A 56,072-nucleotide genomic window follows, 5' to 3' on the forward strand; every position below is an offset into this window, starting at 1 on the left:
TCAAATGGTCACGAGACTCTACTTCCGACTGGATGAAACTTGGGGCGCAGGTCAAGACAGATCCCACCCCTGGAATGGAGCTGTGCGCCTTGCTTCGCACAGATGCGGAAAAATCTTCGCCGCTAAGGGAGTAAGTACCTGAGTAGTACATCAGTGAATCGCCCCCGCGCACCAAGCCTGATTCAAGTAGCGCTACGCCGGACCCTGTACCCAAAGGAGTAGAGAATTCGACTTTGTAGAGTCCTTCCTTGAAACTCATAACGAGTCCTTTCTGAAAATCTTGCTGCCGACATTTACTCAGGGTTACCGGGGGCATTCAGGAAGACTCAGAAGATTGTTTGGCTCGGCGCCATCCGCTTCTGTTTTCAAATACTTCCTGCCGTTGTTGGTAGCCACGACGATCCATACCGTCTGCCCATTCCGGCTAACGTAGAAAGCCCAATCCTTGCTTTCGATTTTTCTGATCGCATCGTCGAGCGGGAGCGTCCAGCCGCCCCCGGCGCGGCCTCCGATACGTTCGATGCGCTCGTAAGGGCTATAGCGATCGTTCTTGTTAATGCATGAAACTTCTGCGGTCTGCGTCAACTTCGCCTCCATCAAAAATGGGGAGCGCCGTTGACAGTCAGCCCAAATCAGCCCAATTTTAGGCTGTCTTACAAGGACATGGCTCCCCGCATGACGCTCCAAGCTTTGCGGGATGCCACGAAGCCGGGGTGCCAGCCCCGGCTTTTTTCGTAGTATTCCTGACTAGACTGCCGTGATTCGGGGTTTGCGGTCTACAAATAGTCAATCGATATCACACAGATATAGTTTTGCAGGCGAAGAGCCCCGACCGGCTCGATGCACTCGTCTGGGCACTGACGGAATTGATACTCTCCGGCGAGGTGGGGGAGCCGTAGGTCAGGGGGGTGTGAGGGATAGCTTTCCCACGCCACAGCAGAATAAATGGAACGCAAGTACAGCCTTTTAAGAACCGAGCGGCGCTTGATTTATACTGCGAACTTGGGCAATACGGAACGTCGGGCCAATGACGCGAATACTGCCCTAAATGTCAGCAAAGCAAGAATGCAGCCAACCAAAGAACGGACCTCACACTCGTGTGCGGTGGGGGGAGGTGCCGTCGCTGATTCGCGTTCACGGGCAATACGCGCAGCTCCTCGGAAACTACAAGCGACCTCAGCGAACCCACGCGGCTCGGAGGGAGAGATATAACCGAGCCAAAAAACAGTACGACCTGAATTCCGCTTTCGAAATAGTCGACGAAATCTTCTCAATACAGACGCTTGATCGTGTTATCGATGACTATGCTCGATTCCCTAAAGCGCCCTGCGTTGTAATGCCCCATCCCGAGTGGGACTCCGGAGCACCGGTGTCCGAGCGGTTGCGGCCGACAAACGCCCTCCCATTCGCATACGCGGAAAGGCTGGCGCGGGAACTTGGGGGCGAGGTTTGTCGGGACATCCTTCAAGTTGCCCGTCCTGGGAGGACAAAACTTAAGGATTTTCAAAGGTTTATATGGCAGCCTAGGTTTGAAGGAATAGTCCGTCACGATTGTGCCTACATCTTGGTAGATGATGTGTGTCACTTCGGAGGCACATTAGCAGCACTTCGAAGCTATATCGTGGAGAATGGTGGAACTGTTGTTTCCGCGTCTACGTTGGCGTGCAATGATGGTAAAGACAGTCAGTTTCCTATTGCTGACCGCACCGTCAGGATGCTTAAAGATAGTCTTGATGAAGCGCTTGATGAAATTTGGCGCGAGGAGATCGGACATGACACAGAGTGTCTTACAGAGAATGAAGGGGTTTTTTTACTCCGTTGGCGTGAAAAACAGCCAAACGGAGATAGGGACGCCTTACTTCAACGAGTCCGAGAAGAGATTGCTGCTGCAAGGGCTTCATAATGCCTGCGAGGAGGCGGCTGAGGTTGCATCCGTGCGAGGTTACAAGGTCAATGACCGAGTAGCGCAAATTCGACGCGCCGCGGCCGAACGCGCCTGACGAAGCCCCGCTCCGGCGGGGCTTTTGCTTTGGGCACTGACGGAATTGATGCTCTCCGGCGAGGCGGGGGAGCCGAAGGTGAGGGGGTTGTGAGGGAGTCTGGATCGGCCGGACGCCGTTCTTCCCTTCACCTCCCCCTCGCGGGGAGGTCGATGCGCGAAGCGGATCGGGTGGGGGGCTCTTCACGAGACGCCCTCTACTGCTGAAGAAGATGTGTCCTGACGGATTCGAAATCCGGCTTCATTGGTTGTGCCACCGCCCGGAACCCCCACCGGGAAATTCGCGGGACCGCGAATTTCCCCGCCTCCCCGCAAGGGGGAGGCGAAGGGTGGGAAGCGCCACACGAATTCAAATCGGAGAACAAGACCCATGCCCAATCCGCTTGCCGCGCTTCTCGGCGCGTTGCGCCTTCGCGCGCCTGAAGCAAAGCAGTCCCGCGTCGCGCCGGTGATCGCGCTGCATATGCAGGGGCGCGCCGTGTGGACGCCGCGCGATTATGCGGCGCTGGCGGAGGAGGGCTACAGGCGCAATGCCGTTGCCTATCGCTGCGTGCGGCTGATCGCGGAGGCGGCGGCGAGCCTGCCCTGGCTGCTCTATGAGGGGACGCGGGAACTCAGCGAGCATCCGCTGCTCGCGCTCATCGAGCGGCCGAACGAGGGCCAGGCGGGCGCGGACTTTTTCGAGAGCTGGTACAGCTTCCTGCAGGTGGCGGGCAATGCTTACATGGAGCTTGTGGAGGTGGAGGGCGCCCCCCGCGAACTCCATGTGCTGCGCCCAGACCGCATGAAAGCCGTGCCGGGGCGGGCGGGTTGGCCCGAGGCTTACGAATATTCCGTCAACGGACGGGTGGTGACGATCCCCTGCGGGACGCAGAGCCCCGTGCTCCACATGCGGCTCTTCAACCCGGTGGACGATTATTACGGCATGAGCCCACTGGAAGCGGCGGCCTGCGCCATCGACATTCACAATGCGGCGGGAAGCTGGAACAAGTCGCTGCTCGACAATGCGGCGCGGCCTTCCGGCGCGCTCGTCTACAAGGGCGGCGAGGCGGGCGCGAACCTTACCGAGGACCAGTTCGAGCGGCTGAAACGCGAGCTTGCCGAGAACTACCAGGGCGCGGCGAATGCCGGCCGTCCGCTGCTGCTCGAAGGCGGGCTCGACTGGACGAGCATGGGGCTGACCCCGCAGGAAATGGATTTCATCGCGGCGAAACATGCCGCGGCGCGCGAGATCGCGCTTGCCTTCGGCGTGCCGCCCATGCTGCTCGGCATTCCCGGCGACAACACCTATGCGAATTTGCGCGAGGCGAACCGGGCCTTCTGGCGCGGCACGGTGCTGCCGCTCGCGGGCCGCACGGCGCGGGCGCTGACGCATTGGCTCGGGCCCCGCTACGAGGGCAAGCTCCGGCTCTGGTACGACGCGGACGGGGTGGACGCGCTCAGCGCCGACCGCGACGCGCTCTGGGCGCGCATCTCCCGCGCGGACTTCCTCAGCGATGCGGAAAAACGGGAGGCGGTGGGATATGGCAGCGTTACGAGGCGGACGTCTTCGACTGCCTGATGTTCCGCACCGCGACGATGACGCCGATGAAACCGAACACCATGAAGACGAAACCGAGGCCGACGCCCCGCATCTGGTAGGACAGGAAGATCAGCATGACCGCAACGACGAGGCTGAAGGCGCTGTGCGGCGTGAGCTTGTAACCCTTGAGGGTGACGAGGGCGGGCACGGCAATGCCGCGCGCGCGCGTTCGCTCTTCGAGCCAGACGAGGAGGATGGGGCCGCAAGCGAGCACCGCGCCCATGATGAGGATCATCCAGTGGTCTGTCGTCATGAAGCGGGCACTTTCAAAGGGATCGGCAGGGTGGAAGAGACAGCATACACCAAAGAAGGCCCGATGTGGGCGATAGACCGCCGCGTGCCCCTGGCCGTGATCGTGGCGATCGTCATGCAATCGGCGGCGGCACTCATCTGGGCGGGCGCCGCGAACGAGCGGCTCGCGGGGCTGGAAACGCGAACGGAGCGGATCGGCGAACTCGTCGAGCGCACGGCGCGGCTGGAAGAACAGGCGAAGGCGGCGAACGCGGCGCTCGGGAGGATCGAGGAGAGGCTGGGAAGACGATGAGGACTCCGCTAACCTTGCGCCGGGCATGATGCGAGGGAATGGGAGCGATGATTCAGGCGATAAGAGACCGGCGATTATGGGCGGCTCTGCTTGCCTTTCTTCTTCTCGGTCCCGTCTTCGGCATGCTCTTCGTCAACAGAGGGTGGATGGCACTTGCCTATCTGCTGGCGATTGTGGGGATCACGGCGGGCGTCATGTACGCCATTCCCGGCGAGACTGCCGAAGCGCTCGATACGGCATTCGGGCTGATCAGTCTGGCGGGCGTCGTGCACGGTATCGTGATCGCGTGGCGCCGTCAGCCGGACGAACCGCTGCGCTGGTATGCGCGCTGGCAGGGGTTTCTGGCCCTGCTGTCCATTCCGGCGCTGCTTGTTCTTGTCCGCTTCACGGTGCTGGAACCGTTCTTCATATCGGCTGGCTCAATGTCGCCGACGCTCAATCAGGGCGACTTCATCTTCGCGTCGCGGCGGGCCTACGATTTCGCGACGCCGCAGCGTGGCGATCTCATTGTCTTCAACGCAATGGGAGGAACGCCCTTCGTAAAGCGGGTGGTCGGGTTGCCAGGCGACAAGGTGCAGATGAAGAAGGGCGTGCTTCATCTGAACGGCGAGCCGGTCGTGCGGAAGGAAACCGTACCTTTTCCGTTCGAGACAGGTACGAGGCAGCGCGATGTTCCGCAGTTCATCGAAACGATGCCGGGTGGGCGCAGTCATGCCACGTTGGACCTCCATACGGACTCGGTCTGGGACGAGACCGGCGTCTACGACGTGACCGCCGGTTGCTACTTCGTGCTGGGTGACAACCGGGACAACTCCCACGACAGTCGCGTGCCGGACATGAGCTGCGTGGCGGAAGACGACGTCGTGGGCAAGGTGTGGCTGCGCTACTGGAACGGGCGAACGCGGTCGCCGGTACTCGACTATCCGGAGTAGGAGCGGATCGAGGAGAGGCTGGGGAGGTGAGGCCCCCAAAATAATACGTCACCCCCGGGCCCTTCTTTCAAATTTAAGGAGGCCGGGGGTCCAGGGCGGCGGGCACCGAGCAAGCGGCTCCTGGATTGCCGGGTCAAGCCCGGCAATGACGGTTGTATTTTGATGTGAAGGCGCCCGGTGGCGCCTTTTTTGTTGCGCGGAAACATTCCCATACGGAGGAAACGAGTGAAAGAACCCGTGGGCGAACAGGCGGGCGAGCGGAAGGCCGCGCGCTTCGAGGCGAAGGCGGTGAAGGCGGATGGGAGCTTCGAGGGTTATGCCTCGCTCTTCGGCGCGGAGGATCTGGGCCGCGACGTGGTGATGCCCGGCGCGTTCCGCAAATCGCTCCTGAAGCGGGCGCCGCGCGGCGTGAAGCTTCTCTACCAGCACGAGCCGAACGAGGTGATCGGCACCTGGGAGGAGATCGCGGAGGATGCGCGCGGGCTCTTCGTGCGCGGGCAGTTGCTGACCGATGTCAGGCGCGCCCGCGAGGTGCTGGCGCTGATGCGCGCCGGCGCCGTCGACGGATTGTCCATCGGCTATCACGTCGTGAAGGCCGAAACGGACCGCGCGAGCGGCACGAGGCGGCTCATCGAGGTGGACCTCTGGGAGATTTCGGTCGTGACCTTTCCGATGCTGCCCGCAGCCCGGGTGAGCGCGGTGAAGGGCACGCGGCCGACGACACGCGAATTCGAACGCTGGCTCATGCAGGACGCTGGGTTCAGCCGGACCGAAGCCCGGACGATCGTCCAGCGGGGCTTCAAGGCGCTGCCCGCCCCGCGGGAGGCGGGAGGTGGCGACCAGGCGCTTGCCCGCGCGCTGCGGGCGGCGGCACGGCTTTTCACGAGCTGAACCCGACACATACGAACATCATCAACGGAGACGACACATGTCGCATTGGAATGACGGCGTGCCGCGCATCGGCGCGTCGCTGAAGGAAGAGGCGCGCGCGCCGGAGACGAAGAGCGAGGGCATGCGGGCCGCGAGCGCGCATGAGGTGCGCGATGCGATGGACGAGTTCCTCTCGTCCTTCGAGGATTTCAAATCCGCCAACGACGAACGCCTCGGCGAACTGGAGCGCAAGCTCACCGCCGACGTGCTGTCGGAGGAAAAGGTGGAGCGCATCAACCGCGCGCTCGACACGCAGAAGAAGAAGCTCGACGAGCTGACGCTGGCCGCACGCCGCCCGGAAATCGGCGGCGCCGCGGAGGGCGGGATCGCCGGCCGCGAACACAAACGCGCCTTCGACCGCTATGTGCGCAAGGGCGAGGCACATGAGCTGCGCGGGCTGGAGGCGAAGGCGCTGTCGGCGCAGTCCGATCCCGATGGCGGCTACCTGGTGCCCTCCGAGACGGAGCGCATGATCGACCGCATCGTGTCGGAAGTCTCGCCCATCCGCGCGATTGCGGGCATCCGGCAGATCGGCGCGTCGAGCTACAAGAAGCCCTTCGCGACCGGCGGGTTGCAGACGGGCTGGGTCGGCGAAACGGAAGCGCGGCCGCAGACGGCGACACCGGCGCTCGCCGAGATCGAGTTTCCGGCGATGGAGCTCTACGCGATGCCGGCGGCCACATCGACGCTGCTCGACGACGCGGCGGTCAATATCGACCAGTGGCTCGCCGAGGAGGTGCAGACGGCCTTCGCCGAGCAGGAGGGTTCCGCCTTCGTGGCGGGCGACGGCGTGAAGAAGCCGCGCGGCTTCCTCGACTACGACCGCGTGGCCGATGGCGCCTGGGAATGGGGCAAGCTCGGCTTCATCGCGACGGGCAACGAGGGCGCCTTCCCCACATCCAATCCGGGCGACAAGCTGATCGACCTCATCTATGCGGTGAAGGCGGGCTACCGCGCGAACGGCCGCTTCGTGATGAACCGTTCGACCCAGGCCGCGATCCGCAAGTTCAAGGACACGGACGGCAACTATCTCTGGCAGCCGGGCCTTTCCGCCGGCCAGCCGCCGACGCTCCTGAACTATCCGGTGACGGAGGCCGAAGACATGCCGTCGGTTGCCGCCGACGCGCCCGCCATCGCTTTCGGCGATTTCCGGCGGGGATATCTCATCGTCGACCGGCTGGGCGTGCGCGTGCTGCGCGATCCCTACAGCGCCAAGCCTTACGTGCTCTTCTACACCACGAAGCGCGTGGGCGGCGGCGTGCAGAACTTCGAGGCGATCAAGTTCCTCCAGTTCTCGGCGTGAGGTGACGCAATGCGCGACATGCATAGCGGACTGAAGACGGTGCTCACGCTGGAGCCGAAGCCGACGGCGGAAACGCGCTACGGCGCGCCCGTCGACCGCCGCGGCTTCGGCGCGGTGGAGCACATCGTCTGCATCGGCACGGCGGGTGACGTGCTTTCGGAGGCGGTCTCGATCGCCTGCCTGCTCGAAGCCTCCGACGACGCCTCGAACTGGACGCCGGTGACGGCGGAAAGCGAGGTGCTGGGCGATGCGCCGGACGAGACGGGCATCTTCGCCCTCATCGGGGACGAGAGCGGCGACCAGCGCGACTACCGCATCGGTTATGTGGGCCCCGCCCGCTACACGCGGGTGGCGGTGGTGCTGACGGGTGAACATGTTGAGGGCACGCCGGTTTCGGCGCTTGCGCTTCTCGGGTTCGCGCAACTGAAGCCGGTGGAATAGTCGCCAATCAAACCGTCATGACCCGGCTTGTCCGGGTCATCCACGTCTTACTTCCTGCCAACTCCAAGACGTGGATGGCCCGCATAAAGCGGGCCATGACGGCTTTCCTTGTCAAATGGATTAACCCCATGACCCTGACCCTTCTGACCGGACCGGCGGAGGAGCCGGTGTCGCTCGCCGAGGCGCGGGCGCATCTGAAGCTCGACGCGACGGAGGAAGACGCGTTGCTGACGGCGCTTCTCACCGCGGCGCGCGCAACGCTCGAAGCGGAAACGCGCCGCGCCTTCGTGACGCAGAGCTGGCGGCTGACGCTCGACGACTGGCCGCCGCGTCCCATCGAACTGCCGCTGGCGCCGGTGGCATCCGTGACGGCGGTGACAGTTGCCTCGCTCAGCGGCGCGATGCTGCCGCTCGATCCGGCCTTCTACGAGGTGGACGCAGGCGGCGAACCGGCTCGTATCGCGGTCAAGCACGGACAGGCATGGCCCATGCCCGCAACGCGGCTGGCCGGCATCGCCATCGACTTCAGCGCGGGCTACGGCACGGCAGCGGATGTGCCCATGCCGCTCCGCCAGGCCGCGCTGATGCTCGCCGCCCACTGGTTCGAGCACCGCGAACCCGTGGGCGACGGCGCGAAACTGCCGCGCACGGTTTCGGCGCTGGTGAAACCCTATCGGAGACTGCGGCTGTGAACGCGATCGCCGAAATGCGCGAGCGCGTGACGCTGCAATCGCCCATGCGCTCGGCCGACGGCGCAGGCGGCGCGGATGTGAGCTGGACGGACGTGACAACCGTCTGGGCGAAGGTCGAGGAGGGGGCGGGCAGCGAGCGGCTGACCGGCGAAAGGCTTGCCGCGCGGGCGGCGCTCACCCTGACGATCCGCCATCGCGCCGGCCTCACCACGGAAATGCGCGCGCTCTGGAACGCACGCGTGCTGAACATCCGCGCCGTCCGCGACAGGGACGGGCGGAAGCGCTTTCTTACACTTGAATGCGAGGAGGAGAGATGAACGCCGACCTCGCATTGCAGAAGGCGATCTATGCGCGGCTTGCGGGCGATGTGGGCCTCGCCGCGCTCGTCGCCGCGCGCATCTACGATAATGTGCCGGGCGATGCGGGCTTTCCGCATCTGGCGCTTGGCGAAAACGAAACGCGCGACTGGCCGGGCGGCACGGAACACCGGCTGGCGCTGCATGTGTTTTCACGGGGCGGCGGCCGCGCGGAGGCAAAGCGCGTCATGGGCGCGGTGAACGCCGCCCTGCACGACGCCTCCCTGACGCTCGAGGACCACGCGCTCGTCAATCTGCGTTTCCTCGACGGAACGACGCGGCGCGAAGCGGACGGCATCACCTGGCGCGGCACGATCCGCTTTCGCGCCGTGACGGAAGAAACAGGAGAGACGACATGACGGCCCAGAAAGGCAAGGACCTGCTGCTGAAACTCGACAGCGACGGGGAGGGAAGTTTCGTCACCGTGGCCGGCCTGCGCTCACGCGCCATCGCCTTCAATGCGCGTGCCGTCGACGTGACGCATGCGGAATCGGCCGGGCGCTGGCGCGAGCTGCTGGAAGGCGCGGGCGTGCGCTCGGCGGGCATCACCGGGCGCGGCATCTTCAAGGATGGCGCGTCGGACGCCAGCGTGCGTGAGATATTCTTTGCCGGTGCGATCCGCGCCTGGCAGGTGGTGATCCCCGATTTCGGCACGGTGGCAGGCCCGTTCCAGATCACCGCGCTCGAATTTTCCGGCGAGCATGACGGCGAAGTCAGTTTCGACCTCGCGCTCGAAAGCGCGGGGGAAATTACCTTCGCGGCGGCGTGACGATGGCCAACAGACATCGCGGCGAGATCGAGGCCGTGCTCGATGGCGAGCGGATGACGCTGGTGCTGACGCTGGGCGCGCTGGCCGAACTCGAACAGGCATTCGGCGGCGAGGACATGCTGGTCCTTGCGAGCCGCTTCGAGACGGGCCGGATTTCGGCGATGGATGCGGTGCGGATCATCGGCGCCGGCCTGCGCGGCGCGGGCTATGAGCGCAGCGACGAAGATGTTGCCCGCATGACGGCGGAAGGCGGCGCGGCGGGCTTCATCGCGATTGTTGCGGACCTCCTCTCCGCAACATTCGGCGGCGGTGCAACGTGATCTCCGCGACAGAGGAGGCGCGCTTCCCCTGGGACGGCGCGATGACGCTCGGGCTCGGCACGCTGCGCCTTGCGCCGGAGACCTTCTGGCGCATGACGCTGCCGGAACTCGCGGCGGCGGCGCGCGCCGTGAGGCCGGGGGTCCGGGCGGCGATGCGGCGAGACGAGCTTGCGTCGATGATGGCGCGGTTTCCCGACGGGAAAGACGGGGATGGCCCGCCCGCCTGAATTACAAAGGAGGGCGGGCCATGACGGCTGAGAGAGTTTGAATGACATGACAGACACAGACCCGGAAGAACTCGCCCGCGCGATGGCGCAGGCGGGCGAGGCGGCGCGCAGCTTTGCGCTCGACAGCGAACGCGCGCTGAAATCCGTGAGCGACGAGATGCGCCGCGCGACGCGCGAGGGCCGCGATTTCGGCGACGCGCTTGCCAATGCCTTCGAAGGCGCCGCGCTGAAAGGCAAGTCGCTTTCCGAGGTTTTGAAGAAACTCGCGCTCGACCTGTCGCGCGTGGCTCTGGAGCAGGCAACGCAGGCCATTTCAGGCGCCGTGTCGAGCGGCATCGGCAATCTCGTCGGCGGCCTTATCGCAAGCGCGGACGGCAATGCCTTTGCGGATGGGCGCGTGCTGCCCTTCGCGAAAGGCGGCGTGATCGCGAGCCCGATGCTGTTTCCGCTGCGCGGCGGTACGGGGCTCGCAGGCGAGGCGGGAGCGGAAGCGATCCTGCCGCTCCGGCGCGGCGCGGACGGGCGGCTCGGCGTGGCATCCGAAGGCGGGACGGCGGGAATGAACATCACCTTCAACGTGACGGCGGCGGACGCCGCAAGTTTCCGGCGGTCGGAATCGCAGATCGCCGCGATGCTCGCCCGGGTGGGCGCGCGCGGACAGCGGAACCTGTGACAGGAGGAAACGCAGCATGGCCTTTCATGAAATCCGCTTTCCGCTCGAGATCGCGCTTGGCGCGTCGGGCGGCCCGGAACGGCGCACGGAAATCGTGACGCTCGGCTCGGGCCGCGAGGAGCGCAACAGCCCCTGGGCGATGTCGCGGCGGCGCTATAATGCGGGGCTCGGAGTGAAGAAGCTCGACGACATTCACGAGGCGGTCGCCTTCTTCGAGGCACGGCACGGACGGCTGCACGGCTTTCGCTGGCGCGACCGCGCCGACTGGAAGAGCGGCAGCCCCGGCGCATCCGTCACGCCGCTCGACCAGGTGCTTGGCGTGGGCGACGGCGCGCGCACGGCATTCCAGCTCGTGAAGACTTATGTGTCGGGCGCGGCGAGCTACGCGCGCGAGATCGTGAAACCGGTGACGGGAAGCCTGCGCGTCGCGGTGGCGGGCGAGGCGATGGAGGAGGGCGCGGATTTCAGCGCCGACCATGCGACCGGCGTTGTGACATTCGCCGTGGCGCCGGGCGAAGGCGCCGCCGTGACGGCGGGTTTCGAGTTCGATGTGCCTGTGCGCTTCGACACCGATTTCCTCGACATCAATCTCGCCGCTTTCGAGGCAGGCAGTGTGCCGGACATTCCGGTGGTGGAGATAAGGCTCTAGGTCATGAAGACACTCTCTCCCGACTTCGCCGCGCATGTCGCGAGCGGAACGACGACGCTTGCCTGGTGCTGGCGGCTCACGCGGCGCGATGGCGCTGTGCTCGGCTTCACGGAGCATGACCGCGATCTCGTCTTCGACGGCACGACCTTCGAGGCGGCGGCGGGTTTCACCGCCTCGGCACTTGAAAGCACGAACGGGCTCAATGTCGACAATCTCGATGTGACGGGCGCGCTATCTTCCGCGCGTCTCGACGAGGGCGATCTCGCGGCGGGGCTCTATGACGACGCGGAAATCGAGATCTGGCGTGTGAACTGGCAGGACGCGGAAGCGCGCGTGCCGATGCGCAAGGGCAATCTCGGCGAGGTGTCGCGCTCGGGCGCCGCCTTCACGGCGGAGCTGCGCGGCCTCGCGCACCGTCTGAACCAGCCGGTGGGCCGGCTCTATCAATTCGGATGCGATGCCGATTTCGCCGATGCGCGTTGTGGCCTCGACGCGGCGGAGTGGACGGCGGAGGGCATCGTGACGGGGGCGAGCGGCAATCGCGAATTGACGAGCGAGGGACTGGACGCCTTCGCCGCCGGACACTTCACGCGCGGGCTTCTGACCTTCACGAGCGGCGCGAACGAAGGCGCGTCCATGGAAGTGAAGGCGCATGGAAGCGGCGGCGCGCTCGAGCTCTGGCGGGCCATGGCGCGCGACATTGCGCCCGGCGATACCTTCACCGTGATCGCGGGATGCGACAAGCAGTTCGAAACCTGCCGACTGAAATTCGCCAACCGGGAAAACTTTCGCGGCTTTCCGCATATGCCGGGCAGCGACTTCGTGATTGCAAGAGCGGGAAGCTGACATGACGGCACGCGAGGAAATCGTCGCCGTGGCGCGCTCCTGGATCGGCACGCCCTATCGGCATCAGGCAAGCGTGAAAGGCGCGGGCAGCGACTGTCTCGGCCTTCTGCGGGGCGTCTGGCGCGAGGTGGTGGGCCCCGAACCCGAAACGCCGCCCGCCTATACGGCGGGGTGGGCGGAGGCGCCAGGCGGCGGTGGCGAGGAGACGATGGCGGAAGCGGCCAGGCGGCACATGACCGAAATCGGCGTCGGCGAAGCGCGCGCGGGCGACGCCGTGTTGTTCCGCATGCGGGCGAACGGGCCAGCGAAGCACGCTGCCATCCTGAGCGCGGAGAACCGCATGATCCATGCCTGGTCTGGCCGCGCGGTTGTGGAGACGGCGATGGGGCGCTGGTGGCACGCGCGGGCGGCCTGTGCGTTCCGCTTTCCCGGTGTGGAGGACTGACGGATGGCGACACTTGCCCTTTCGAGCGTGGGTTCAGCGCTCGGCAGCACGCTGCTGCCCTCGGGTCTGAGTTTTCTGGGCGCGACGATTTCCGGCGCGGCGATCGGCAGCGCGCTCGGCACGCTGGCGGGCTCCTATATCGACCAGCAGCTCTTCGGATCATCGGCGAGTGCGACGGGACCGCGGCTCGGCGACCTTCATGTGATGGCGTCGAGCGAAGGCGCGCCGATCCCGCGCGTCTATGGCCGCGCCCGGCTTGGCGGACAGGTGATCTGGGCGACGGATTATGTGGAGCATCGCAGCACGCGCTCGTCGGGCGGCGGCAAGGGGGGCGGTTCGCCGGCGAGCGTCACGGAATTCAGCTACACGGTTTCCTTTGCCGTTGCGCTTTGCGAAGGCGAGGTGACACGGATCGGCCGCGTCTGGGCGGACGGCAAGCCGCTCTCGCTTGCGAATGTGACATGGCGGCTTCACACGGGAAGCGAAACACAGGAAGCCGATCCGCTGATCGAGGCAAGCGAGGGCGATGCGCCTGCCTATCGCGGTACGGCCTATGCCGTGTTCGAGGATTTCGACGTTTCGCCCTTCGGCAACCGCATTCCGCAACTGAGTTTCGAAATCTTCCGCACGCTCGACGATGTGGAGGGGCTGGTGCGCGCGGTGACGGTGATCCCCGGCGCGGGTGAGTTCGTCTACGACACACAGGCGATACGCGAGATCCTGACCGAGACGTCGAGCCGCACGATCAATGTGCACACCTCGGGCGGGCAGGCGGATTTCGCCGTCGCGATGGACGAGCTCGAAGCGGCGCTGCCGAATGCGCGCGCGGTGTCGCTCGTCGTTTCCTGGTTCGGCAGCGACCTGCGCGCCGCCGAATGCGAGGTGCGCCCGAAGGTCGAACTGGCGCACAAGATCACATGGCCGGGTGCGTGGAGCGTGGCGGGCGTGACGCGCGGGGCGGCGCAGACGGTGAGCGAGGCGGACGGCAAGCCGGCATTCGGAGGCACGCCGTCGGATGCAAGCGTGATGCGCGCGATCGCGGACCTGCGCGCACGCGGGCTCTCCATCACTTTCTATCCCTTCCTGATGATGGACATTCCGGCGGGCAACGCGCTTCCCGATCCGTCGGGCGAGGGTACGCAGGCGGCTTATCCCTGGCGTGGGCGGATCCGGCCGGTGGGCGAAGCAGGTGCGGATGTCTCTGCCTTTTTCGGCAGCGCGACGCCGGGGGCCGGCGAATGGTCCTACCGGCGCATGGTGTTGCACTACGCAGCCCTTTGCGCGGCGGCGGGCGGCGTCGACGCCTTCCTGATCGGCTCCGAACTCAGAGGCCTGACGCAGGCGCGCGACGCGGAAGGAAATTATCCCGCCGTCGAGGCCCTGCGGACGCTCGCGGGCGACGTGCGCGGCATTCTCGGACCCGATACGAAAATCTCCTACGCCGCCGACTGGTCCGAATATCGCGGGCACGACATGGGCGGCGGCGCCTTTGCCTTCCATCTCGATCCGCTCTGGGCGGACGGGAACATCGACTTCGTCGGCATCGACATGTACGCGCCGCTGACGGACTGGCGCGACGGCCATGCGCATCTCGATGCGGCGGAGCATGGCTCGATCTACGACCCCGGCTATTTGCGCAGCCGCATCGCGGGCGGCGAGGGTTTCGACTGGTACTACGCGAGCGGCGAGGACCGCATGGCGCAGAACCGCACGCCCATCACGGACGGCGCCTATGGCAAGCCCTGGGTCTGGCGCGCGAAGGATTTGAAGAGCTGGTGGTCGAACGCGCATCACGACCGGCCGGGCGGCATCGAGGCCGCGTCGCCGACGGCATGGGTGCCGCAATCGAAGCCGATCTGGTTTACGGAACTCGGCTGCGCCGCCGTCGACAAGGGAACGAACGAGCCCAATGTCTTCACGGATGCAAAATCGTCGGAGAGCGCGCTGCCGCATTTCTCGCGCGGCACCCGCGACGACTTCATCCAGCGCCGCTTCATCGAGGCGGAAATGTCGTTCTGGGACGCGGGCCACGCCGACCACCCCGAAGGCGCGAACCCGGTATCCTCCGTCTATGGCGGGCGGATGGTCGATGCCTCGCGGATGTTTTTCTGGACCTGGGACGCGCGGCCTTTTCCCGCCTTTCCGGAGCGGAGCGACATCTGGGCGGATGCGGTCAACTGGAGGTTGGGTCACTGGCTCAACGGGCGCATGGGGGCGGCGCCGCTGCCGGCGCTCATTCGCGCGATCATGCGGGAGGTGGGGTTCGAGGATTTCGACGCGGGCGATCTTCACGGCGTCGTGGAGGGCTTCGTCATCGACCGCATCATGTCGCCTCGCGCGGCAATCGAACCACTGATGCTTACCGGTTTCTTCGATGCGGCGGAGACGGAGGGGGCGATCCGCTTCCGTCACTTTACAGGCGAACCTCTCGTAGTACTCGCGGCCGGGAATCTCGCCGTCGCGGAGGAGAGCGCGGCGCCCGGCTGGCGCCTCACGCGCGGTCAGGAAACGGAACTGCCCTTGTCCGCGAAGCTCACCTATATCGACGGCGGCGCGGATTACCGGCAGGCGGCGGTCGAGGCGCGCAGGCTTTCGGGCGGCAGCGAGCGCGTGGCATCGACGGCGCTTCCCATGGTGCTGTCGCAGGCCGAAGCGCAGATCGTCGCCGACGTCTGGCTGCAGAAGACATGGGTAGAGCGCGAAAGAGCGGAACTCGCGCTGCCACCGAGCCTGATTGCGCTCGACCCCGGCGACCACGTGACGCTCGATCTCGGAACGCGCGAGGCGGTTTACCGGCTCACAGGCGTGACCGATGCAGGCGCGCGCGAGGCGAATGCGGTTGCGAGCGAGCGAAGCCTTTTCGGCGCTTCGGCAGCGCCCGCTCGCGAGACCGTGCCCGCCACGGCGGAAAGCTACGGCGCGCCGCTGGTCGTGTTCATGGATTTGCCGCTCGTGACGGGGGAGGAAACGCCGCATGCGCCGCGCATCGCGGCGGCGGCCGATCCATGGGCGGGCGTGGCGGTCTACCGGGATGCGGGCGCGGGCTTCGAGCTCGATCTCGTGCTGCGCGCGCCCGCTACACTTGGACGGACGATGACACCGCTCGCGGCTGGCCCCACATCGCGCTGGGACGAAGCGAACCTCCTCACCGTTGCGCTTTCAAGCGGGACGCTCGCGAGCGCCGATGCGCTGGCCGTGCTTTCGGGCGCGAACCGGGCGGCGCTCGAAACGCCGGAGGGCGACTGGGAGGTGATTCAGTTCCGCGAGGCCGCATTGGTCGCGCCGGACACTTATGAGTTGCGCGGGCTTCTGCGCGGCCAGGCGGGCACGGAGGTGGCGATGCGTGCGCCGCTGGAAGAAGGTGCGCGCTTCGTGCTGCTGGACAGCGCGGTGGCGGAGCTTCGCCTTGCGGAGGAGGAACGGGGGCTTGCTCGCGACTGGACGGTGGGGCCGGCGCCGCTGCCCTACGACGATCCTGCCTATGTGAGCGTCAGGCGTGCCTTCGAGGGCGTGGGGCTGAGACCGCTGAGCCCCGTGCATCTTCGTGCAAGGCGCGAGGCGACGGGCGCGATCCGTCTCACCTGGGTTCGCCGCACACGCATCGGCGGCGACAACTGGACCGGGCTCGATGTGCCGCTCGGCGAGGAGATCGAGGCCTATGAAGTGGAAATCCGCGACGGAGAGACCGTGAAGCGCACGATCGCAGCTTCATCGGCCGAAGCTGTCTACGGCACGGCGGAGCAGACGTCCGACTTCGGCAGCACGGATTTCACCGGCCTCGACGTCACCGTCTATCAATTGAGCCGCGCCTTCGGCCGCGGCACCGGAAGGAGCACGCATCTTCATGTCTGACACGTTCCATCTCGGCCTTCCCTTTCTCGAAGCGGCGCAGGCACAAAAACATGTGACCGTGAACGAGGCGTTGCGGCGGCTCGATGCCTTGCTGCATCTCTCCGTCGCGTCGCGCACGCTTGCAAGCCCGCCTGCCGAACCGGAAGAAGGTGCGCGTTACATCGTTGCGGCCGATGCGGCGGAGGGCTGGGCGGGACATGAGGGAGAAGTCGCAGCGCTGATCGACGGCGCCTGGACTTTCTTCACGCCGAAAGCCGGCTGGCGCGCGCATGACGAAGCGGATGGCGCGCTGCTGCTTCACGACGGCGAAAGCTGGTCGCTATTTCCCGGCGGTTCCGGCCTTGCCGGTGCAAGCGGCGCGGCAACGAGCCTGACCCTCGTGGAGGGCGAGCATGAAGTGGGGACGGGCGCAAGCTCCGACACATCCTTCGTTATCCCCGACAGGGCCATCGTGCTCGGCGTGACCGGTGTCGTGACGGAGGCGATCACGGGCGCGGCATCCTGGAAACTCGGCGTTGCCGACGATCCAGCGCGCTACGGCAACACGATCGGCGTGAGTCTGGGCAGCACGGTGATCGGACCGAGCGGCACACCGCTCGCCTATTACGGCGCAACGGCTCTTCGCGTGACCGCCGAGGGCAGCGACTTCACAGGCGGCAAGGTGCGCCTCGCGATCCACTGCATAGAGCTGACCGGTCCGGAGTGGTGAGACCCGGACCTTGACGATGTTCCATCGTTGTTCTTAAATATAGGAATAAATACCTCATCAGGAGCCGTCAGGCATCATGCGCAGGCAGGTCAGATCGATCGGAAGGGAGGCGGGGCCAAGCGGGTTGGCCGATCTCGCGCTGACCCTTCGCGAGCTTGCCAAGGGCGAGGATGAGGAAGGACGCAGGGCGCTTGCCTGGGCGCTCGTGAACCGTCGGGCGTCGCCCGAAGACGCAGCTGACCGCGACTACATGCTGGCGCTGGCGGCGCTCTGCCGGGCGCTGGCAGATGCCGAAACGGACCCGACACAGGGCGCAACACGCTTCCATCCGCATACGGAATGCCCCGGCTGGGCGGCGAGGGAGACCCCGCGCGCGCTGGTCGGCGGCTATCTCTTCTACGCGCCCCGGGCAGCGGGGCTTCATGACCGAAAGGAGCTTTAAATGGACTATTTTCTGGGTGGTTTGCTCTCCGGCGCCTTCGCCGAATGGATCGAGGCAATTCTCGCCGTCGTCGGCGCGGCCTCGGCTGTGGCTGCCGCCACACCGACGAAAAAGGACGACACCGTCGTCGGCGCCATCTCTCAGGTGGTCGACCTGCTGGCACTCAATGTCGGGTACGCGCGGCGGAAATAGGCCGGTCCGCCTGCATTTCGATCGAATTCGAGGTTTTACTTTTAGTATTCGGTAAACCTTGAGGCTGCATAATCGCCATAACCAACCCCCTGCATCCAGGCCGAGCGCCGGACGGCAAAAGACAGATGGGGAAGCAGATGGCGAGGAAGATTTTCTATCATCGCAGATCCCGCCGGCGCGTCCTTGCGGCGGCGGGTCTTGCCCTGTCCGCGCTGGTGTTCTTCTCGGCCGGACTTTATGCGGGGTTTAATCTCGCATCCCTGTTCACGCCTGCGCACCTGTCCAGCACGACTGAACGAACGGCGTCGTTTGCCGCAGCGGAATTCTGACGCCGCCGTCTTCCCACCTCCAATCCCTCCCCAGACTTCTCCCAAAACCACGCAGACCTGCCGTTCCAATCCGGACAGCGGGGCCCATTGCTGCTAGAAAAACCGCCGCGGAAGAAAAACGGCAGGGCGGCGCGACATGGACCTTCATCTCAACGGCAAACGGGCACTCGTCTCGGGCAGCCATCGCGGTACCGGACGCGCCATCGCGCATGCGCTGGCACGCGAGGGCGCGCATGTGCTCGTTCACGGCTTCGAACTCGACGCGGCCGAAATTGTGGCTTCGGAAATTCGCCAGGCGGGGTTCCCGGCGAGCGCCGTTGCAGGCGACATCACGCGCGACGATGGCGCGGCCGCCGTTGCCGAAGCAGCAGGCGAAATCGATATTCTCATCAACAATTACGGCACGGCCGATGCGGGCTCGTGGACGCGCACGGAAACCGACGGCTGGATCGATGCCTATGAAAAGAACGTGCTCTCCGCCGTTCGCCTGACGCGCGCCTTCATGGGCGGCATGAAGGAGAAGGGCTGGGGCCGTATCGTCATGCTGGGCACCATCGGTTCGACGGAGCCCGCGGCGCGCATGCCGCATTACTACGCCTCGAAGGGCGCACTCGCGACAATGACCGTTTCACTCGCGAAGGAACTGGCGGGGACGGGCGTTACCGTCAATCTCGTCTCGCCCGGTCTCATCCGCACGAGGGAAGTCGAGGAACGCTTTCTGAAACAGGGCCGCGAGCGCGGCTGGGGCGAGACCTGGGAAGAGGTCGAGCCGCATGTGCTGAAAAGCTTCATGGGAAATCTGACCGGGCATATTCCGCTTCCGGAGGAAATCGCAAACCTCGTTGCCTTTCTGGCGAGCCCCCTTTCCGGCGCCATCGATGCGCTCAATATTCGCATCGACGGCGGCACGACCGCGCTTGTCACATAAGAAAAGACTGGGAGATTGAAATGCAGCCATTCCGGTTCGATCTTTGCGAACTGCCGGGCGAGACGGAAGGTCTCCGCGAGGAGATAAGGACTTTCCTCGCCGAGGAACTGCCGAAGATTCCGAAAGTGACACGGGCACAGACGTGGTCCGGATCGGATGCCGGCTTCAGCCGCAAGATGGGTGCGAAGGGCTGGATCGGCATGACATGGCCGAAGCAATATGGCGGGCATGAGCGAAGCTTCTTCGACCGCTATGTAATGCTGGAGGAAATGCTCGCGGCGGGCGCTCCGGTGGGTGCGCACTGGATCGGCGACCGGCAATCGGGGCCTCTGCTGCTGCGCTTCGGCACGGAAGAGCAACGCCAGAAAATCCTGCCGCGCGTCGCAAAAGGCGAATGCTATTTCTGCATCGGCATGTCGGAGCCGGATTCGGGTTCGGACCTGGCCGCCACGCGGACCCGCGCCGACAAGGTGGATGGCGGCTACAAGGTGAACGGCACCAAGCTCTGGACCTCGGGCGCACACACCGCGCATTACATGATCGGTCTTTTTCGCACCAACCTCGACCCGCAGAACAAGCATGCGGGGCTGACGCAGTTCCTCGTCGACCTCAAGAACACGGACGGCATCACCATTCGCCCCATCAAGGATCTGGCGGGCAATGCGCATTTCAACGAGGTCGTGTTTCAGGATGCCTTCGTGCCCGACGACATGATGGTCGGCACGGAAGGTGGCGGCTGGGGTCAGGTGACGGCGGAACTCGCCTTCGAGCGCTCGGGGCCGGAACGCTATCTCTCGAGCTTCATGCTGATGGTCGAGATGATCCGCGAACTCGAAAAGCGCGGTGGCATGGAGGACGCGCGAGAGATCGGCCGCCTCGTTGCGCATCTCGTGACGCTGCGCCAGATGTCGCTTTCGGTCGCGGGGATGCTCGAAAAGGGCGAGAACCCGGCCCTCGAGGCCTCGGTTGTGAAGGATCTCGGCGCGATCTTCGAACAGGACATGCCGGTGCGCGCGCATGAACTGCTGGGCATCGAGCCGATGGTGGGCGAGGGCAGCGACTACGAGCAGGTGCTCGGCTACCTCACGCAGACGGTGCCTTCCTTCTCGCTGCGCGGCGGTACGCGCGAAATCCTGCGCGGCATCATCGCCCGCGGGCTTGGACTGCGCTGAGGGAGAAAGCCATGAACGAATTGCAGACCATTCTGTCGGACAGCGTGAACGGGCTTCTCGCCGAACGCGTGACGAAGTCGCTCGTGCAGAAGGCGGAGGAGGGGGATTTTCCGGCCGCGCTCTGGAACGAGGTCGAAGCGAACGGACTGACCCGCGTGCTCGTGCCCGAAGCCGGGGGCGGGGCGGGCGGCACCTGGGCAGATGCCGCCATCGTGCTCAAGGCCGCGGGCGAACACGTCGCGCCGCTGCCGCTGGCGGATGCGCTGCTCGCGAACTGGTTTCTCGCAACGGCCGGCATCGAGGTGCCGGAAGGCGTCACGACGCTTCTTGAGGGCGACTTCACGCTCGACGGCGGCAAGCTCTCCGGTGTGGCGCCGCGCGTCTCTTTCGGGCGCAACGCGCGACATGGCGTCGCCATCGCGCAAGGCGAGGTGGTGCTGGTTTCGCTCGACGGAGCGGCGATCGAACATGGCATCAACGTCGCACGAGAACCGCGCGACCGTGTGGTGTTGAAGGGCGCGGCGGCGACGGCGAAGAAGGCCACGCTGCCCGCGAATGCAATGAGGCTTTACGGCGCCCTTATCCGTGCCTGCCAGATGGCGGGCGCGCTCGGCTATCTTTCGTCGCAATCGGTCGCCTATGCGAACGAGCGCACCCAGTTCGGCAAGCCCATCGGAAAGTTCCAGGCGATCCAGCAGCAGCTCGCCGTGCTTTCGACGCAGGCAGCCGCGTGTGGCGTGATCACCGACTACGCCTGTGCGCAGGCCGACAAGCGCGGGCACGATGCGGCATTCGAGATTGCCGCCGCGAAGATCCGCGTGGACGATGCATCGAGCATCGCGACGTCGATCGCGCATCAGGTGCACGGCGCGATCGGCTTCACCTACGAACACGGGCTTCACTTCGCGACGCGGCGCCTCTGGTCATGGCGCGCGGAGTTCGGCGCGGGCCGCGACTGGGCGGAAGAACTTGGCCGCGAAACGATTGCGGCGGGCGCCGACGCGCTCTGGCCGCGCGTGACCGCGAGATAGATTTCGATATCGCAAGAGGACAGAAGCCGATGAAAGTTTCCGAAGCCCTGAAGAGCCGCATCACCTGCCGCGCCTTTCTCGACAAGCCGGTGCCGGAAGAGACGGTGCGGCAAATTCTCGAGGAGGCGAAATATGCGCCGTCGGGCGGCAATCTCCAGCCCTGGCATGTCTATGTGCTGACGGGCGCCAGGCTGAAGGAATTTCTCTCGATCATCGAGACGAAACAGAAGGATGCTCCCTTCGGCGAGGGGACGGAATACGATATCTACCCGAAGGGCCTGACCGATCCCTACAAGGCGCGCCGCTTCAAATGCGGCGAGGACATGTACGCGACAATCGGTGTGACGCGCGAGGACAAGGCGGGCCGGCTGCAGCAGTTCGCGCGCAACTTCCGCTTCTTCGATGCGCCGGTCGCCATGTTCTTCGCCATCGACCGGCAGATGGGCCTTGGCCAATGGTCCGACCTCGGCATGTTCATCCAGTCGGTGATGCTCGCCTCCCGCGAGCACGGGCTTCACACGGCGCCGCAGGAAGCCTGGGCGATCTGGTACAAGACCGTCTCGGAATTCGTGGCCATTCCCGAGAACCTCATGCTCTTCTGCGGGATGGGCCTCGGCTATATGGACGAGGGCGCGCCCATTAATAAATTGCGGACCGAAAGGGCGCCGCTGGAGGAATTTGCGACGTTTTCCGGATTCTGAGTGGCGCTTCCTGAAAGATACATGCAAATTCCGTTCATCACGGGTTCAGCGTCGCTGGCTTAGGTACGGGGGCATGACGCAGACATCCACATGGATCGCCCTGACGATCGCCGCGGCCGCTCTTCTCTTCGGAGGGCTCGCCCCGGCTCGCGCGGATGAGGTCGTGCCGATCCCCGGCGCCGCCTCCGGGCTCCTGCAGGAGGTCCAGTGGGGCTATCACTCGGAGCAGGATAATGCGCGCGACGCCGTGCGATCGGGCAGGGTGATCTCGCCCGGTCAGGCAAAGCAGGCCGCGCTTTCCCGCTACCCCGGCAAGTTCCTCGACATGAGCTTCGGCGGGCAGACTTATCATGTGAAGATCAGGACACCGGACAACCGGGTCGTGGTGGTTGCGGTCGATGCGGTGTCGGGCCGCGTCATGGGCGCGCGATAGGCGCCCGGAGAGGCTCTGGACGGAGAAGAACATGCGGCTCCTGGTTGTCGAAGACGATCCCGATCTCAACCGCCAGCTCGTCGCCGCGCTGGAGGAAGCCGGCTATGTGGTGGACAGCGCGAAGGATGGCGAGGAAGGACATTTCCTCGGCGACACCGAACCCTACGACGCAGTGATCCTCGATCTCGGCCTGCCGGAGATGGACGGCGTGACCGTGCTCGAAAAATGGCGTCGCGACGGGCGCATCATGCCGGTGCTCATCCTCACCGCCCGCGACCGGTGGAGCGACAAGGTGGCGGGCTTCGACGCCGGGGCGGACGATTATGTGGCGAAACCCTTCTATATGGAGGAGGTGCTGGCGCGGCTGCGCGCGCTGCTCCGCCGGGCGACGGGCCATGCGACGAGCGAACTCGAATGCGGCCCCGTCCGCGTCGATACACGAAGCTCACGCGTCACAGTGAACGGCCGCGCGATCAAGCTCACCTCGCTCGAATATCGCCTGCTTGCCTATCTGATGCATCATCAGGGCCGCGTCATCTCGCGCACGGAACTCGTCGAACATCTCTACGATCAGGACTTCGACCGCGACAGCAACACGATCGAGGTTTTTGTCGGCCGTCTCCGCCGCAAGCTCGGCAAGGATGTGATCGAGACCGTGCGCGGACTCGGTTACCGGCTGGCGGCGCCCGAAGATGCGGTCTGACAGCCTCGCCTTCAGGCTCATCGCCGGTGCCGCGCTCTGGAGTGGCATCGCCCTCATTGCGGGCGGGCTGACGCTTTCGGCCATCTTCCGGAATTCCGTGGAGCGCAGCTTCGACGCCCGGCTCGACGTGCTTCTCGACAGCCTGATCGCGACCACGGAAGTGAACGAGGAAGGCAATCTCGCCCGAACCCGCGCGCTCTCCGAGACGCGCTTCGACCTCGCCTATTCCGGCTGGTACTGGCAGATATGGCCTGTGGCCGCCCGCCCCGCACAACGCTCGCGTTCGCTGTTCGACCAATCGCTCGACCTCGCGCCTCTCCAGGATGCGAAGCGCAGCGAGAACGGGCTCGCCGTCTTCGATACGCTGGGCCCGGAGGCGCAGAAGCTGCGCGTCGCCGAACGTCGCGTGACGCTGCCGGATTACGATGTGCCCGTTTCCTTCGCCGTGGCGGGCGACCGTTCCGAGATGAACGAGGAAATACAGGGCTTCAACACCTGGGTCTTCATCGCCATGGCGGCGATGGGCGCGGGACTTCTCGTCGCGCTGCTGATCCAGGTCCAATTCGGCCTGCGTCCGCTCGAGCGCGTCCGCTTCTCGCTCGCGCAGATACGCTCCGGACGCGCCACCAGGCTCGACGGCGAGTTCCCGGCGGAAATAGAGCCGCTTGCCGAGGAGTTGAACGGACTTCTGGAAGGTAACCGCGAGGTGCTCGAACGGGCGCGAACGCATGTCGGAAATCTCGCACATGCGCTGAAGACGCCGCTCAGCGTGCTGACGAACGAGGCGCGCATGCATGACGGTCCTTTCGGTGAGACCGTGGACCGCATGGCTCGGCAGATGCGCGAACAGATCGACCACCACCTTGCCCGCGCACGCATGGCTGCCTCCGCGAATGTTCTGGGTGCGCATACGCCGGTAGAACCGGTTCTCGAACGAATCGTGCTGGCGCTTGAGCGGATATATGAGGACCAGGGCATCTCGATCGAACTCGATTGCCCGGACGAGGCCGGCTTCCGCGGTGAGGCGCAGGATCTTGAGGAGGTGGCGGGAAACCTTCTGGACAATGCGTGTAAATGGGCGAATGCGCGGGTGCGCATGACCGTGATCCCTGATGCGGCGATGCGAAAGGCGCGGCCGTTCCTTTGCCTGCGTGTCGAGGATGACGGACCCGGCCTTCCCGAAGGCGCACGCAATGCGGTGCTGAAGCGCGGCGCACGCCTCGACGAGACGAAGCCCGGCTCCGGCCTCGGCCTCTCCATCGTGACGGAGATCGCCGAACTCTACGGCGGCGAACTGAAATTCGAGACCTCGGCGCTCGGCGGCCTTCGCGCCGACCTCTATCTGCCATCTGCCGCAGCCTGAAAGGCGAGGCAGGGAGCGGCGCAAGCTGAACGCCACATGAACGGCGCATTCAGCGCCCGCTCAAGAGCGGCCTTCTATCTTCATGACCATCGGATCAACCAATCGGGAATTGGGGTACGTGTCATGAAGATCAAAAGCACACTTCTTGTTGGCGCCCTTGCTGTGGCGCTTGCCGGCTGCCAGACAGGTGACCCTTACGGTTATAGCGGCGGCCCGAAACAGGGCATCGGCACGCTGGCGGGTGCCGTCGCGGGCGGCCTCGCCGGCTCGCAGATCGGCGGCGGCTCCGGCCGCCTCTGGGCGACGGGCGCGGGCGTGCTGATCGGCGCGCTGGTGGGCAACAATATCGGCCGCAGCCTCGACCGTGCCGACCAGACCTATCTGCAGAACGCGTCCTATGGCGCCTTCCAGACAGGCCAGCCGACGCAGTGGCGAAACCCGCAGAGTGGCAATTACGGCTATGTCGAACCCGGCCGCTCCTACCAGGCTGGTGGCGGCTACTGCCGCGAATATACCCAGACCGTCTATATCGGCGGCCGCCCTGAAAGCGCATACGGCACGGCGTGCCGCCAGCCGGACGGAAGCTGGCAGATCGTGAACTGACCGGTCGGTTGCTTGAATGAACGGCCGAGAGGCCGTTCGGCCTCACCCTCGGTGAAACCCGGCCCCCCGAACCGCGCCTGGGTGAGGCCACCTTTTTGAAGAGACGCCGACGTGAAAAGGCCGCCGCTTTCCATCGGGAAGGCGGCGGCCAGTTCGGAACGGCAGCGACGCGGTCTCCATTATGTTATCTGCGGGACCGCCCCGTTTGCACCAATCTGTTCATCTCGAAGAGTCGCCGCGCCGTTGCCGGTGCGGCGATAAAGGATAAAGGCTCAGGCAGAAAGGCCCCCAGAAGTGTCCGGCTCTTCCTGCCTCGCCACACGACCCTCTATCGAGATCGAAACTTTGGCGATGGCAAACGGCGTCAGCAAACCGTTAGACATCGGATCACCTCCTTTCAATTGTTGAACCAAGGATCTCCAGCGTGAATCCGGTTCGCCGTCGCGTCAAGGAAATGTGTGTGAAGCTTCCGCACATACTGCATCCGGTGTGCCCGGGCGCGGTTTAGCGGGCATTTTTGCGATGCGTGGACGGCGCTCGGCTCGCCGCGCCGTCTGCCGCCGCACGGGCGAAGAACCGTTTTCGTCATCGGTACGAATCAAGGGGTTAACGGGCCGCCGTTGCCGAGAGGGTTTTCTCGGGTTCCGCCTCGTCCGCGGCCATGAGCGATGCGATAGTCACGGCGTCGATCACCTCCGCCTGCCGTTCGTCGAGCTGCTGGAAGAAGGCTTCGATGCGAGGTTCGTGAGCAAGGCTGCTGTCGGAGATGCTGCGGTTGTAGCGTTTCGTGCGGACAGCGGCGAAGACGTCGGCGAGCTTCGTCTTGTCGGCCGGACAGCACGGTACGAAACGGCTCGGCGTACCCGTGGCGAAGGTCAGGAGCCCAGCCTCGCAAAGCGCTTCGGCTATTTCCCCCATCGACTCCATCGGCACATGAAGCCGCCGGGCCAGCGTTTCCTCGGTCCAGGGCGCTTGGCCGCGATCGAAGGCATCGTGCACAAGCAGAAGCGCCTGCACGGCCATGCGGTCCAGTTGGCGAAGCGTGAGAAGGCTCACGCCCGCATGCGGCGAGAGATAGGCCCGGTTCTGGTAGTAAAAGGCAATCGAGCAACCGCCAAGCAGGATGAGCCAGGCCGCATAAAGCCAGATCATGAAGAAGACGAGGCTCGCGAATGCAGAGTAGATCGCGACATATTGCGCTGACTTCACGACGAATGTGGCGAAGGTCCAGCCTGCCGCCCCCCAGGTGATGCCGGCGACCGTTGCACCGACCACGGCCGCATCCGCTTTCACCCGTGTGTTCGGGATCATGATGTAGATGAAGCTGAAGGCCGTGATCAGGACGGCATAGGGGAGGAGGCGGCTCGACTGCTCGAGGATATAGCGAACCGCTTCATACTCCGCGAGAGCGCCCACGAAGGAGTTCGAAACGGCGCCTGCCATGATGCCGAAGACGGTGAGCACCAGCAGCGGGCCAAGAACGCTCATGCTGACGATCTCGGTGAACTGGCGCGCAAACGACCTGCTCGCCTCCACGTGCCAGATGCTGTTGAACGAGGCCTCCACCTTGTTGATGAGCGAAATCACCGTGTAGAGCAGGAAGGCGAAACCCACCGTGCCGAGCACGTTGACGTTCACGCGCTGCACAAATTGCATCATCTGCTGCGTGATCTCGGCGCCCTGATCGCCAAGCGGTGCAAGGAAGTCCGCCAGCATGGTCTCGATGTAGCTGTCGAAACCGAAGGCGCGGAAGACGGCGAAGGCGATCGCGAGAGCGGGCACGATGGAAAGCAGCGTCGTATAGACGAGGCTCATCGCGCGCAGGCTGAGTGCGCCGCCGAGAAGGTCGCGCACCACTGCCCAGCCGATCCTGGCCGCAAGAAAGAGCGACCTTTGCCAGAACGGCAATTCGCTCAACGGGCGGTCCCAGACGAAGGCGTGGGCGCTTTCCAGAAGCGTGTAGGGTCCGAACATGAGCCTATGCTAGCTGCGCGCCGCCGCTTCGGCCAGCTTCCGGGAGCAGTTACGAAAAGGCCCTCCGCCGGTTAAGGGGAGGGCCTTGGACGTCTCAGCGCGGGCGCGGCCGCACTTGCTGATGCCGGTATCAGCCAAGAACCAGATTTTCGGCGGAGAAGCGGCCATTGCGCCCCTCGACCAATTCGTACTGGATCTGCTGACCCTCCTGCAGGGATTTCTGGCCGGCGCGCTCGACGGCAGAGATGTGGACGAAGATGTCCTTACCGCCATCCGCCGGCGCAATGAAACCATAACCCTTAGTGGCGTTAAACCACTTCACGACTCCGCTAGCCATAGTGCCTTGAATGCCTCGTATAGGAATAAAGAACGGACACCAGCCTGACGATGGCATCCGGGGAAAAACGCTACCACCGAATTTTCCCGCGGCCTATCGAAAATCTCGGGCCGCGCCACCAGTTTTTACGGATGGTTTGACGGCGCTTTCCCACGGTTTTGCGGGGTACGGAACCAAATTTTAAGCATGCTCCGGTTAGCCTGAGGATTACCTGAAATAAGGCGGCAATCCCGGACCGGTCGCAGAGCCGGCCGAGGAAATCCGCCAAAGCCATCGAATGTGTCGCGAACGCCGATGATGACGGAACAGCAAGCATCGATCAGACAGAAGCTCGCCAGCTACCTGGCGCAGCTCCCGCAGCCGGCTGTCCTGAAGCTCGCCTCCGGTCTGGAGCGGGAGCGGCTGCGCGGTACGGCCGGATTGCCCTACGAGATGATCCTTTCCGGCCTTCGACCGCTCCTCGCATCCTTTACGGGAAAACGGCCGGGCGCGCCGGATGCGGTGCGCCAGTTCTGCCGGCCGTTCGAGGATTTGCTTGTCGACGCAGACGAAGACGGCGTGCGGCAGGGGCGGATCTCCCGCTCCTCCGTCATGCGTGTCTGGGCCTGGCTCGAAGACGATCTGATGCCGGATGCCTTGCCCGACCTGAAGGCGCGTATCGCGGACCATACGTTGAAGGGCGACGACATCGCGCTGGAAGCCGCCGTTGCCGTCATGCATGCGTCGGCGGCCTCGGCCATTCGCGCGGCCATCGAGGAAGCGCGCCAGGACGCGGCGAAGCGCAAACAGGCCGAGAAGCGCCTCGGCGGCGAAAGCGGCCTCGAGGATGCCTGCGAAATCGCGAGCGTCCTGTCGGTCGCACCGTCCATGCTGCAGCTTCAGGCCGAACTGCCGAAGCGGATCGACGACTTCAGCGACGGAATGGTCGCCATCCTGAAGGACGCCTACGAAAAATTGTCGGACGTGTCGGCTGCCGACGCTCTCTATCTTCCCTTCGCGGTGATGGCACGCCTCAAGGAGCCCTCGCAGATCCTGCGTTTCGTGCGCAAGGTGGCGCATCAGCGCAACGACATGATCATCAGCCGTTGCGAGCTGTCGGTATTTGGCGAACATCTGCTGGCGGACATGGAGCAGATTGCCCGCCGCACCGATGCGTTGCGTCCCGGTCATGCCGATCTCGACGTCCTTCTGGACGATGTCCGGCGCTTCGCACACCTGTCGAAAGGATTTGCAGCGGAAATCGACCTTCGCCGCAACGGCGAATGGGGCCAGCGCCTGCTTGCGACGCGGGCGCGCCTGTCAGCCGCCATTTCGCAGGAAATGTCGCGCTTCGAGACGGAACTCGTTCGCGCCTTCCCGTTTCACCAGTTCGGTCAATATGGCCGTGGCGGTCCGATGCGGCCCGACGTCGCCAAGGCGCCCGATCCGGCGCGGCTCGAGAGGGTGATGGCCTGCCTTCGCTTCGTGAACGGTGTCACGCCGATCTGCGAACCCCTTGGCGCGCAGAGCCATTGCCGCAGCATACGCCAGCAGATCGACACCTATCTTGCCTCCTACGAGGACCGGTTGCTGGAAGAGTTGCGTGTTGCACGCGGTTCCGCCCGCACCAACGCTCAGGATTTCGTCGAGGCCGCGGCCAGGCTTCATGAAACGATCGGTGAGGATGCGCAGGCGGAAATTTTGCGCCGTCGCGGGCAGGTCGCTGCCCAGGGCTGAAGCTCAGCGCGAGGCGAATTCCCCCTCATAGGCGAACAGGCCGTGCGTGCCGCCCGTGTGAAGGAATATCGCCGCTTCCTTTTCCGCATATTTTCCAGACATGATCTGCCCGATGAAACCCGCCATACCCTTTCCGGTATAGACGGGATCGAGCAACACGCCTTCCGTCCGCGCGACGAGTTCGACAGCCTCTCTCATTCCGGGCGTCGGCAGGCCGTAGCCCTCGCCTAGATAATCGCCATCGAGATCGATCGATCCGGCGGGAGGCGTGGAGGCATCGAGAAGTGTGGCCGTCTTGCAGGCGAGGGCGTGTATCCCTTCCGCCATGGCCGCCTTGTCCTGACGATAGACGTTGATGCCGGCGATAGCAGGCCCGCTGCCGCGAAGTGCCGCGCCGGCAACAAGACCGGCCTGCGTCCCCCCGCTTGATGAGGCGTGGACGAGGACCGTCTTGCCGAGGCCGAGCGCTTCCGCCTGTTCGGCAAGTTCGAGATAGGCCCGAGCATAGCCGAGCGACCCTGTCGGGCTCGACCCGCCGACGGGCACGAAATAGGCCTTGCCGCTGTTTGACTCGATCTCCTTGAAGAGTTCGCCGAAGACGCTCCCCGCATCGGCGTCTCCGGGTTCGACGCGGACTTCCGCACCGAGAATTCGGTCGAGCAGAAGATTGCCTGACTTGCGATAGGCCCGGCCCGAGTAGGGCACCGTGTCGAAGAGAACGAGAATGCAGGAAAGACCGGCCGCCGCCGCTGCCGCCGCTGTTTGACGGGCATGGTTCGACTGCAATGCACCCGTCGTCACTACCGTATTGCAGCCCTGCGCCAGAGCCTCCCCCAACAGATACTCGAGCTTGCGCGTCTTGTTGCCGCCCGTCGCAAGTCCGGTGCAATCGTCTCTTTTGACGAAGAGGCGGGGGACATGTTGCGCGCCTCGCGCCTTGAGCGCCTCGCGCAGGCGGTGCATCTCGACGAGCGGCGTCGGCAGATGGGCGAGCCTGAGATGTGGGAATTCGGTGAGCGTTTTCGGCATGGATCAGATGATCCCTTCCGAACGGAAAGCCGAAATTTCTTCTGCGGTGTAGCCGAGTTCGCCGAGAATGACGTCGGTATGCTCGCCGAGCAAAGGCGCGCGCTCGCGAACGGACGCCGGCGTACGCGAGAGCCGGAGCGGCGTCTCCATGACGGGCGCCGGGCCGGGAAGACCGGGGAAGGCGAGGGGCTTGAGATATCCCATTTCCTTGATATGGCGGTCGTCGAGGGCTTGCTGGGGCGAGTAGACGGGCCCCGCCGGAATGCGCGCCGCCTCGAGTTCGGCAAGCGCTTCTTCCGTCGTGCGGGTTTCCGCCCAGCGCTGCGTTCGCTCGGAGAGGATTTCGCCATGGTCGCCGCGCGCGAGGTCATCCTTGAAACGCGGGTCGGTAAGCCATTGATCCTCGCCCATCAGTCGCGCCCAGCGCTTGAAGAGCGGCATGCCAATGACCTGCACCAGTATCCATCCATCCTTGGTGCTGACGATGTCTGCCGGGCCGGCATAAGGCGAACGATTACCGATGGCAACGCGGTTCGTTTTGCGGAGGTCCTGCTCGATCAGATGAAAATTGAAATAGGCCAGAGCCGTCGAAAGCAGCGAACCTTCGACAACTTGCCCCTTGCCGGATTTCGCTCGCTCCATCAGTGCCGCCATGGTCCCGAATGCGGAAAGCGATGCCGTGCCGAAATCGACCCAGGGCGCATAACTTTTAACCGGCTCCTCCGGATGGCCCGTCAGATAGGCCGCGCCCACCATCGATTGCGCGACGCCGTCGAAGCCTGTCCGCTCGCTATAGGGCCCGCCGTGGCCGAAGGCCGAAACCGTGGTGAGAATGATGTCGGGCTTTACCGCCGACAGGGTTTCGTAATCGAGGCCCATCGCTTTCAGCGTCGAGGGCGGCAGGTTCGCCACCACGACGTCCGCCGTGGCGACGAGGCGGCGCACGATGCTCCGGCCGGTTTCTGTCATGGGATCGAGGGTGAGACCGCGTTTGTTACGGTTCATCTGGAGGAACATCGCGCCTTCACCGCCTTCGCCAGGTCCCGCTTCTGGCACGATCGGCTGAACGAAGCGGTCCTCCGACCCCTCGCGCCGCTCGATCCGGATAACCTCGGCACCCAGGTCGCCCAGAAGAGCCGCGCAGTAAGGCCCGGCAATATAGCGGCCGAAGTCGAGTACGCGGACGCCCCCCAGAATTCCCCCGCCGCCACTTCTTTCGCCCGCCATGACGTTTCCCTCCGGTTTCGCTTCCCTGTCTCATTTTCGGACAGGCTTGGCTGCGCAAACGATAGGCAAGGCCTCGCCATTGAGAAAGGCCGTGCAACCAAATTTTGCATTTTATTTAGTCTTTGATCCCTACTCTACGCGCGCTGGGATCGCAGGAGGAGCGCCCCGGACGCGACGGAATGAAGAGGGGACGCTTGCGTGACGCGGTCGGTTGACACGATGGGAGAGGCTGTACCTGCACTTCGGCGAGAGCCGGAGAGCGAACCGGCCTATCGTTGGACGGGCGAATTTGCCGATCCCGTCCTCGAAGACAATTATATCCGTGCGAGCTGGACCGAAATTCGTTCCCGTCTCGGCGCGGTGCTGATCGCCGTCTATGTCTTCGTGAGCTGGATGGTATTCGATTTCGTCGCGCTCGGTTTCTCCTGGTCCTTCGCCGCGTTGACTTTCGGTCGTTTCGCCGCTCTGGGATCCATATTGCTGGCGTTGAAATATTTCCGCGAACCCGAAGACCGGCGCTCCTTCATGGCCTGCGCCTTTCTCACCCAGCTTCTCGTCGCGCTCGTCGCACCGCTGTCGCTCATGCTGAGCCAGGTCGATTTCGCCGCTGCGCTGCTCAGCGTCGTCGTCGTGCTTTTCGCATTCTATATCGGCGTACCGACACGCCTCGCGGCCAATCTCTTCCTCTCTTCGGCGCTTTGCGTTGGCTTCATAGCAGTTACGCCGTCGCTCGCCGATGTCTCACTGATCACTTTGCTCGAGATATGCCTTCTTTTCGGCGTCGTGAATGCGATCGGGGTCGAGATGGTGCGGGCGGCAAACCGCTTGCGACGGAGCGGCTTTGCGACATTGCTGCGTCAGCAGGAACTCTACGACGAATTGAAGCGGGAAGTGGGTGTTCGCCAGGAGGCGGAGCAGGCGGTTCGCGCTACGGAGGAAAGCTTCCAGAGCATTTTCTATGCGGCCCCCCTGCCGATTGCGCTGGTCGACCCGGCAACTTTCCATGTGATGCAGGCGAATATGGCCGCGCTGAAACTCTTTGGCATCGAGGAAGGCGACGTTGCCGATCTCGATGTGCGCAGGCTCTTCGAGGACGAGGACCTGTCGGGACGTCTCGACAGGCTCATCCTGACGGGCCGCGCCGGATCGCCGTTCGAACTCAGTATGAAGCGTATGGATGGCTCGACCATTCACGTCCTTGTTTCGGCAGCCACCCTGCACTTCCAGGGTCGTCGCGCCATGCTGATCGGCATTCAGGATGTGACCGCGCGCCGCAAGGAAGCGGAAGCGTTGCGGGATGCGCGCGACCAGGCGACGGCGGCAAGCCGCTCCAAATCCGAGTTCCTCGCGAATATGAGCCATGAACTCCGGACGCCTCTCAACGCGATTATCGGCTTTTCGGAGGCGCTTGAGCGCGAACTTTTCGGTCCTGTCGGTAATCCTCGCTACCGGGAATACGCGGAAGACATCCACAATAGCGGTGTCCATCTCCTGAGCCTCATCAATGACATTCTCGATCTCTCGAAGATCGAGGCTGGGCACTTCAAGCTTCACGAGGACGAGACCGAGCTTGACCATGTTGTTGAGTCGGCGACGCGGATCGTCCGCCACCGCGCACAGCAGGCGAATATCGACATTGAATGCAAGATGCCGGGGCCGCCGATCGTCGTTGTTGTTGATGAGCGAGCGCTAAAGCAGATTCTCATCAACCTCGTATCGAACGCCGTGAAATTCAGTCCGGACGGAAGCGCGATTTCGATCTCCGGACAGGTCACCGCGCAATATCTGCGCATTTCCGTGACCGATCAGGGCGCTGGGATCGCGGAGGACGATATTCCCCGCGCGCTGACGCCATTCACGCAGCTCGATGGGTCGCTCTCGCGCCAGCATGAGGGAACGGGCCTCGGTCTGCCGCTGGCAAAGCACCTCACGGAACTGCATGACGGTACGCTCTCGATCGAGAGCGAGCTTGGCAAGGGCACCACGGTGCATGTCGACCTGCCGCTCTCGCGCGTCGTCAATCGCGGGACGCCGAAGGAGACAGCGGTTCTCTGACCGCTATTCTCTTTCGCCGGGACGATAGCTTTCCTCGATATGGCCTTCGAGCTCTTCCCGCGTGAACCTGACAGGCTTCGTCCGCATTCCGACAAATAGCGGCGACTGGTCGTCATAATGTGGCGAGGACCGGTCGAGCGTCGCCGTGCCGAAGGGGTGTATGCTTTCGGATCTGAGCTTCCCGTTTCGATCCCATTCCACGAACATGATGAGCGTGTCGCCGCCATGTGCGGTGAGAGTTCCATCCTCCTCGCGTGACGCGTAGATGGCGCGCAGGATATCGGGGCCGCCATCGACTGGAAGATCGACCGATCCCCGTCGAAACCGGTTGACCTCGCCCCATTCGGGATCGAGCCGGCCGAAACGGGTTTTCAGCCGCGCTATGGCTTGCCGGAGTTTCTCCTCCGGGTCCGGGGGCGTTTCTCCGCGGATGCGGGCGCTGATGACAGGCTCGGCCGCCAGAATGGCGAGGGCGGCGCCGCGGTTGTGAACGTCGGCGCTACGATCCCACTCGCGCAGGATGTTCTGCGCTTCCACCATATCTTCATCGCCATTGGCATCGACAGCGATCAGTTCAGCTATGAGCTTCGCCATGGCGGAGTCGTTGCTGTAGTCGAGATCGAATTTGTAGGTACGGAACTCATCTCCTGTGATGGAGCGGTCCTCGCCATAGGTCTCCTCGATGCGAAGGGCGCGGTTCGTCATGTCGGTCTGAATGCCGAGCATTTCCGGAAATGTCGCTGGTTTCAGGTTGTCGTTCGCCGCCGTCGCCCGGAAGGGCGTGTTGTTTGCGTTGAACACATAACCGGCGTTCGGATTGATCAGCTTCGGGACGTGATTGAAGGGGATGTAGCCCCGCCAGATGAGCGATGAGTCATCGCCCGGCAAAACACCCGCCCAATCCGGCCCGTTCTTCCGGTCCGGAAACTGCGCGTTGTAGACATAGGCAATGTTCCCCTGCGCATCGGCATAGATGTAGTTGATGCTCGGAAGCGCTTGCAGCTTCATCGCCTCGATCCATTCACCGAGATTTCGCGCCTTGTCGAGAGCGTAATATTGCTCGACCTGACCCATCTCTCCCATGCCGGCATAGCGCACGGCGAAGACGCCGTTCGGCGTCCTTAGCACCGGTCCATGTTCCGAGCGCAGCACCTCGCGCTCCACAGTCCACCAGAACGGTCCCCAGAGGTCGACGCGGATCGTCGCTACGCTCGTTTCGAAGTCCCGCCACTCGCCGTCGAGGAGATACTGGTCTTCGTTATCGGGATTGATCGTGAGCCGGTAAATGTCGGCGAGGTCGGGCTCGTTCACTGTGTTTGCCCAGCCGAGCGTCGCATTGTGTCCGTGCAGCATGAAGGGCGACCCGGGAAAGAAGCCGCCCGCCACATGCCAGCCTTCCTCGCTTTCGATCACCGCTTCATACCAGGCAACGGGCCCGGCGAAAGGCTGGTGCGAGTTGACGAGAAGCCGCGTCGCGCCGTCCGCAGAACGGGCAGGGCTCACCGCGACCCCGTTCGAGCCGATGGGAAAAGGCTTCTCCGAGGGAAGAAACGCATCGACACCTTCTTTGGAGAGACCGGCCTCACCACCGATCTTTCCCTCGAACACCGCAAGCAACACCTTGTCGAGGCCATAGAAGAAGGGCGTCTTGAACACGAAACCTGCCGCGACGTCGCGCCCCGTCATCGGCAGCGTTCCCGGAACGACTTCTTCGGGATGAAGCGCGGCATAATAGTTCACGCCATCGGCATAGGCCTCGATGACCTCGCGCACTTGCGGCGAGAGATCGCTCTCGTAGCGTGCTTCGACTGCTTGCCAGACGCCCATCAGATTGACGAGATAATCCGTCACTGCGGCCCGCTCGCCTTTCACGGAGGCAAGCTGCCCCCGCGTGGCGATGAGGACTTCCTGGATCGTCGCAAAGTCGTCTTCCGAATGGGCATAGCCGAAGCCGAAAGCGGCATCTGCATCCCGCTTGCCGAAGACATGCGGCACCCCCCATTCGTCGCGCGCGATCGTCGCGTCATAGGCAGCGGCCTTTTCGATGTAGGGGGCCGGATCGAGCGGTGGAGGTGCCTCCATTGCGCTGCGTGCGAGAATGACGGCGAGGGCGGCCGCCACAATGGCGGCCAGTCCGAACAATCCTGTCTTTGCGATGCGCAGCAAGCGTTTCTCCTTTTTACCGGCCGGGCGCAGCCTAGCCCACCGCCCGATTCCGTCAAATCCAGGCTTCTCGGGGTTGGCGTGCTGCGTCCCTCCGCCGCTTTCGGCAGCGCCGTGAAACCTCTATACAGGCTCGTCAATCGACACGATTTTCAAAAGGGCGGTTTTCGTGCTGCTTCCGGCAAACGACATATTTCTCTTCCTCGGCTTTGCGGCGCTCACGGGCCTCGCGCTCTGGCTGATGCTGCGTCCGCTGCGCGCCGGGTCGCAGGCGGCGGAGGCAGATATGGGCGACAGCGAGGTCGCGCTCTATCGAGACCAGCTGGAGGAGATTGAGCGCGATCTCGAACGCGGCATCATCGGCGCGAGCGAGGCGGAGGCCGCACGCATCGAAGTGTCGCGCCGCTTGCTTGCGGCAGACGAGGAGCGCATGCGGATGCGGCGCACCGGCACCGCCGATCCGCGCTGGCGAAAGGGGACGGCGCTTGTCCTTGCGCTGGCCGTACCCGCTCTCGCAATCATTGTCTATCTCGCCGAAGGCTCGCCGGGCATGGAAGGCCGGCCGTTCGCCGAGCGCATGAACGTGCCGCCGGAGGAACTTCCGCTTGAGGGTTTGGTGCTGCGGATCGAACGCCATCTCAAGAAGGAGCCGGACGATCTGCACGGTTGGGAACTGGTCGCGCCCGTCTATCTTCAACTGGGCCGTTTCGAGGAAGCGGCCAATGCCTGGAGCCGCGCCATGATGGTGGGTGGCGTAACCTCCGGCCGCCTTGCCGCGCGCGGTGAGGCCCGCGTCATGGCGAATGACGGCATCGTCGGTCCGGCGGTAAAACGGGACTTCGAGAAGGCGGTGGAACTCGATCCGCTGGAGCCGCGCGCGCAATATTTCCTCGGTGTCGCCGAGCTCGACGCCGGGAACCGCGACGCGGCCCTTGAACGCTGGAAGAAGCTGCTTGCTTCCGCGCCCGAGGATGCGGCCTGGGCGGCCGCGCTTCGCGCACGGATCGCCGCCGTCGAGCGCGGCCCTGCGATGTCGGCTGCGGACGAACCGATGATTCGCGGCATGGTCGAAGGTCTCGCCACCCGGCTGCAGGAAAATCCGGACGATCTCGACGGCTGGCTGCGGCTCATTCGCTCCTACAAGGTCCTGAACGAACCTGCGATGGCGCGCGAGGCCATTGCCGGTGCAAGAGCCGCATTTACGGGAGACGAGGCCGCGCTCGCCCGGATCGCAGAAGCCGAAAAATCGCTCTCCGACTAATCCCCGGTCTGTCCTGCCGCGCTGTAGGATTGCAACTGACTCACACAAGGCAGGACGGGGCAGGGCACCATGCTGAGCGAACGGCAGAAGGAAACGGCAAAGGCGATCGTCAATATCTTCGAGACCGGCTCGGCGCGCGGCGATTACGCACGCGTCACACTGTTCGCGGGCGATAGCGGCCATCTCACCTATGGCCGCGCCCAGACGACGCTGGGCAGCGGCAATCTTCACCTTCTCCTCAAGTCCTACTGCGCTTCGTCTCAGGCTTTGCACGCGCAGGCACTGCGGCCTTACCTGCCGCGCCTTGCCGACATCGATCTCCGTCTCGACACCGACCGGGCCTTCTGTAACCTGCTAAAGGATGCGGGCGCCGATCCCATGATGCGGGAGACGCAGGACGCCTTCTTCGACCGCGTCTACTGGACGCCCGCCGTTGCTGCAGCGGAGAAAATCGGCCTCGGCGAAGCGCTCTCCGTCGCCGTCGTCTATGACAGCGCGGTCCATGGCTCATGGAGTGCGATGCGCGACCGCACCGTGGCGAAAGTCGGCCTGCCGGGGAAGGCGGGCGCCAGGAAGTGGACGCAGGCCTATATCGCAGAGCGGCGCGCATGGCTCGCCAGCCATGCCAACAGCCTGCTCCGGAAGACGGTTTACCGGATGGATGCCTTCGCCGCCCTCGCGGCGGCGGGCAATTGGTCGCTTGCCCTGCCGGTGACGGTGCGCGGCGTTCGCATCGGGGAAGATGTTTTGGGCGCACCCAGGCCAGCGCCCGTTCCCGTTTCGGCCGATGACGCCGCAACGCGCACGCTCCGCCTCACCGAGCCCAGAATGACGGGCAACGACGTGCGCGCCCTGCAAGAGGCGCTGGTCAAGGAGGGCTATGCCCTCAATTGTGACGGCGTGTTCGGCGAGAACCTCGAAAAGGCGCTGAAGTCCTTTCAGCGGGAATTCGGTCTTGTCGACGACGGTGTGGCAGGGACGGCCACCCGGCTGATGCTCGGGATCTGACGGCTGAGCCCGAAAACCCTTCCCCCGCGACGATTTAGCGGTTTCGCCGGCCGCTTCAGCCGGGCTATATCTCTCCCCGCTGGCCGTATCGCGGCCTGAGACGGGAGCGAAACATGACGCGCAAACAGCGCCGCGCCACATTCATCTTCGTCAGCCTTGGCATTCTGGGCCTTGCTGCCGGGCTCGTGCTCTTCGCACTGAGCGACAGCGTCACCTTCTTCTATAGCCCGAGCGACGTCGCCGAACGAGGCGTGGAGCCCGGCGAGCGCATTCGCCTTGGCGGTCTCGTGGAGGAAGGCTCGTTTCAGAAACTGGGCGATGCGACCGTCCGTTTCAATGTAACCGATTTCGTGGAAACGATGACCGTGACCTACCGCGGCGTCCTGCCGGACCTGTTCCGCGAAGGGCAGGGCGTCGTGGCCGAGGGCACCGTTCAGGCGGATGGCAGCTTCACCGCCGACAAGGTGCTCGCCAAGCATGACGAGAACTACATGCCACCCGAAGTCGCCGATGCACTGAAGAAGTCAGGCAACTGGCAGGGCGAAGGTGCCGAAGCCCCGCACGCCGAAACCTATGGGCAGGGCAGCTATCCATGATTGCCGAGCTTGGCCATTTCGCGCTGGTGCTCGCCTTCGCCGTTTCGCTCGTGCAGATGACGGTGCCGATGATCGGCGCGCATCGCCGCGATGCGCAACTGATCGGTGTCGCCAACCCGGCGGCGCTTCTCCAGTTTCTGCTCGTCGCCCTGGCTTTCGGCTCGCTCGTCTGGCTCTTCGTCGTCTCCGACTTTTCGGTGAAGCTCGTTTTCGACAACTCGCATTCCGAAAAGCCGATGATCTTCAAGATCTCCGGCGTCTGGGGCAATCACGAAGGCTCGATGGTGCTCTGGGTACTCATCCTCGCGCTTTTCGGCGCGATGGTTGCGCTCTTCGGCAACAATTTGCCGGACACGCTGCGCGCCCGCGTCCTGGGCGTTCAGGCTTCCATTGCCGTCGCATTCCTTCTCTTCATTCTCCTCACCTCCAATCCCTTTCTGCGGCTCGATCCCGCGCCTTTCGAGGGCAGCGGGCTCAATCCGATCCTTCAGGACCGCGCGCTCGCCTTCCATCCGCCCTGGCTCTATGCGGGCTATGTCGGGTTTTCCATGACCTTCTCCTTCGCCATCGCCGCCCTCATCGAGGGCAAGGTCGATGCCGCATGGGCGCGCTGGGTCCGGCCCTGGACGCTGGCCGCATGGCTGTCCCTCACCATCGGCATCGCCATGGGCTCGTGGTGGGCCTATTACACGCTTGGCTGGGGCGGTTTCTGGTTCTGGGACCCGGTGGAGAACGCGTCGCTGATGCCCTGGATCGCTGGCACGGCGCTCCTGCATTCAGCCATCGTCGCGGAAAAGCGCGGCGCGCTCAAAAGCTGGACCATCCTGCTGGCGATCCTTGCCTTCTCGCTATCTCTGCTCGGCACCTTCCTCGTGCGCTCCGGCGTTCTCACCTCCGTTCACGCCTTTGCCGTCGATCCCGCGCGCGGCATCTTCATTCTCGGCATTCTGATCGTCTTTGTCGGCGGCTCGCTCGCGCTTTATGCATGGCGTGCGCCTCTGCTGAAGACGGGCGGCATCTTCGCGCCGGTGAGCCGCGAAGGCGCACTCCTCATGAACAATCTGCTGCTCTCCGCTGCCGTTGCATCCGTCTTTATCGGCACTCTTTACCCGCTGCTGCTCGATGCGATCTCCGGCGCCAAGATCACGGTGGGTCCGCCCTTCTTCAACTACACATTCGTGCCGCTCTTCGTGCCGCTCCTCTGCCTCGTTCCGCTCGGGCCTTTGCTCAGCTGGAAGCGGGCGGATGTGAAAGCGGCGGCCGAACGGCTGATGGCGGCGGCGGGGCTTGCCTTCATCGCCTGTCTTGCGACATTTGCCGTCGCCCATGACGGACCCTGGCTCGCGCCTTTCGGCATGGCGCTTGCCGTCTGGCTCGTCGCGGGGGCGGCATCCGAAATCGCCTGGCGCATCCGCCTCTTCTCGACGCCGCTTTCCCAAAGTCTCGATCGCGCCCGCCGCCTGCCGCGCGCCGCATGGGGAACGGCGCTCGCGCATGGCGGGCTCGGCATTGCCGTGGCGGGCATCGTCGGCGTCACGGCCTGGCAGAGCGAATTGATCACCACGCTTGCGCCCGGCGAGAGCGCCGGGATCGCGGGTTACACGCTGACGCTCGAACGCGTCGGCATGCGCGACGGCCCGAACTACGAAGCGACGGTCGGCGTGGTTCGCGTATCGGAGGGAGGCCGCGATCTGGGTATCCTCACGCCGGAGAAGCGCCGCTTCCCCGCCGAGCGTCAGGAGAAGACAGAGCCCGCCATCCGCACCAATGGTTTCGCGGACCTCTATGTCGTTCTGGGCGAGCCCGCGGACGACGGCAAATGGGTGGTCCGTGCCTATCGCAACAATCTCGCCCCGTGGATATGGATCGGCGGCGCCATCATGGCGCTTGGCGGCGTCATGTCGCTCGCCGACCGCCGCCTCCGCGTCGGTGCGCCAACACGCGCCCGGTTGCGCGCGGCCCCTGCGGAGTAGCGCCATGCGCCGTCTGCTCGCCGCAGCACTTCTGTCCCTCTCCCTGATTGCTCCTGCCTTCGCGCTCGTCTCGCCCTCCGAGCGGCTGCCCGATCCCGAACAGGAGGCTCGCGCACGGGAGATATCGAAGGAGCTTCGCTGCCTCGTCTGCCAGAACCAGTCGATCGACGATTCCGATGCGGAACTGGCGGGCGATCTTCGCCGTATCGTCCGTGAGCGGATCGCCGCGGGCGACACGGACGAGGAAGTGCTCGATTTCGTCGTCGCGCGCTATGGCGAGTTCGTGCTGATGACGCCGCGCTTCAGGCCGGCGACCTGGGTGCTCTGGCTCACGCCCGGGCTCGTTCTTCTCGGGGGTGGTGCGGTGGCGGTGCTCTTCCTGCGCCGGAAGCGGCGGGAGACTGCGGCTCCAGGCCTCACCGGTGAGGAGGAGGCCCGTCTCGCGGAGCTGACGGGCCGCAGGAATCCGCCGGATTCCGCGCCCTGAACGCGCCTTTATTCCGCCTTACATTTTAGTAATGTTTTGGACATGATTTGGAAAGGATCAGGAAAGGATTCTGTTCTCCAAACATGCCGCCGCCGCTCATCCGGCTGGGCGGTGAGGTGGCACAACGACAGGGAGTTATCCATGCGGAACGGTCGCGAAACATCACTGCGCCCCACACGACGTCTCACGGCTCTTGCGGTCGCCGGCGCGCTCGCCTTCACCACGCCTGCTTTTGCCGAAACGGCGCCTCTCGACACACAGTCTGCCGCGCCCGCGGCAAGCGCGCTCGAGCGCTTGCCGAGCTTTGCGGACCTGGTCGAGAAGGTGAACCCGGCTGTGGTCAGCATTCGCGTCGACGAAGAGGTGACTGCCACCGCGCCTGCGGTGCCGGACCTGCCTTTCCCGCCCGGCAGCCCTTTCGAGAAATTCTTCCGCGATCTCCAGCCGCAAGGTCCGGACGGCAAGCCGCGCTCGCGCCACGCGACCGCGCTTGGCTCCGGTTTCCTGATTTCGGCGGATGGCTACATCGTCACGAACAATCACGTCGTCGGCGACGGCAAGGACATCACGGTCATCCGCGACGACGGTAGTGAAATGAAGGCGGAGCTGATCGGCAAGGACTCGAAGACCGATCTCGCGCTCGTAAAGGTCGAAAGCAAGAAGCCGCTGCCCTACGTCGTCTTCGGCGACTCCGAAAATGTGCGCGTCGGTGACTGGGTGCTCGCGGTCGGCAATCCCTTCGGCCTCGGCGGCACCGTTACAACCGGCATCGTCTCGGCTCGCGGCCGCCAGATCGGCGCCGGTCCCTATGACGACTTCATTCAGATCGATGCTTCGATCAACAAAGGCAATTCCGGCGGTCCCACCTTTGACGTGCATGGCAACGTGGTTGGCGTGAACACGGCGATCTTCTCGCCGACTGGCGGCAGCGTCGGTATCGGTTTCGCAATTCCTTCCTCGATTGCGAAGAACGTGGTGGCCCAGCTCAAGGACAAGGGCAAGGTCACGCGCGGCTGGCTTGGCGTCACCATTCAGCAGGTGGATGACGAGGTGGCCTCGTCGCTCTCTCTCGACAAGCCGCGCGGCGCACTCGTTGCCCAGGTGGGCGAGGGCAGCCCCGCCGAGAAGGCCGGCATCAAGACCGGCGACGTAATCGTTGACGTCAATGGCAAGAAGATGGAAGACGTGCGGGCCGTGAGCCGCACCGTCGCCGACCTTGAGCCCGAGAGCGACGCGAAGCTCGTCGTCTGGCGCGATGGCCGCGAGAAGACCATCGGTGTCCGGATTGGCACCTTCCCCGAAAACCCGCAAATGGCGGCCGCTACCGAACCGGGGGCCGAACCCGAAGCCGTGACCACGGAAAGCCTCGGCCTTGCTCTTGCGGACTCGCCGGACGGCGTCATCGTGAAGAGCGTCGACCCCGCGAGCGATGCGGCCGAAAAGGGCATTCAGCCCGGCGATATCGTCGTGAAGGTGTCCGGCCGCGACGTGAAGAAGCCTGCGGATGTTGTTGCCGGTGTCGAGGAAGCAAACAAGGCGAAGAAGAGCTCGGTGCTTCTTCTCCTTCGCAGCGACAACCAGCAGCGTTTCGTGGCGCTTACACTGCAGAAGTCGTAGCGCGAGAAAACCTGGCCGGTCGCCATGTGGCCCGGACCCCACCGAGAAACGGGCCGCAGGGCCGCGCCGTCCGATGCTTCCCCCCGCTGCATCGCCGGCGCGGCCCACCAGCCGCCAGGATGAAGTTGCTGTCTGCCCGCCCGTCGGGCACGAGATCTGGAGCTTGGCAAGGCAATGCGCATTCTTGTAATTGAAGACGACCTGGAAGCGGCGGCCTATGTCGTGAAAGGCCTGCGCGAGAGCGGCCATATCATCGACCACGCAGCGGATGGCGAGGAAGGGCTGACACTGGCTCTCTCCAGTTCTTTCGACGTCTTGATCGTGGACCGGATGCTGCCGAAGCGCGATGGGCTGAGCGTCGTCGAAACCTTGCGTGAGGAAGGCGTGCGCACGCCCGTCCTTTTCCTCTCCGCGCTGGGCGAGGTGGACGATCGCATCAAGGGTCTCAAGGCCGGAGGCGATGACTATCTCACCAAGCCCTATGCCTTCGCCGAACTGCTCGCCCGCATCGAGGTGCTGGTCCGCCGCGCCAACCCGGACCAGGTCCGCACGCGCCTCCAGGTCGGTAACCTCGAAGTCGATCTTCTCGCGCGCAAGGTCATGCGGGAGGGGCAGGAGATAGACCTCCAGCCGCGCGAATTCCGCCTGCTCGAATATCTGATGAAGCATGCAGGCCAGGTCGTCACGAGAACCATGTTGCTGGAGAATGTCTGGGAATATCATTTCGATCCGCAAACGAACGTGATCGACGTGCATATTTCCCGTCTCCGGGCCAAGATCGACAAGAATTTCGATCAACCGCTCTTGCACACCGTGCGCGGTGCGGGATACTCGCTGCGTGCCGCTGATTAAACTCTTACAGACCTCGACCTTCCGGCTCGCGGTCATTTATCTGGCCCTGTTCGCCGCCTCGGCGATCACGCTGCTGGCCTATGTCTATTGGAATACGGCCGGCTTCCTCGCCCGCCAGACTGACGAGGCGGTGGAAGCGGAAATCGCGGGGCTGGCCGAGCAATACCGGCAGGGCGGCCTGCCGCTCCTCGTTCACACCGTCATCCAGCGTTCGCGCGATCCCGGTCAGAGCCTCTATCTCGTGCTCGATCCGGCCGGCCGCGTGCTCGCCGGCACGCTGGACGCCCGCCCGCAGGTGGAACCCGGGCCCGACGGCTGGTTCGACTTCACCTACAACCGCAAGACGCTGGACGGCGCCGAGGTGAAGGCCGCCCGCGCCCGCGCCTTCTATTTGCAGGAAGGTTTCTATCTGCTCGTCGGACGCGACGTGCAGGAGCGGCGCGAGATCGAGAACCTCATTACCAATGCGCTCATCTGGGCCATCGGCCTCACCATCGCGCTCGGTCTTGTCGGCGGCCTTGTCATGAGCCGCAACATGCTGGCGCGTGTCGACGACATCAATCGCTCGAGCCGCGACATCATGGAGGGCGATCTTTCCCAGCGGCTTCCCATCGCGGGCACCGGCGACGAGCTCGACCAGCTCGGCCGCAATCTCAACGCCATGCTCGATCAGATCGAGGCGCTGATGATCGGCATGCGGCAGGTGACGGACAACATAGCGCATGACTTGCGCAGTCCCCTGAACCGCCTCCGCAACCGTCTCGAGGTTACGCTCATGCAGGAGGCGACCCCGGAAGATTACAAGCAGGCACTCGAGAAGACGATTGCCGAAGCGGACAACCTTCTCGGGACGTTCAACGCATTGCTGATGATTGCGCGCGCCGAGGCGGGTTCGCTTCGCGAAGCCATGACCTGGGTTGACCTCAGCGCGACGCTGCACGATGCCGCGGAACTCTACGAACCCGTGGCGGAAGAGAAGAACCTTGCCATTTCGATTGACGTACCCGAAGGCCTGATGATCTGGGGCAACCGCGAGCTGCTCTCGCAGGCGGTCGCAAACCTTCTCGACAACGCGATCAAGCACGGGCTTCCGCAGGAAAGCGATACCGAACGCACCATCGCGGTCTCCGCGGATGTCGACCCTGCGCGCCCCGGCCGGGGCGTGATCCTTTCCGTCGCGGATCGAGGTCCCGGCATCCCCGAGGACCAGCGCCATCGCGTGCTGGAACGTTTCGTCCGTCTGGAGGCGAGCCGCAACACGCCGGGCTCCGGCCTCGGCCTCAGCCTTGTTGCCGCGGTCGCGCGTTTGCACGGCGGGACGATCGAACTGGGCGACAATCGCCCCGGCCTCCGCGTGAGCCTTTTTCTCCCTGTTTCCGGGCGTTGATGCCCGCCGGAATCTGATACTCTGCCGCCCGTTTGATCGGCGCGGCGGGAGGAGAAGCGAGTGAGCGAGTCCGAAGTATCGAAACCACTTCGCGCCTGGACGGGCGCTGCGCCCGCGCCATATGACGCCGATCGTGTCGCGCGCGAGATGGAGGATTTTCGTGCCGCCGTCGCGCGCATTGGCGACGAGAAGCTCACCGCGCTTGCGGCGGACAAGGATGTCCTGCACCTCATATCTTCCCTGTTCGGCAACTCGCCCTTCCTGGGCCGTATCCTGCGTCTTCATACCGATTGGCTGCCCGGTCTGCTCGACCGCACGCCGGATGCAGCCTTCGAAGACCTGCTGGCGCGCACGGCGGCAGCGGGTACGCTCGACGGCCAGGCGGAAGTCATGTCCGCGTTGCGCCTCGCCAAATCCGAAGCCGCACTCCTCATCGCCATGGCCGACATCACAGGCGCCTGGCCGCTTGAGCGGGTGACGGATGCACTGACCTCCTTTGCGGACACCGCCGTTGACACCTCCATCGAATGGCTTCTGCGCAATGCCGCCGCCCGGGGACAGATACTGAAATCGCCGGCGGAGGTTTCTGCGCAAGGATCGGGCCTCGTCCTTCTCGGCATGGGAAAATACGGCTCGCGCGAACTCAATTATTCGAGCGACATCGATCTCGTCGTCTTCTATGAGCCGGGGCTGCTGCCTCTGAAGGATGGTCTCGACGACGGCGGTTTCTTCGTTCGCCTCACGAAGGATCTCGTGAAGATGCTGCAGGAGCGGACGGCGGACGGCTATGTTTTCCGCACCGATCTGCGCCTCCGTCCCGACCCGGGCGGCACGCCCGTCGCCGTCTCGCTCCCGGCCGCGGAGAGCTACTACGAAAGCCGCGGGCAGAACTGGGAGCGCGCTGCCTTCATCAAGGCGCGTGCCGTCGCGGGCGACAGGGAGGCGGGCGCACGCTTCCTGAAAATGCTGACGCCTTACATCTGGCGCAAGAATCTCGATTTCGCCGCCATCGACGACATCCATTCGATGAAGCGCCAGATCCATGCCGTCGGCGGCCACGGGCAGATCGCGGTTGCCGGTCACAACATCAAGCTCGGACGCGGTGGCATTCGCGAAATCGAGTTCTTCGTACAGACGCAGCAATTGATCGCCGGCGGCCGCGACCATGACCTGCGGGGCAAGCAGACTTGCGCCATGCTCGATGAGCTCGCCGCGAAAAAATGGATTGCGCCCGAGACGGCGGAAGAACTCAGGGAGGCGTACCGCTTCCTGCGTACGCTCGAACACCGTCTTCAGATGATCGACGACGAGCAGACGCATTCGCTCCCCACCTCAGACAAGGATATCGACCGCGTCGCCTGTTTCATGGGTTTCGCGGATCGCGAGAGCTTCTCCAAGGCGCTTACGGCGCGTCTCGAATGCGTGCGCGATCACTACGCCAAGCTCTTCGAGACGGCGCCGCCCCTCGGCGAGGAGGGCGGCAGCCTTGTCTTCACGGGCACGGACGACGATCCCGAAACGCTTGAGACCCTGCGCGGTCTCGGCTTCACGCGCGTCTCGGAAATGTCGGAATCGATCCGTGCATGGCATACGGGACGCTTCCCGGCGACGCGCGCGACGCGCTCGCGCGAACTGCTGACGAGCCTCATGCCGGCGCTTCTCCGTGCGCTCTCCCGCACGTCCAATCCCGACACCGCCTTCGACCGTTTCGACCGTTTTCTCACCGGGCTTCCCACCGGTGTCCAGCTCTTTTCGATGCTCTATTCCAACCCGCATCTGCTCGATTTGCTGGCGGGAATTTGCGGCACGGCGCCGCGTCTTGCGGATTATCTGAGCCACAATCCGCGCGTTCTCGAAGCAGTGGTCGATCCCGATTTCTTCAAGGTCCTGCCGGATCGCGAAGCACTGAACCGCAGCCTTCGCGAAGAACTCGCCCATGCGGTGGACTATCAGGACATACTCGATTTCGCACGCGTCTGGGCGCGCGAATACCGCTTTCGCCTCGGCGTCCGCGTGCTCTCCGGCAGCGCGGATGCGGAGGAGGCGGGCCCCGCTTATGCGGCGCTTGCAAGCGAGCTCGTCGCCGCGCTCGCGCCTGCGGCGGAAGCACGGGTCGCGGAAAAACACGGTCGCATTCCCGGCGGCCGTTTCGTCGTGGTCGCAATGGGAAAGCTCGGCAGCGAGGAAATGAGCGCCGCTTCCGATCTCGACCTCATCGTGATCTACGACGCGGATGCGGAAGCCTCGTCCGACGGTGAGCGTCCCCTCTATGCCGCGCAATATTACGCGCGTGTCTGTCAGCAGCTTATCAGCGCCCTCACTGCGCCGACTGCAGAGGGCAAGCTCTATGAGGTGGATATGCGGCTGCGCCCCTCCGGCAATGCCGGCCCCATCGCGACATCCTTCGCAAGCTTCGTCGCCTACCAGGAAGCCGAAGCCTGGACATGGGAACACATGGCATTGACGCGCGCACGCCTCATCGCCGGGCCGGACGACCTGAAGGAGCAGGTGAGAACCGCCATCGCGGAGACGCTCCTCCGTCCGCGCGACAGGGCGAAGATCGCCGCCGATGTCGCCGGGATGCGCGCGCGCATTGCAAAGGAGCATGCAAGCAGCAACCCCTGGGAACTGAAACATGTGCGCGGCGGTCTCGTCGATATCGAGTTCATCTGCCAGTACCTCCAGCTTGTGCACGGCGCGACCCATCCCGAGATACTGAACACGCATACGCGCACCGCCCTTGCCCGCATCGCGGAGGCGGACCTTATGCCGCCCGAGACGGCGGACATGCTCGTCCGCGCCATTGCCCTCAATCACAATCTCACCCAGGTAATCCGCGTCTGCGTCACAGGTGTCTTCAACCCGGCGGAAGCGTCTTCCGGTCTGAAGTCGCTTCTGGCTCGTGCCGGCGATGCGCCTGACTTTCCCGCCCTCGAAGCCGAACTCGCCGACAGTCAGCGCAAGGTGCTGGAAGCATTCGAGAGCATCGTCGGCACCGCCTGATCCCCGTATTCCCATGGCTGAAGATTTGCAGCGCAAGCGTGCTGGCCGGGGTGCCAGCGCGTTAACGCTGTTTCGCTTTGACGCGCGATAAGTGCCGTATCCCCGGGATTTTCTTGGTTAATCCGTCTGCCGTCCTCAGCGCGGCGGCGGACGCTGCCGGGCGTCGCGCGTGTCAAAACGGCACGCATCGGGTAGGTAAGTCGAAGGCATCCTTCGGGAACCGTCCCACGCCGGGCAGGGGTATTGGAGTAAGGCGCGCATGGAGCGTCACGACGCGATCGTGATCGGGGCCGGACTGAACGGATTGGTCGCCGCCGCCTATCTGGCGCGCGCCGGACTTTCCGTGCTGGTGCTGGACCGTGCCTTCGCGCCGGGCGGCATCGCCGCCGAACATGAAGTCGCGCCGGGCTATCGCCTCCCGCGTTTCGCGCTCGGAAGCGGCGGTCTGCCGCCGCGCATTGCCGCCGATCTCGACCTGCCGCGTCACGGCCTCCGTTTCATCCGCGCGGAAGGCGGCGTCACCTGCTTTCCGGATGGCAGCTACCACGCAAGCTATCGAGACGGCCTCGTGCATCGTCGTGAGATCGCGCGCTTCTCGCGTCGCGACGCCGATGCCTTCACGCGCTATCGCCGCGATATGCTGCGCGCCGCAGGCGGTCTCGCGCCGCTTCTCGCCGGTCCGGCGCACACGCCTGCGAGGGGTATCTTCGGCGGGCTTCGTGCACGCCTTTCTCTCGCGGACAGCATCGCCGCCATCGCGCCCGGCGATCTCCGCGACATGCTCCGCCTCTGGACGCTTCCCGCCTCGGATTTTCTCGACGCCTATTTTGAAAGCGATGCCGTGAAGGCGCATCTCGCGGCCGCGGCCATGATGGGCGGCACGCTCGGGCCCCGCACGCCCGCAAGCGCCTCGCGCCTCGTGTTTCCCTGGCTTTCCGAACCTGGCGACGCAACAGGCGGCGCGCCCGAAACCCTCATGCCTTTCGGCGGTCCGGCGGCGCTGGTGCAGGCGCTCACTTCCGTCATCCTCGCCTCGGGCGGGCGGTTGCGCATGGAAGCGGAAGTCACCGACATCCGCATCAAGGACCGCAAGGTGCAGGGCGTCGTCCTTGCGAATGGCGAGGAGATCGGCGCGGGCGCCGTTCTTTCCGGCCTCGATGTGAAGCGGAGCTTTCTAAGCCTTTTCCAGTGGAAGGACCTGCCCGAAGGTCTCGTCGAGCGTGTCGGCCGTGTCCGGATGAGGGGCGTTGCCGCGAAGGTCAACATGGCGCTCGATGCCGCGCCCGTGTTTCCCGGACTGCCAGAGGGTTGTCCCTCGCTCGGCGGCGGGCTTCGTCTCGCGGGCTCGCTCCCGGCGATGGAACGCGCCTGGGCTGACTGGCGCGAACGCATGCCGCCGCGCGACCCGCTGATCGAGATTCTGATGCCGTCTTTCCTCGATCCTTCGCTCGCTCCGCGAGGCGGCCATGTCCTTTCAGCGCTCGTGCAATATGTACCGGAAGTGCTGCATGAAGGCCCCTGGTCGGCGGAGCGGCGCGACGCGCTCGGGGACCTCGTCATGACGCGTCTCGCCGAGGTGAGCCCCGGCATCGAAAAGCATGTCGTCGCGCTTGAAGTCTTGCTGCCAAACGACATTGAAAACGAGATTGGCCTCACCGGTGGCGACTTCGCCTATGGTGAGACGATGCTCGATCAGATGTTCGCGAACCGCCCCTTTCCCGGCATGGGCGGCGCGGAAACGCCGCTGCGCAATTTCTACCTGTGCTCGCCCAGCGCGCATCCCGGGCCGCTGGTGATGGGCGGGGCGGGGGCCAACGCCGCCTCCACGCTTCTTGGCCGGCTTGGCAAGGCGGTGCGCACATGAAGTGGGGCGGCGTGCAATACGATGCAATTGTGATCGGCGGTGGCCATAACGGCCTTGTCGCCGCCGCACGGCTTGCATCCGGCGGCGCGCGCGTCCTGCTCGCGGAGGCCGGCCCATGCGTCGGCGGAGCGGCCGTCACTTCCGAAATCACACCCGGCTACAGCGCGTCCGCCGTTGCGCATCTCCTCGAAGGATTTCCCCGCCGCATCGAGCGAAAACTGAAGCTCCACAAGCACGGGTTGCGCTATGCGGCGCGCGATGTTGCGACCGTGGCGCTCGACCGTGACGAAAATCACATGCTCCTTCCTCGCACGCGCAAGGAATTTGCTGCCTTTCGTAATGTGCTGCCGAAGGACGCCGATGCCTATCGTGAATATGTAGCGCGCCGTCGTGCGCTGGCCGAATTTGTCGCGCCGCTTCTCGGCGAGCGCCCGCCTGCTCTCAACGATCCGGATGCCTTGAAGCGTTTTCTCCGCCACTCCGTCTGGCGTGCCGCGCTGAAGGGCGCAAGCACCATGCAGAACCTTCTGCGTGTGCTGCCCGAGGCGATCGGTGATCGGCTCGATGCCGAATTTGAATCGCCGCTCCTCAAGGGTGCCCTCGCTTTCGACGCGACGCTCGGCGGCGCGGAAAGCCCCTACGCGCCGGGCACCTCCTTCCGCTCCATACTCCGCGAGGCGATGCGCATGCAGGGGCAGGGTGCCATGCTTCCCCTGGGCGGCATGGGCGCGCTTTCCGACGCGCTGGCGGCATCGGTTGCGGCCGCTGGCGGCGATGTTCGCGTCAATACGCGCGTCGTGCGCATTCTGGTCGAGGAAGGCAAGGCCGCCGGCGTCGAACTTTCGGGCGGGATCGAGGTCCGCGCTGCTCTCATTCTCTCCGCGATCGCCCCGCGTGCGACAATGCTTGACCTCGTGGGAGCGCGTCACGTCGAGACGGACGATCTTCGCGAGCTCCGCCATCTCGTGCCGCGTGGTGCTGCGGCGAAAATCAATCTCGCACTCGACCGCCTGCCGCAGTTTGCGGGTCTTGCGCCCGAACTTCATGGCGCTCGCCTTCTCATCGCGCCTTCGCTCGCCGAACTCGACGAAACGGCGAACGCGGCGCGAAGCGGTGCTCTTCCGTTCGAACCGGTGATGGAGGTCCTTCTGCCGAGCGTCACCGATCCTCTGCTTGCGCCGGAGGGACAGCACGTCATGTCGATCATCGTGCATCACGTCCCGCACGCGATGGCGGGCGGCTGGGATGCGCATCGCGAGGCGCTGGTGCAGCGCGTTGTGCGCATGCTGGGCGCTTACGCACCCGGCATCGAGGACATGATGATCGCGGGCGAAATCCTGACGCCGCCGGACATCGAGGAGAAATACGGGCTGGCCGGCGGCGACTGGCATCAGGGCGATCTCCGCCTCGATCGGCTCTTCGCCTTCCGCCCCGCGCCCGCCTATGGCCGCTGCGAAACGCCACTGCCTGGCCTCTGGCTTTGTGGCGCGGGCAGTCATCCGGGCGGCGGCATCACTGGTTTGCCGGGTTGGCTTGCCGCAGACGCTGTTCTCGCGGATGGAGGAAGCGCATGACGCCCGACACCGCGCCTCCCAATGAACATCCCGACATCGAGATCGACCTCGGTAGCGAGCAGGCGACAGTCGATCCGGCCCTCTTCGAGGAAGCGCCGGCCGAGCCGCCTTTCGCGCGCACCGTCCACACAACGCCGCTTCACATCGTCACTTCCGCCGAGAGCCGCACCAACCGCTGGACGGATTGGAACGGCTACACCGTGCCGGAGGTGCTGACCGACCTTGGCGACGAGTATCGCGCGTTGCGCGGGGCGGCGGCGCTTGCCGATCATTCGCCGCTCGTCAAATACCGAATCTTCGGGCGTGACGCTCTCGACTATCTGCAGCGTCTCGTGACGCGCGATCTCGCCGCACTTGAAGTCGACACGGCCGTTCATGTCGTCTTCTGCGAAGGCCGCGGCCTCGTCCTCGGTGACGGGCTTCTCTTCCGCCTCGGCGAAGAGGAATATCGTCTGGTTACGGAAGAAACGCACCTCGCATGGATGATGGACAGCGCGGAGGGTTTTCGCGTTGGCATCGCCGATGTCAGTGCGACCCTCGCGCTTCTTTCGCTTCAGGGCCCGTTGTCAGCGCTCTGTCTGCACGAAGCGGGCGTTGCGAACATCGACGGACTGGCGCCCTTCGCCGCGCGATGGGCGGAGATCGCGCGCATGCCCGTTTATGTGAGCCGCACCGGCGCGAGCGGCGATCTCGGTTACGAACTCTGGGCGGACGCCGAAGACGCCCCTCATCTCTGGCGGCACCTGATGGAGAAGGGCGCTCCGCATGGCCTCCGGGCCACCGGCTTTGCGCTTCGCGAACTTGCGCGCCTCGAAGCCGGTTTCCCTCGCGCGGGCAAAGACTATCTCTCGGCCCTCGCCGCTGTCGCGCGTGCCGGTGCGTCGACACCGTTCGAGCTCTGGCGCAATCCGCCCGTCGCCTCGGGCAAGGCGGTTTTCAACGGTGGCCGCGCGCTCCGCAGCCTCGCGCCGGTGCCGCCGCGCCGCCGCCTCGTGGTGCTCGTCGCTGATGCCATCGAGCCTGTCTCCCTGTCGTCCGTCCTCTCCGGCACGCGCCAGGTGGGCACGGTCACCACCTCCGGCTTCTCTCCGGCGCTCGGCGCCAATATCGCTTTTGCCATGGTCAAGGACGAAGCCGCCGATGGGGAACTCGCCCTCACGGCGACCCTGCGCGAGGGCCTCGGCGCCCGCGAAGTCGTGCTCCGGGCGCGAATCCTGCCGGAACCGGCCTGGAATGCCGCCCGCCGCCTCGTTCTGCCGGCCCCTCTCAAGCCCTGAAAAAAAATGTCGCCGCCGTCCGACGGATTTCCCGCCCCCACGCGTTTGTCTTGATAACGGTGGCCCGGACGGCCTCGCTGCTGATCCCCCCTTGAAGCAGAGACCCATACGTCCGGACATACCGGTTCCGGAGACCGCGGGTACCTCCCGCAGTTGACGCCTGCGGCTCCGGAACGCGAACGCCCCCGGGGTACGGAAACCCAAGGAAGAGGAATTTGAGATGCGTAAACTGAAATATGGATTGCTCGGCACTGCGGCAGCGCTCGCTCTGGCGGTCGCCATGCCCGCGCTGTCGCAGGCCGGTCCCGGCAAGGGCGGCCATGGTGCCATGATGTTCGAGCAGGCAGACACGGATGGCGACGGTTACGTCTCGAAGGATGAGATGCAGGCCGCGAGCGAGAAGCGCTTCGCCGGCGCCGATGCCGATGGCGATGGCGTTTTGACGAAGGAAGAAATGTCGGCCGCGCATGAGAACATGCGCATGAAGCATGGCGGCGACCCTGCCGAGCGATTTGCCGCCGCCGACGCCGATAACGACGGCAAGGTCACGCTCGACGAAATGAAGGCGGCAGCCGCCGCCCGCATGGCCGAGCGCGGCAAGGAGGGCGGCATGCCCGGCCGCCACGCGGACCGCATGACGACGTTCTTTGCCGCCGCCGACAAGGATGGTGACGGCGGCCTCACGCAGGACGAAATGCAGGCCGCGCACGAGAACATGAAGAAGCGCATGGGTGACCGCGACGGCAAGCGCGGTGGTCACTTCGGCCGCATCGATGCCGATGGCGACGGCCAGGTGACGAAGGCCGAGTTCGTGGCCGGTGGCGAGAAGATGTTCGAACATCTCGACGCAAACGGCGACGGCAAGATCGAGCCGGGCGAAGGCCGCATGAATCGTGGCGGACCGGGTGCCAGGGCGCCCGAAGCGGAGTAGGCTCTTCCATGGCGGATCGCCGCCTCGGACCTTTGCAGGGCGCCGGCGCAGACCGGCGCCCTCGCATCGGCTCAATACCGGCGTTGCCGGGCCCTCTTTGTTCAGAAGGCCCAACAAGGGGAAAGATACGGTTGGATCGGCCGTCGGACGATGAACTCGTGGCCGCTGTCGCATCGGGCGACGAAGCGGCCTGCCGCGCGTTGATGGACCGGCACCTCACGCGCATGCTCGCGCTTGCCCGCCGCATGCTCGGCAACCATGCCGATGCCGAAGAGGTCGCGCAGGAGGTTTTTCTCCGCGTCTGGACCCATGCCGGACGCTGGGAGCCCGGCAAGGCGCAATTCGGCACCTGGCTCCACCGCGTTGCCACCAATCTCTGCCTCGACCGCCTGCGCCGCCGGCGCGGGACCGAGGATATCGACGCGATCCCCGAGCCTGCGAGCGGCGAACCCGGGCCGGACCGGCAGCTTGAGCAGCGCGAGCTTGCGGCCCGCGTGGAAGCCGCCCTCCAGGGCCTGCCCGAGCGCCAGCGCGCGGCCATCGTGCTTTCGCACTATCAGGGTCTCGGAAATATCGAAGCGGCGGATATTCTCGGCGTCACCGTGGAAGCGGTGGAATCGCTTCTGTCGCGCGCGCGCCGTCAGTTGCGGGTGGCGCTTGCGACGGAAAGGGACGAGCTGTTGCGTTCAAGGGAAATAAGCGCCTGATCTGGCGCGGGAAGTGGACTTGAGACAATGCGAAACGAAATGACATTGGAACGGCTGCGCGAGATCGTCGAGGCCTATGGCGCCTCGCCCGCGCGTTGGCCGCAGGCCGAGAGGTCCATGGCCGAAACCTTGGCGTCGTCCTCGCCGGAGGCGCAGTCGCTGGTGGCTGAAGCGGCGCGCTTCGATGCGCTGCTCGACATGGCACCCGCCGAAGAGCCTTCTGCCGCGCTCACCGAACGTCTGATGGCAGCCCGCCCCCGTGCCGTGGCGCCGCTCGTTCCCGCGCGCCCGCAGAAGGAAAAAGGTTTCCTCCGCGGTCTCCTCGAAACCGTCTGGCCATATGGATCGGCGGCCTTTCCTGCGGGCACGCTTGCGGCCGCGCTGGTGATGGGGGTCGCGCTCGGTTCGGCCTCGGACATTTCCCTGACCGTGACCGGCACCGCCGTCACCGCCTCGACGGAAGCAGAAACGGGCGAAGGATTGATCGCGTTGGCCATGGCCGACCAGGCCTGGCCCGAGGAGTGGATGCAATGAGCGACACGAACGACATCGCCTCGCCTGCCGGGAAGCCGCAGCGCCGCTGGCTCGGCCCGGCCTTTCTCGCCTCGCTTGCGGTCAACATTTTTCTCATCGGCCTCATCTCCGTGCCGCTTTTCTTCCGTCCGCCGCCGGGCGTTGGTTTCGGCCTGCCGCCGGGCGGCGCGGGCCCAGGCATGTTCCATCAGAGCTTCAAGGATCTTCCGGAGGCCGACCGCAAGGCGATCCGCACGACGATGCTCGGCCATTTCCCCGAAATTCGTCCGCACCTCCTGGCCATGCGCGAGGCGAAGGCCGAACTGGCCGATGCTGTCGCCGCCGATCCTTATGACGAGGCGGCCGTCCGCGCCGCCTTCGACAAGATGGATCAGGCGATGAAGCAGATGGGCGAGGTTGGCCGTGATGCCATGATGGCCGGCTTCGAGAAGCTTTCGCCCGAACAGCGCAAGCGCGTTGCCGAGGCGATGCGCAAGGAAGAGCGCGTCCGTATCCGCCGATTCGAACGCCCCGACGAAGGCCCCGGCGTCGACGAAATGCCGCGCCGCCTGAAAATGCCTCCCCTTCCACCCATGGAGTGATCCGCTTTCCGGCTGCTGCTATCCTCTCCGCGCGCAACAGCAACCGTTGCTGCGCGTGGAGAAAGACGACGACATGACCTGGTATCATCCCGGCATCTACGATCCCGCCATTCCCGTCGGCAGCTATTGGAAAGACGAGGCGCCTCCACTCGGCGAGGGCGTCGACCGCGGTCTCGTGCCGGACGAGACCTGCGACGTCGCGATCATCGGTGGCGGTTACACGGGCCTTTCCTGCGCCCTGCATCTCGCCCACGATTTCAACACCGATGTCCGCTTGCTCGAAGCCGGTCCTCTCGGCTGGGGCGCCTCCGGCCGCAATGGCGGCTTTTGCACGATGCCGCCCGCGGCGCTTTCGCTGGACGAATTGATCTCGCGCTACGGCGAGGATGAGGCGCGCCGCTTCATCGCTTCGCAGGTCGAGGCGGTGGACCTCGTTCGCGATCTCGCGCGCGACGAGAACATCGACATCCGTCCCCAGGGCGAGGGCGAACTCCATGTCGCGCATGCGCCCTCTCGCTGGCGTCATCTCGAACATGAGCGCGACCTTCTTGCGCGCCTCGGCATCGCCGCCCAACTCTATCCTCGCGAAGAGGTCGCCGAAAAATTCTACGACTCGACCGAGCAGTTCGGCGCGCTCCACAATCCCGTCGGCTTCGGTCTTCAGCCATTGCGTTTCGCGCGCGGGCTCGCCTTCGCGGCGGATCGCGCGGGCGCGAAGCTACACGGATCGTCGCCCGTCATTCGCTGGGAGCG

Annotated in this window: 56 protein-coding genes and 1 pseudogene (1 of these 57 running past the window's edge); 49 read left to right on the top strand and 8 right to left on the bottom strand. The window is 64.7% G+C overall.

The features are described 5' to 3' along the window. Together ACKUUH_RS08885 and ACKUUH_RS08890 are read right to left on the bottom strand one after the other, a co-directional pair. Positions 1-259 (bottom strand): annotated as a pseudogene (locus ACKUUH_RS08885) (hypothetical protein); the annotation flags it as partial. A gap of 44 nt (positions 260-303) precedes the next feature. After that, positions 304-585: a DUF3892 domain-containing protein gene (locus tag ACKUUH_RS08890; RefSeq protein ID WP_407949539.1), complete on the bottom strand. Its 282-nt coding sequence runs from the start codon at positions 583-585 to the stop codon at positions 304-306. A gap of 1,187 nt (positions 586-1,772) precedes the next feature. Between ACKUUH_RS08890 and ACKUUH_RS08895 the strand changes: the two genes are divergently transcribed. Both ACKUUH_RS08895 and ACKUUH_RS08900 read left to right on the top strand, forming a co-directional pair. Further along, entirely contained in the window at positions 1,773-2,000 is a 228-nt protein-coding gene (locus tag ACKUUH_RS08895) for a hypothetical protein (protein ID WP_407949540.1), read from the top strand. Between the two features lie 369 nt (positions 2,001-2,369). Then, positions 2,370-3,560, top strand: coding sequence for a phage portal protein (locus ACKUUH_RS08900; protein WP_407949541.1), 1,191 nt, complete (start codon positions 2,370-2,372; stop codon positions 3,558-3,560). Here the strand turns inward: ACKUUH_RS08900 and ACKUUH_RS08905 are convergent. Beyond that, positions 3,532-3,834: a hypothetical protein gene (locus tag ACKUUH_RS08905; protein WP_407949542.1), complete on the bottom strand. Its 303-nt coding sequence runs from the start codon at positions 3,832-3,834 to the stop codon at positions 3,532-3,534. The two genes, ACKUUH_RS08900 and ACKUUH_RS08905, sit on opposite strands and share 29 nt — an antisense overlap. A gap of 30 nt (positions 3,835-3,864) precedes the next feature. Between ACKUUH_RS08905 and ACKUUH_RS08910 the strand changes: the two genes are divergently transcribed. The 28 genes from ACKUUH_RS08910 to ACKUUH_RS09045 all read left to right on the top strand — a co-directional run bounded on the left by ACKUUH_RS08910 (position 3,865) and on the right by ACKUUH_RS09045 (position 25,166). Further along, positions 3,865-4,125, top strand: a complete 261-nt coding sequence (locus ACKUUH_RS08910; RefSeq protein WP_407949543.1) for a hypothetical protein — start codon at positions 3,865-3,867, stop codon at positions 4,123-4,125. 38 nt (positions 4,126-4,163) lie between these two features. After that, positions 4,164-5,057 carry a signal peptidase I gene (gene lepB, locus ACKUUH_RS08915; protein ID WP_407949544.1) on the top strand — a complete coding sequence of 298 codons (894 nt, stop codon included), beginning with the start codon at positions 4,164-4,166 and terminating at the stop codon, positions 5,055-5,057. 225 nt (positions 5,058-5,282) lie between these two features. Next, entirely contained in the window at positions 5,283-5,948 is a 666-nt protein-coding gene (locus ACKUUH_RS08920) for an HK97 family phage prohead protease (protein WP_407949545.1), read from the top strand. Between the two features lie 37 nt (positions 5,949-5,985). Then, positions 5,986-7,290 (top strand): phage major capsid protein, encoded by a 1,305-nt coding sequence (locus tag ACKUUH_RS08925; protein WP_407949546.1) that lies wholly within the window; start codon positions 5,986-5,988, stop codon positions 7,288-7,290. A 9-nt stretch (positions 7,291-7,299) separates the two neighbouring features. Next, positions 7,300-7,731 carry a hypothetical protein gene (locus ACKUUH_RS08930; RefSeq protein WP_407949547.1) on the top strand — a complete coding sequence of 144 codons (432 nt, stop codon included), beginning with the start codon at positions 7,300-7,302 and terminating at the stop codon, positions 7,729-7,731. A 128-nt stretch (positions 7,732-7,859) separates the two neighbouring features. Beyond that, positions 7,860-8,423: a head-tail connector protein gene (locus ACKUUH_RS08935; protein WP_407949548.1), complete on the top strand. Its 564-nt coding sequence runs from the start codon at positions 7,860-7,862 to the stop codon at positions 8,421-8,423. Continuing rightward, positions 8,420-8,740, top strand: a complete 321-nt coding sequence (locus ACKUUH_RS08940) for a phage head closure protein (protein WP_407949549.1) — start codon at positions 8,420-8,422, stop codon at positions 8,738-8,740. The genes ACKUUH_RS08935 and ACKUUH_RS08940 overlap by 4 nt, the downstream gene beginning before the upstream one ends. Continuing rightward, positions 8,737-9,138 carry a DUF3168 domain-containing protein gene (locus ACKUUH_RS08945; RefSeq protein ID WP_407949550.1) on the top strand — a complete coding sequence of 134 codons (402 nt, stop codon included), beginning with the start codon at positions 8,737-8,739 and terminating at the stop codon, positions 9,136-9,138. Before ACKUUH_RS08940 ends, ACKUUH_RS08945 begins: the two co-directional genes overlap by 4 nt. Then, complete coding sequence (locus ACKUUH_RS08950; RefSeq protein ID WP_407949551.1) at positions 9,135-9,548, top strand: phage major tail protein, TP901-1 family; 414 nt, start codon at positions 9,135-9,137, stop codon at positions 9,546-9,548. The genes ACKUUH_RS08945 and ACKUUH_RS08950 overlap by 4 nt, the downstream gene beginning before the upstream one ends. 2 nt (positions 9,549-9,550) lie before the next feature. Beyond that, positions 9,551-9,868, top strand: coding sequence for a gene transfer agent family protein (locus ACKUUH_RS08955; RefSeq protein WP_407949552.1), 318 nt, complete (start codon positions 9,551-9,553; stop codon positions 9,866-9,868). Then, on the top strand, positions 9,865-10,095 hold the full coding sequence (locus ACKUUH_RS08960; protein WP_407949553.1) for a rcc01693 family protein: 231 nt from the start codon (positions 9,865-9,867) through the stop codon (positions 10,093-10,095). The genes ACKUUH_RS08955 and ACKUUH_RS08960 overlap by 4 nt, the downstream gene beginning before the upstream one ends. A 46-nt stretch (positions 10,096-10,141) precedes the next feature. Further along, on the top strand, positions 10,142-10,768 hold the full coding sequence (locus ACKUUH_RS08965; RefSeq protein WP_407949554.1) for a phage tail tape measure protein: 627 nt from the start codon (positions 10,142-10,144) through the stop codon (positions 10,766-10,768). 16 nt (positions 10,769-10,784) lie between these two features. Continuing rightward, complete coding sequence (locus tag ACKUUH_RS08970) at positions 10,785-11,417, top strand: TIGR02217 family protein (protein WP_407949555.1); 633 nt, start codon at positions 10,785-10,787, stop codon at positions 11,415-11,417. A gap of 3 nt (positions 11,418-11,420) precedes the next feature. Beyond that, positions 11,421-12,263, top strand: coding sequence for a DUF2163 domain-containing protein (locus ACKUUH_RS08975; protein ID WP_407949556.1), 843 nt, complete (start codon positions 11,421-11,423; stop codon positions 12,261-12,263). Position 12,264: 1 nt separating this feature from the next. Continuing rightward, positions 12,265-12,708 (top strand): NlpC/P60 family protein, encoded by a 444-nt coding sequence (locus ACKUUH_RS08980; protein WP_407949557.1) that lies wholly within the window; start codon positions 12,265-12,267, stop codon positions 12,706-12,708. A 3-nt stretch (positions 12,709-12,711) separates the two neighbouring features. Continuing rightward, positions 12,712-16,560: a glycoside hydrolase/phage tail family protein gene (locus ACKUUH_RS08985; RefSeq protein ID WP_407949558.1), complete on the top strand. Its 3,849-nt coding sequence runs from the start codon at positions 12,712-12,714 to the stop codon at positions 16,558-16,560. Beyond that, positions 16,553-17,269 carry a DUF2793 domain-containing protein gene (locus ACKUUH_RS08990; RefSeq protein WP_407949559.1) on the top strand — a complete coding sequence of 239 codons (717 nt, stop codon included), beginning with the start codon at positions 16,553-16,555 and terminating at the stop codon, positions 17,267-17,269. The genes ACKUUH_RS08985 and ACKUUH_RS08990 overlap by 8 nt, the downstream gene beginning before the upstream one ends. Positions 17,270-17,345: 76 nt before the next feature. Beyond that, positions 17,346-17,711, top strand: coding sequence for a hypothetical protein (locus ACKUUH_RS08995; RefSeq protein ID WP_407949560.1), 366 nt, complete (start codon positions 17,346-17,348; stop codon positions 17,709-17,711). Continuing rightward, on the top strand, positions 17,712-17,903 hold the full coding sequence (locus ACKUUH_RS09000; RefSeq protein WP_407949561.1) for a hypothetical protein: 192 nt from the start codon (positions 17,712-17,714) through the stop codon (positions 17,901-17,903). It abuts the gene before it with no gap. 137 nt (positions 17,904-18,040) lie between these two features. Further along, positions 18,041-18,232 (top strand): hypothetical protein, encoded by a 192-nt coding sequence (locus ACKUUH_RS09005; protein WP_407949562.1) that lies wholly within the window; start codon positions 18,041-18,043, stop codon positions 18,230-18,232. Positions 18,233-18,368: 136 nt separating this feature from the next. Next, complete coding sequence (locus tag ACKUUH_RS09010) at positions 18,369-19,160, top strand: SDR family NAD(P)-dependent oxidoreductase (RefSeq protein WP_407949563.1); 792 nt, start codon at positions 18,369-18,371, stop codon at positions 19,158-19,160. Between the two features lie 20 nt (positions 19,161-19,180). Continuing rightward, the gene (locus ACKUUH_RS09015; protein WP_407949564.1) at positions 19,181-20,332 is read left to right on the top strand and encodes an acyl-CoA dehydrogenase family protein; all 1,152 of its coding nucleotides are present in this window, start codon (positions 19,181-19,183) and stop codon (positions 20,330-20,332) included. Between the two features lie 11 nt (positions 20,333-20,343). Beyond that, positions 20,344-21,363 (top strand): acyl-CoA dehydrogenase family protein, encoded by a 1,020-nt coding sequence (locus ACKUUH_RS09020; protein ID WP_407949565.1) that lies wholly within the window; start codon positions 20,344-20,346, stop codon positions 21,361-21,363. A 29-nt stretch (positions 21,364-21,392) separates the two neighbouring features. Continuing rightward, entirely contained in the window at positions 21,393-22,064 is a 672-nt protein-coding gene (locus ACKUUH_RS09025; protein ID WP_407949566.1) for a nitroreductase, read from the top strand. 73 nt (positions 22,065-22,137) lie between these two features. Beyond that, positions 22,138-22,497: a PepSY domain-containing protein gene (locus ACKUUH_RS09030; protein WP_407949567.1), complete on the top strand. Its 360-nt coding sequence runs from the start codon at positions 22,138-22,140 to the stop codon at positions 22,495-22,497. A gap of 31 nt (positions 22,498-22,528) precedes the next feature. Further along, positions 22,529-23,200, top strand: a complete 672-nt coding sequence (locus ACKUUH_RS09035; RefSeq protein ID WP_407949568.1) for a response regulator transcription factor — start codon at positions 22,529-22,531, stop codon at positions 23,198-23,200. Further along, entirely contained in the window at positions 23,190-24,563 is a 1,374-nt protein-coding gene (locus ACKUUH_RS09040) for an ATP-binding protein (protein ID WP_407949569.1), read from the top strand. The genes ACKUUH_RS09035 and ACKUUH_RS09040 overlap by 11 nt, the downstream gene beginning before the upstream one ends. A 123-nt stretch (positions 24,564-24,686) precedes the next feature. Further along, a complete protein-coding gene (locus ACKUUH_RS09045) occupies positions 24,687-25,166 on the top strand; it encodes an RT0821/Lpp0805 family surface protein (RefSeq protein WP_407949570.1) in 480 nt (159 codons plus the stop codon). A 606-nt stretch (positions 25,167-25,772) separates the two neighbouring features. Here the strand turns inward: ACKUUH_RS09045 and ACKUUH_RS09050 are convergent. Continuing rightward, entirely contained in the window at positions 25,773-27,140 is a 1,368-nt protein-coding gene (locus ACKUUH_RS09050) for a YihY/virulence factor BrkB family protein (RefSeq protein WP_407949571.1), read from the bottom strand. Between the two features lie 130 nt (positions 27,141-27,270). After that, positions 27,271-27,477 carry a cold-shock protein gene (locus tag ACKUUH_RS09055; RefSeq protein ID WP_012109809.1) on the bottom strand — a complete coding sequence of 69 codons (207 nt, stop codon included), beginning with the start codon at positions 27,475-27,477 and terminating at the stop codon, positions 27,271-27,273. A gap of 297 nt (positions 27,478-27,774) precedes the next feature. On the opposite strand from ACKUUH_RS09055, the gene ACKUUH_RS09060 reads away from it, so the two are divergent. After that, positions 27,775-29,193, top strand: a complete 1,419-nt coding sequence (locus tag ACKUUH_RS09060; RefSeq protein ID WP_407949572.1) for a hypothetical protein — start codon at positions 27,775-27,777, stop codon at positions 29,191-29,193. A gap of 3 nt (positions 29,194-29,196) precedes the next feature. Here the strand turns inward: ACKUUH_RS09060 and ACKUUH_RS09065 are convergent, their stop codons facing one another. Together ACKUUH_RS09065 and ACKUUH_RS09070 are read right to left on the bottom strand one after the other, a co-directional pair. Beyond that, entirely contained in the window at positions 29,197-30,222 is a 1,026-nt protein-coding gene (locus ACKUUH_RS09065) for a D-cysteine desulfhydrase family protein (RefSeq protein ID WP_407949573.1), read from the bottom strand. A gap of 3 nt (positions 30,223-30,225) precedes the next feature. After that, positions 30,226-31,449, bottom strand: a complete 1,224-nt coding sequence (locus tag ACKUUH_RS09070) for a CaiB/BaiF CoA transferase family protein (protein ID WP_407949574.1) — start codon at positions 31,447-31,449, stop codon at positions 30,226-30,228. Positions 31,450-31,647: 198 nt separating this feature from the next. Here ACKUUH_RS09070 and ACKUUH_RS09075 point away from each other — a divergent pair, with 198 nt between their 5' ends. Then, positions 31,648-33,504, top strand: coding sequence for an ATP-binding protein (locus tag ACKUUH_RS09075; protein WP_407949575.1), 1,857 nt, complete (start codon positions 31,648-31,650; stop codon positions 33,502-33,504). Between the two features lie 3 nt (positions 33,505-33,507). On the opposite strand, the gene ACKUUH_RS09080 is transcribed toward ACKUUH_RS09075, so the two are convergent. Further along, complete coding sequence (locus ACKUUH_RS09080; RefSeq protein WP_407949576.1) at positions 33,508-35,670, bottom strand: acylase; 2,163 nt, start codon at positions 35,668-35,670, stop codon at positions 33,508-33,510. Between the two features lie 166 nt (positions 35,671-35,836). Here ACKUUH_RS09080 and ccmI point away from each other — a divergent pair, with 166 nt between their 5' ends. From ccmI to ACKUUH_RS09165, 17 genes are all read left to right on the top strand, one after another. Further along, positions 35,837-36,928 carry a c-type cytochrome biogenesis protein CcmI gene (gene ccmI, locus ACKUUH_RS09085; RefSeq protein WP_407949577.1) on the top strand — a complete coding sequence of 364 codons (1,092 nt, stop codon included), beginning with the start codon at positions 35,837-35,839 and terminating at the stop codon, positions 36,926-36,928. 69 nt (positions 36,929-36,997) lie between these two features. Next, a complete protein-coding gene (locus ACKUUH_RS09090) occupies positions 36,998-37,936 on the top strand; it encodes a chitosanase (protein ID WP_407949578.1) in 939 nt (312 codons plus the stop codon). Positions 37,937-38,049: 113 nt separating this feature from the next. Then, positions 38,050-38,532 carry a cytochrome c maturation protein CcmE gene (gene ccmE / locus ACKUUH_RS09095; RefSeq protein ID WP_407949579.1) on the top strand — a complete coding sequence of 161 codons (483 nt, stop codon included), beginning with the start codon at positions 38,050-38,052 and terminating at the stop codon, positions 38,530-38,532. Next, positions 38,529-40,505: a heme lyase CcmF/NrfE family subunit gene (locus ACKUUH_RS09100; protein ID WP_407949580.1), complete on the top strand. Its 1,977-nt coding sequence runs from the start codon at positions 38,529-38,531 to the stop codon at positions 40,503-40,505. Before ccmE ends, ACKUUH_RS09100 begins: the two co-directional genes overlap by 4 nt. 4 nt (positions 40,506-40,509) lie before the next feature. Next, complete coding sequence (locus tag ACKUUH_RS09105; RefSeq protein ID WP_407949581.1) at positions 40,510-40,992, top strand: cytochrome c-type biogenesis protein CcmH; 483 nt, start codon at positions 40,510-40,512, stop codon at positions 40,990-40,992. Positions 40,993-41,133: 141 nt separating this feature from the next. After that, on the top strand, positions 41,134-42,609 hold the full coding sequence (locus ACKUUH_RS09110) for a DegQ family serine endoprotease (RefSeq protein ID WP_407949582.1): 1,476 nt from the start codon (positions 41,134-41,136) through the stop codon (positions 42,607-42,609). Positions 42,610-42,783: 174 nt separating this feature from the next. Beyond that, positions 42,784-43,461: a winged helix-turn-helix domain-containing protein gene (locus ACKUUH_RS09115; protein ID WP_407949583.1), complete on the top strand. Its 678-nt coding sequence runs from the start codon at positions 42,784-42,786 to the stop codon at positions 43,459-43,461. Next, positions 43,448-44,848 (top strand): sensor histidine kinase, encoded by a 1,401-nt coding sequence (locus tag ACKUUH_RS09120; RefSeq protein ID WP_407949584.1) that lies wholly within the window; start codon positions 43,448-43,450, stop codon positions 44,846-44,848. The genes ACKUUH_RS09115 and ACKUUH_RS09120 overlap by 14 nt, the downstream gene beginning before the upstream one ends. A 60-nt stretch (positions 44,849-44,908) precedes the next feature. Beyond that, positions 44,909-47,851, top strand: a complete 2,943-nt coding sequence (locus ACKUUH_RS09125) for a bifunctional [glutamine synthetase] adenylyltransferase/[glutamine synthetase]-adenylyl-L-tyrosine phosphorylase (RefSeq protein WP_407949585.1) — start codon at positions 44,909-44,911, stop codon at positions 47,849-47,851. 259 nt (positions 47,852-48,110) lie between these two features. Next, positions 48,111-49,715, top strand: a complete 1,605-nt coding sequence (locus ACKUUH_RS09130; protein WP_407949587.1) for a phytoene desaturase family protein — start codon at positions 48,111-48,113, stop codon at positions 49,713-49,715. Beyond that, entirely contained in the window at positions 49,712-51,289 is a 1,578-nt protein-coding gene (locus tag ACKUUH_RS09135; RefSeq protein ID WP_407949588.1) for a phytoene desaturase family protein, read from the top strand. Before ACKUUH_RS09130 ends, ACKUUH_RS09135 begins: the two co-directional genes overlap by 4 nt. Further along, positions 51,286-52,566, top strand: a complete 1,281-nt coding sequence (locus tag ACKUUH_RS09140; protein ID WP_407949589.1) for a glycine cleavage T C-terminal barrel domain-containing protein — start codon at positions 51,286-51,288, stop codon at positions 52,564-52,566. The genes ACKUUH_RS09135 and ACKUUH_RS09140 overlap by 4 nt, the downstream gene beginning before the upstream one ends. Before the next feature lie 220 nt (positions 52,567-52,786). Further along, on the top strand, positions 52,787-53,497 hold the full coding sequence (locus ACKUUH_RS09145; RefSeq protein WP_407949590.1) for an EF-hand domain-containing protein: 711 nt from the start codon (positions 52,787-52,789) through the stop codon (positions 53,495-53,497). Positions 53,498-53,628: 131 nt separating this feature from the next. Beyond that, complete coding sequence (locus tag ACKUUH_RS09150) at positions 53,629-54,204, top strand: RNA polymerase sigma factor (protein ID WP_407949591.1); 576 nt, start codon at positions 53,629-53,631, stop codon at positions 54,202-54,204. Positions 54,205-54,243: 39 nt separating this feature from the next. Further along, positions 54,244-54,738, top strand: coding sequence for a hypothetical protein (locus tag ACKUUH_RS09155; RefSeq protein ID WP_407949592.1), 495 nt, complete (start codon positions 54,244-54,246; stop codon positions 54,736-54,738). Continuing rightward, positions 54,735-55,319, top strand: a complete 585-nt coding sequence (locus ACKUUH_RS09160; RefSeq protein WP_407949593.1) for a periplasmic heavy metal sensor — start codon at positions 54,735-54,737, stop codon at positions 55,317-55,319. The genes ACKUUH_RS09155 and ACKUUH_RS09160 overlap by 4 nt, the downstream gene beginning before the upstream one ends. Positions 55,320-55,392: 73 nt before the next feature. After that, positions 55,393-56,072: the 5' portion of an NAD(P)/FAD-dependent oxidoreductase gene (locus ACKUUH_RS09165; protein ID WP_407949594.1), read on the top strand. The gene runs 658 nt beyond the window's last position; 680 of the gene's 1,338 nt are visible here — the first part of the coding sequence; the start codon lies at positions 55,393-55,395; its stop codon lies off the right edge, out of view.

The organism is Parvibaculum sp., assembly GCF_045863935.1.
GTDB lineage: Bacteria > Pseudomonadota > Alphaproteobacteria > Parvibaculales > Parvibaculaceae > Parvibaculum.

What these genes read in the sequence shown, in the direction of transcription:
- ACKUUH_RS08895 (WP_407949540.1), top strand. Translation starts at nt 1,773, where the DNA reads ATGACACAGAGTGTCTTACAGAGAATGAAGGGGTTTTTTTACTCCGTT.
- ACKUUH_RS08900 (WP_407949541.1), top strand. Translation starts at nt 2,370, where the DNA reads ATGCCCAATCCGCTTGCCGCGCTTCTCGGCGCGTTGCGCCTTCGCGCG.
- ACKUUH_RS08905 (WP_407949542.1), bottom strand. Translation starts at nt 3,834, where the DNA reads ATGACGACAGACCACTGGATGATCCTCATCATGGGCGCGGTGCTCGCT.
- lepB (WP_407949544.1), top strand. Translation starts at nt 4,164, where the DNA reads ATGGGAGCGATGATTCAGGCGATAAGAGACCGGCGATTATGGGCGGCT.
- ACKUUH_RS08925 (WP_407949546.1), top strand. Translation starts at nt 5,986, where the DNA reads ATGTCGCATTGGAATGACGGCGTGCCGCGCATCGGCGCGTCGCTGAAG.
- ACKUUH_RS08930 (WP_407949547.1), top strand. Translation starts at nt 7,300, where the DNA reads ATGCGCGACATGCATAGCGGACTGAAGACGGTGCTCACGCTGGAGCCG.
- ACKUUH_RS08935 (WP_407949548.1), top strand. Translation starts at nt 7,860, where the DNA reads ATGACCCTGACCCTTCTGACCGGACCGGCGGAGGAGCCGGTGTCGCTC.
- ACKUUH_RS08945 (WP_407949550.1), top strand. Translation starts at nt 8,737, where the DNA reads ATGAACGCCGACCTCGCATTGCAGAAGGCGATCTATGCGCGGCTTGCG.
- ACKUUH_RS08950 (WP_407949551.1), top strand. Translation starts at nt 9,135, where the DNA reads ATGACGGCCCAGAAAGGCAAGGACCTGCTGCTGAAACTCGACAGCGAC.
- ACKUUH_RS08955 (WP_407949552.1), top strand. Translation starts at nt 9,551, where the DNA reads ATGGCCAACAGACATCGCGGCGAGATCGAGGCCGTGCTCGATGGCGAG.
- ACKUUH_RS08965 (WP_407949554.1), top strand. Translation starts at nt 10,142, where the DNA reads ATGACAGACACAGACCCGGAAGAACTCGCCCGCGCGATGGCGCAGGCG.
- ACKUUH_RS08970 (WP_407949555.1), top strand. Translation starts at nt 10,785, where the DNA reads ATGGCCTTTCATGAAATCCGCTTTCCGCTCGAGATCGCGCTTGGCGCG.
- ACKUUH_RS08975 (WP_407949556.1), top strand. Translation starts at nt 11,421, where the DNA reads ATGAAGACACTCTCTCCCGACTTCGCCGCGCATGTCGCGAGCGGAACG.
- ACKUUH_RS08980 (WP_407949557.1), top strand. Translation starts at nt 12,265, where the DNA reads ATGACGGCACGCGAGGAAATCGTCGCCGTGGCGCGCTCCTGGATCGGC.
- ACKUUH_RS08985 (WP_407949558.1), top strand. Translation starts at nt 12,712, where the DNA reads ATGGCGACACTTGCCCTTTCGAGCGTGGGTTCAGCGCTCGGCAGCACG.
- ACKUUH_RS08990 (WP_407949559.1), top strand. Translation starts at nt 16,553, where the DNA reads ATGTCTGACACGTTCCATCTCGGCCTTCCCTTTCTCGAAGCGGCGCAG.
- ACKUUH_RS08995 (WP_407949560.1), top strand. Translation starts at nt 17,346, where the DNA reads ATGCGCAGGCAGGTCAGATCGATCGGAAGGGAGGCGGGGCCAAGCGGG.
- ACKUUH_RS09000 (WP_407949561.1), top strand. Translation starts at nt 17,712, where the DNA reads ATGGACTATTTTCTGGGTGGTTTGCTCTCCGGCGCCTTCGCCGAATGG.
- ACKUUH_RS09005 (WP_407949562.1), top strand. Translation starts at nt 18,041, where the DNA reads ATGGCGAGGAAGATTTTCTATCATCGCAGATCCCGCCGGCGCGTCCTT.
- ACKUUH_RS09010 (WP_407949563.1), top strand. Translation starts at nt 18,369, where the DNA reads ATGGACCTTCATCTCAACGGCAAACGGGCACTCGTCTCGGGCAGCCAT.
- ACKUUH_RS09015 (WP_407949564.1), top strand. Translation starts at nt 19,181, where the DNA reads ATGCAGCCATTCCGGTTCGATCTTTGCGAACTGCCGGGCGAGACGGAA.
- ACKUUH_RS09020 (WP_407949565.1), top strand. Translation starts at nt 20,344, where the DNA reads ATGAACGAATTGCAGACCATTCTGTCGGACAGCGTGAACGGGCTTCTC.
- ACKUUH_RS09025 (WP_407949566.1), top strand. Translation starts at nt 21,393, where the DNA reads ATGAAAGTTTCCGAAGCCCTGAAGAGCCGCATCACCTGCCGCGCCTTT.
- ACKUUH_RS09030 (WP_407949567.1), top strand. Translation starts at nt 22,138, where the DNA reads ATGACGCAGACATCCACATGGATCGCCCTGACGATCGCCGCGGCCGCT.
- ACKUUH_RS09035 (WP_407949568.1), top strand. Translation starts at nt 22,529, where the DNA reads ATGCGGCTCCTGGTTGTCGAAGACGATCCCGATCTCAACCGCCAGCTC.
- ACKUUH_RS09040 (WP_407949569.1), top strand. Translation starts at nt 23,190, where the DNA reads ATGCGGTCTGACAGCCTCGCCTTCAGGCTCATCGCCGGTGCCGCGCTC.
- ACKUUH_RS09045 (WP_407949570.1), top strand. Translation starts at nt 24,687, where the DNA reads ATGAAGATCAAAAGCACACTTCTTGTTGGCGCCCTTGCTGTGGCGCTT.
- ACKUUH_RS09050 (WP_407949571.1), bottom strand. Translation starts at nt 27,140, where the DNA reads ATGTTCGGACCCTACACGCTTCTGGAAAGCGCCCACGCCTTCGTCTGG.
- ACKUUH_RS09055 (WP_012109809.1), bottom strand. Translation starts at nt 27,477, where the DNA reads ATGGCTAGCGGAGTCGTGAAGTGGTTTAACGCCACTAAGGGTTATGGT.
- ACKUUH_RS09060 (WP_407949572.1), top strand. Translation starts at nt 27,775, where the DNA reads ATGACGGAACAGCAAGCATCGATCAGACAGAAGCTCGCCAGCTACCTG.
- ACKUUH_RS09065 (WP_407949573.1), bottom strand. Translation starts at nt 30,222, where the DNA reads ATGCCGAAAACGCTCACCGAATTCCCACATCTCAGGCTCGCCCATCTG.
- ACKUUH_RS09070 (WP_407949574.1), bottom strand. Translation starts at nt 31,449, where the DNA reads ATGGCGGGCGAAAGAAGTGGCGGCGGGGGAATTCTGGGGGGCGTCCGC.
- ACKUUH_RS09090 (WP_407949578.1), top strand. Translation starts at nt 36,998, where the DNA reads ATGCTGAGCGAACGGCAGAAGGAAACGGCAAAGGCGATCGTCAATATC.
- ccmE (WP_407949579.1), top strand. Translation starts at nt 38,050, where the DNA reads ATGACGCGCAAACAGCGCCGCGCCACATTCATCTTCGTCAGCCTTGGC.
- ACKUUH_RS09100 (WP_407949580.1), top strand. Translation starts at nt 38,529, where the DNA reads ATGATTGCCGAGCTTGGCCATTTCGCGCTGGTGCTCGCCTTCGCCGTT.
- ACKUUH_RS09105 (WP_407949581.1), top strand. Translation starts at nt 40,510, where the DNA reads ATGCGCCGTCTGCTCGCCGCAGCACTTCTGTCCCTCTCCCTGATTGCT.
- ACKUUH_RS09110 (WP_407949582.1), top strand. Translation starts at nt 41,134, where the DNA reads ATGCGGAACGGTCGCGAAACATCACTGCGCCCCACACGACGTCTCACG.
- ACKUUH_RS09115 (WP_407949583.1), top strand. Translation starts at nt 42,784, where the DNA reads ATGCGCATTCTTGTAATTGAAGACGACCTGGAAGCGGCGGCCTATGTC.
- ACKUUH_RS09130 (WP_407949587.1), top strand. Translation starts at nt 48,111, where the DNA reads ATGGAGCGTCACGACGCGATCGTGATCGGGGCCGGACTGAACGGATTG.
- ACKUUH_RS09135 (WP_407949588.1), top strand. Translation starts at nt 49,712, where the DNA reads ATGAAGTGGGGCGGCGTGCAATACGATGCAATTGTGATCGGCGGTGGC.
- ACKUUH_RS09140 (WP_407949589.1), top strand. Translation starts at nt 51,286, where the DNA reads ATGACGCCCGACACCGCGCCTCCCAATGAACATCCCGACATCGAGATC.
- ACKUUH_RS09145 (WP_407949590.1), top strand. Translation starts at nt 52,787, where the DNA reads ATGCGTAAACTGAAATATGGATTGCTCGGCACTGCGGCAGCGCTCGCT.
- ACKUUH_RS09155 (WP_407949592.1), top strand. Translation starts at nt 54,244, where the DNA reads ATGACATTGGAACGGCTGCGCGAGATCGTCGAGGCCTATGGCGCCTCG.
- ACKUUH_RS09160 (WP_407949593.1), top strand. Translation starts at nt 54,735, where the DNA reads ATGAGCGACACGAACGACATCGCCTCGCCTGCCGGGAAGCCGCAGCGC.